At 56.3% G+C, this 57,671-nt stretch carries 52 protein-coding genes, 1 other RNA gene and 1 other annotated feature (2 of these 54 cut by a window edge); of the genes, 10 read left to right on the forward strand and 43 right to left on the reverse strand.

Annotated elements, in window-relative coordinates:
• From tmk to FD37_RS06720, 14 genes are all read right to left on the reverse strand, one after another.
• Nucleotides 1–37, reverse strand: partial view of a dTMP kinase gene (tmk, locus tag FD37_RS06660; protein ID WP_056964318.1) — the 5' portion only. The gene continues 617 nt to the left of window position 1, outside the view; only the first 37 of its 654 coding nucleotides appear in the window; it begins with the start codon at nucleotides 35–37; its stop codon lies off the left edge, out of view.
• Between the two features lie 824 nt (nucleotides 38–861).
• Complete coding sequence (locus FD37_RS06665) at nucleotides 862–1,719, reverse strand: hypothetical protein (protein WP_056964319.1); 858 nt, start codon at nucleotides 1,717–1,719, stop codon at nucleotides 862–864.
• The gene (locus tag FD37_RS06670) at nucleotides 1,712–3,763 is read right to left on the reverse strand and encodes a cellulose biosynthesis cyclic di-GMP-binding regulatory protein BcsB (protein WP_371862601.1); all 2,052 of its coding nucleotides are present in this window, start codon (nucleotides 3,761–3,763) and stop codon (nucleotides 1,712–1,714) included. The genes FD37_RS06665 and FD37_RS06670 overlap by 8 nt, the downstream gene beginning before the upstream one ends.
• Before the next feature lie 13 nt (nucleotides 3,764–3,776).
• On the reverse strand, nucleotides 3,777–5,030 hold the full coding sequence (locus FD37_RS06675; protein ID WP_056964321.1) for a glycosyltransferase family 2 protein: 1,254 nt from the start codon (nucleotides 5,028–5,030) through the stop codon (nucleotides 3,777–3,779).
• 4 nt (nucleotides 5,031–5,034) lie between these two features.
• Nucleotides 5,035–6,633: a hypothetical protein gene (locus tag FD37_RS06680; protein WP_056964323.1), complete on the reverse strand. Its 1,599-nt coding sequence runs from the start codon at nucleotides 6,631–6,633 to the stop codon at nucleotides 5,035–5,037.
• The gene (wsfD, locus tag FD37_RS06685; RefSeq protein WP_056964325.1) at nucleotides 6,630–8,126 is read right to left on the reverse strand and encodes a glycan biosynthesis hexose transferase WsfD; all 1,497 of its coding nucleotides are present in this window, start codon (nucleotides 8,124–8,126) and stop codon (nucleotides 6,630–6,632) included. Before wsfD ends, FD37_RS06680 begins: the two co-directional genes overlap by 4 nt.
• Nucleotides 8,127–8,147: 21 nt before the next feature.
• Nucleotides 8,148–9,281, reverse strand: a complete 1,134-nt coding sequence (locus tag FD37_RS06690) for a glycosyl hydrolase family 8 (RefSeq protein WP_225436346.1) — start codon at nucleotides 9,279–9,281, stop codon at nucleotides 8,148–8,150.
• A gap of 638 nt (nucleotides 9,282–9,919) precedes the next feature.
• Nucleotides 9,920–10,171: a YaaL family protein gene (locus FD37_RS06695; protein ID WP_045807022.1), complete on the reverse strand. Its 252-nt coding sequence runs from the start codon at nucleotides 10,169–10,171 to the stop codon at nucleotides 9,920–9,922.
• A 13-nt stretch (nucleotides 10,172–10,184) separates the two neighbouring features.
• A complete protein-coding gene (recR, locus tag FD37_RS06700) occupies nucleotides 10,185–10,784 on the reverse strand; it encodes a recombination mediator RecR (RefSeq protein ID WP_045807021.1) in 600 nt (199 codons plus the stop codon).
• A 27-nt stretch (nucleotides 10,785–10,811) separates the two neighbouring features.
• Nucleotides 10,812–11,132: a YbaB/EbfC family nucleoid-associated protein gene (locus FD37_RS06705; protein WP_186811306.1), complete on the reverse strand. Its 321-nt coding sequence runs from the start codon at nucleotides 11,130–11,132 to the stop codon at nucleotides 10,812–10,814.
• 17 nt (nucleotides 11,133–11,149) lie between these two features.
• Nucleotides 11,150–12,964: a DNA polymerase III subunit gamma/tau gene (gene dnaX / locus FD37_RS06710; RefSeq protein ID WP_056964329.1), complete on the reverse strand. Its 1,815-nt coding sequence runs from the start codon at nucleotides 12,962–12,964 to the stop codon at nucleotides 11,150–11,152.
• 679 nt (nucleotides 12,965–13,643) lie between these two features.
• Nucleotides 13,644–13,730: signal recognition particle sRNA small type (gene ffs / locus FD37_RS12605), an RNA gene on the reverse strand.
• A 22-nt stretch (nucleotides 13,731–13,752) separates the two neighbouring features.
• Nucleotides 13,753–14,295 (reverse strand): tRNA adenosine(34) deaminase TadA, encoded by a 543-nt coding sequence (gene tadA, locus FD37_RS06715; protein WP_371862593.1) that lies wholly within the window; start codon nucleotides 14,293–14,295, stop codon nucleotides 13,753–13,755.
• 25 nt (nucleotides 14,296–14,320) lie between these two features.
• Entirely contained in the window at nucleotides 14,321–14,929 is a 609-nt protein-coding gene (locus tag FD37_RS06720; RefSeq protein WP_056964333.1) for a class I SAM-dependent methyltransferase, read from the reverse strand.
• A gap of 200 nt (nucleotides 14,930–15,129) precedes the next feature.
• On the opposite strand from FD37_RS06720, the gene FD37_RS06725 reads away from it, so the two are divergent.
• The 3 genes from FD37_RS06725 to nrdF all read left to right on the forward strand — a co-directional run bounded on the left by FD37_RS06725 (nucleotide 15,130) and on the right by nrdF (nucleotide 19,026).
• A complete protein-coding gene (locus tag FD37_RS06725; protein ID WP_045807015.1) occupies nucleotides 15,130–15,357 on the forward strand; it encodes a redoxin NrdH in 228 nt (75 codons plus the stop codon).
• 180 nt (nucleotides 15,358–15,537) lie between these two features.
• Nucleotides 15,538–17,703, forward strand: a complete 2,166-nt coding sequence (gene nrdE / locus FD37_RS06730; protein ID WP_045807014.1) for a class 1b ribonucleoside-diphosphate reductase subunit alpha — start codon at nucleotides 15,538–15,540, stop codon at nucleotides 17,701–17,703.
• A 321-nt stretch (nucleotides 17,704–18,024) separates the two neighbouring features.
• Nucleotides 18,025–19,026 carry a class 1b ribonucleoside-diphosphate reductase subunit beta gene (nrdF, locus tag FD37_RS06735; RefSeq protein ID WP_045807120.1) on the forward strand — a complete coding sequence of 334 codons (1,002 nt, stop codon included), beginning with the start codon at nucleotides 18,025–18,027 and terminating at the stop codon, nucleotides 19,024–19,026.
• Nucleotides 19,027–19,127: 101 nt separating this feature from the next.
• Here nrdF and FD37_RS06740 read toward each other — a convergent pair whose 3' ends face one another.
• Nucleotides 19,128–19,982, reverse strand: coding sequence for a methylenetetrahydrofolate reductase (locus tag FD37_RS06740; protein ID WP_056964335.1), 855 nt, complete (start codon nucleotides 19,980–19,982; stop codon nucleotides 19,128–19,130).
• A gap of 189 nt (nucleotides 19,983–20,171) precedes the next feature.
• Between FD37_RS06740 and FD37_RS06745 the strand changes: the two genes are divergently transcribed.
• On the forward strand, nucleotides 20,172–20,750 hold the full coding sequence (locus FD37_RS06745; RefSeq protein WP_056964339.1) for an LOG family protein: 579 nt from the start codon (nucleotides 20,172–20,174) through the stop codon (nucleotides 20,748–20,750).
• A 452-nt stretch (nucleotides 20,751–21,202) separates the two neighbouring features.
• Here FD37_RS06745 and mprF read toward each other — a convergent pair whose 3' ends face one another.
• From mprF to FD37_RS06835, 18 genes are all read right to left on the reverse strand, one after another.
• Entirely contained in the window at nucleotides 21,203–23,818 is a 2,616-nt protein-coding gene (gene mprF / locus FD37_RS06750; protein ID WP_056964341.1) for a bifunctional lysylphosphatidylglycerol flippase/synthetase MprF, read from the reverse strand.
• Between the two features lie 486 nt (nucleotides 23,819–24,304).
• A complete protein-coding gene (gene rplL, locus FD37_RS06760; RefSeq protein ID WP_024747613.1) occupies nucleotides 24,305–24,670 on the reverse strand; it encodes a 50S ribosomal protein L7/L12 in 366 nt (121 codons plus the stop codon).
• Nucleotides 24,671–24,728: 58 nt separating this feature from the next.
• Nucleotides 24,729–25,235 (reverse strand): 50S ribosomal protein L10, encoded by a 507-nt coding sequence (gene rplJ, locus FD37_RS06765; RefSeq protein ID WP_045807010.1) that lies wholly within the window; start codon nucleotides 25,233–25,235, stop codon nucleotides 24,729–24,731.
• 24 nt (nucleotides 25,236–25,259) lie between these two features.
• Nucleotides 25,260–25,387, reverse strand: a sequence feature (ribosomal protein L10 leader region).
• Between the two features lie 89 nt (nucleotides 25,388–25,476).
• The gene (gene rplA, locus FD37_RS06770) at nucleotides 25,477–26,175 is read right to left on the reverse strand and encodes a 50S ribosomal protein L1 (protein ID WP_045807009.1); all 699 of its coding nucleotides are present in this window, start codon (nucleotides 26,173–26,175) and stop codon (nucleotides 25,477–25,479) included.
• 98 nt (nucleotides 26,176–26,273) lie between these two features.
• A complete protein-coding gene (gene rplK / locus FD37_RS06775; RefSeq protein ID WP_011667358.1) occupies nucleotides 26,274–26,699 on the reverse strand; it encodes a 50S ribosomal protein L11 in 426 nt (141 codons plus the stop codon).
• A gap of 185 nt (nucleotides 26,700–26,884) precedes the next feature.
• Nucleotides 26,885–27,436, reverse strand: a complete 552-nt coding sequence (gene nusG / locus FD37_RS06780; RefSeq protein ID WP_045807008.1) for a transcription termination/antitermination protein NusG — start codon at nucleotides 27,434–27,436, stop codon at nucleotides 26,885–26,887.
• 118 nt (nucleotides 27,437–27,554) lie between these two features.
• Complete coding sequence (gene secE, locus FD37_RS06785) at nucleotides 27,555–27,731, reverse strand: preprotein translocase subunit SecE (protein ID WP_045807007.1); 177 nt, start codon at nucleotides 27,729–27,731, stop codon at nucleotides 27,555–27,557.
• A 42-nt stretch (nucleotides 27,732–27,773) separates the two neighbouring features.
• Nucleotides 27,774–27,923, reverse strand: coding sequence for a 50S ribosomal protein L33 (gene rpmG / locus FD37_RS12610; RefSeq protein ID WP_082078020.1), 150 nt, complete (start codon nucleotides 27,921–27,923; stop codon nucleotides 27,774–27,776).
• A 72-nt stretch (nucleotides 27,924–27,995) separates the two neighbouring features.
• On the reverse strand, nucleotides 27,996–28,559 hold the full coding sequence (locus FD37_RS06790; RefSeq protein ID WP_045807006.1) for a sigma-70 family RNA polymerase sigma factor: 564 nt from the start codon (nucleotides 28,557–28,559) through the stop codon (nucleotides 27,996–27,998).
• 71 nt (nucleotides 28,560–28,630) lie between these two features.
• Nucleotides 28,631–29,191 (reverse strand): NYN domain-containing protein, encoded by a 561-nt coding sequence (locus FD37_RS06795; protein WP_045807005.1) that lies wholly within the window; start codon nucleotides 29,189–29,191, stop codon nucleotides 28,631–28,633.
• A 24-nt stretch (nucleotides 29,192–29,215) separates the two neighbouring features.
• On the reverse strand, nucleotides 29,216–29,968 hold the full coding sequence (gene rlmB / locus FD37_RS06800) for a 23S rRNA (guanosine(2251)-2'-O)-methyltransferase RlmB (protein ID WP_045807004.1): 753 nt from the start codon (nucleotides 29,966–29,968) through the stop codon (nucleotides 29,216–29,218).
• Nucleotides 29,968–30,372: a Mini-ribonuclease 3 gene (locus tag FD37_RS06805; protein WP_045807003.1), complete on the reverse strand. Its 405-nt coding sequence runs from the start codon at nucleotides 30,370–30,372 to the stop codon at nucleotides 29,968–29,970. The genes rlmB and FD37_RS06805 overlap by 1 nt, the downstream gene beginning before the upstream one ends.
• Nucleotides 30,372–31,784: a cysteine--tRNA ligase gene (cysS, locus tag FD37_RS06810; RefSeq protein ID WP_045807002.1), complete on the reverse strand. Its 1,413-nt coding sequence runs from the start codon at nucleotides 31,782–31,784 to the stop codon at nucleotides 30,372–30,374. Before cysS ends, FD37_RS06805 begins: the two co-directional genes overlap by 1 nt.
• 140 nt (nucleotides 31,785–31,924) lie before the next feature.
• On the reverse strand, nucleotides 31,925–32,284 hold the full coding sequence (locus FD37_RS06815; RefSeq protein WP_045807001.1) for a hypothetical protein: 360 nt from the start codon (nucleotides 32,282–32,284) through the stop codon (nucleotides 31,925–31,927).
• A gap of 250 nt (nucleotides 32,285–32,534) precedes the next feature.
• Nucleotides 32,535–34,028, reverse strand: a complete 1,494-nt coding sequence (gltX, locus tag FD37_RS06820) for a glutamate--tRNA ligase (protein ID WP_045807000.1) — start codon at nucleotides 34,026–34,028, stop codon at nucleotides 32,535–32,537.
• A 175-nt stretch (nucleotides 34,029–34,203) separates the two neighbouring features.
• A complete protein-coding gene (locus FD37_RS06825; protein WP_045806999.1) occupies nucleotides 34,204–35,373 on the reverse strand; it encodes a PIN/TRAM domain-containing protein in 1,170 nt (389 codons plus the stop codon).
• 82 nt (nucleotides 35,374–35,455) lie between these two features.
• Complete coding sequence (gene radA / locus FD37_RS06830) at nucleotides 35,456–36,829, reverse strand: DNA repair protein RadA (RefSeq protein WP_147007751.1); 1,374 nt, start codon at nucleotides 36,827–36,829, stop codon at nucleotides 35,456–35,458.
• Nucleotides 36,830–36,989: 160 nt separating this feature from the next.
• Nucleotides 36,990–37,532 carry a dCTP deaminase/dUTPase family protein gene (locus FD37_RS06835; protein ID WP_056964389.1) on the reverse strand — a complete coding sequence of 181 codons (543 nt, stop codon included), beginning with the start codon at nucleotides 37,530–37,532 and terminating at the stop codon, nucleotides 36,990–36,992.
• Between the two features lie 180 nt (nucleotides 37,533–37,712).
• Between FD37_RS06835 and FD37_RS06840 the strand changes: the two genes are divergently transcribed.
• The 3 genes from FD37_RS06840 to FD37_RS12615 all read left to right on the forward strand — a co-directional run bounded on the left by FD37_RS06840 (nucleotide 37,713) and on the right by FD37_RS12615 (nucleotide 41,468).
• Nucleotides 37,713–38,024: a hypothetical protein gene (locus FD37_RS06840; protein ID WP_056964345.1), complete on the forward strand. Its 312-nt coding sequence runs from the start codon at nucleotides 37,713–37,715 to the stop codon at nucleotides 38,022–38,024.
• A gap of 35 nt (nucleotides 38,025–38,059) precedes the next feature.
• The gene (gene rpiA, locus FD37_RS06845) at nucleotides 38,060–38,746 is read left to right on the forward strand and encodes a ribose-5-phosphate isomerase RpiA (RefSeq protein ID WP_045806996.1); all 687 of its coding nucleotides are present in this window, start codon (nucleotides 38,060–38,062) and stop codon (nucleotides 38,744–38,746) included.
• 580 nt (nucleotides 38,747–39,326) lie between these two features.
• On the forward strand, nucleotides 39,327–41,468 hold the full coding sequence (locus FD37_RS12615) for a MucBP domain-containing protein (RefSeq protein ID WP_082605143.1): 2,142 nt from the start codon (nucleotides 39,327–39,329) through the stop codon (nucleotides 41,466–41,468).
• 642 nt (nucleotides 41,469–42,110) lie between these two features.
• Here the strand turns inward: FD37_RS12615 and FD37_RS06850 are convergent.
• The 3 genes from FD37_RS06850 to FD37_RS13160 all read right to left on the reverse strand — a co-directional run bounded on the left by FD37_RS06850 (nucleotide 42,111) and on the right by FD37_RS13160 (nucleotide 45,548).
• Nucleotides 42,111–42,563 carry a hypothetical protein gene (locus tag FD37_RS06850; protein WP_056964347.1) on the reverse strand — a complete coding sequence of 151 codons (453 nt, stop codon included), beginning with the start codon at nucleotides 42,561–42,563 and terminating at the stop codon, nucleotides 42,111–42,113.
• 124 nt (nucleotides 42,564–42,687) lie between these two features.
• The gene (locus FD37_RS06855; RefSeq protein WP_056964349.1) at nucleotides 42,688–43,611 is read right to left on the reverse strand and encodes a hypothetical protein; all 924 of its coding nucleotides are present in this window, start codon (nucleotides 43,609–43,611) and stop codon (nucleotides 42,688–42,690) included.
• Between the two features lie 161 nt (nucleotides 43,612–43,772).
• Nucleotides 43,773–45,548: a DUF5776 domain-containing protein gene (locus tag FD37_RS13160; RefSeq protein WP_056964351.1), complete on the reverse strand. Its 1,776-nt coding sequence runs from the start codon at nucleotides 45,546–45,548 to the stop codon at nucleotides 43,773–43,775.
• Nucleotides 45,549–45,942: 394 nt separating this feature from the next.
• Here FD37_RS13160 and FD37_RS06865 point away from each other — a divergent pair, with 394 nt between their 5' ends.
• The gene (locus FD37_RS06865) at nucleotides 45,943–47,277 is read left to right on the forward strand and encodes a C1 family peptidase (RefSeq protein ID WP_056964353.1); all 1,335 of its coding nucleotides are present in this window, start codon (nucleotides 45,943–45,945) and stop codon (nucleotides 47,275–47,277) included.
• Between the two features lie 100 nt (nucleotides 47,278–47,377).
• Here FD37_RS06865 and FD37_RS06870 read toward each other — a convergent pair whose 3' ends face one another.
• The 7 genes from FD37_RS06870 to FD37_RS06900 all read right to left on the reverse strand — a co-directional run bounded on the left by FD37_RS06870 (nucleotide 47,378) and on the right by FD37_RS06900 (nucleotide 55,201).
• Nucleotides 47,378–48,607, reverse strand: coding sequence for a serine hydrolase domain-containing protein (locus FD37_RS06870; RefSeq protein ID WP_056964391.1), 1,230 nt, complete (start codon nucleotides 48,605–48,607; stop codon nucleotides 47,378–47,380).
• 117 nt (nucleotides 48,608–48,724) lie between these two features.
• A complete protein-coding gene (locus FD37_RS06875) occupies nucleotides 48,725–49,396 on the reverse strand; it encodes a 2,3-bisphosphoglycerate-dependent phosphoglycerate mutase (protein WP_056964393.1) in 672 nt (223 codons plus the stop codon).
• 60 nt (nucleotides 49,397–49,456) lie between these two features.
• The gene (locus tag FD37_RS06880; protein WP_056964355.1) at nucleotides 49,457–49,693 is read right to left on the reverse strand and encodes a hypothetical protein; all 237 of its coding nucleotides are present in this window, start codon (nucleotides 49,691–49,693) and stop codon (nucleotides 49,457–49,459) included.
• A 371-nt stretch (nucleotides 49,694–50,064) separates the two neighbouring features.
• Nucleotides 50,065–51,846 (reverse strand): ABC transporter ATP-binding protein, encoded by a 1,782-nt coding sequence (locus FD37_RS06885; protein ID WP_056964356.1) that lies wholly within the window; start codon nucleotides 51,844–51,846, stop codon nucleotides 50,065–50,067.
• The gene (locus FD37_RS06890; RefSeq protein WP_056964358.1) at nucleotides 51,843–53,564 is read right to left on the reverse strand and encodes an ABC transporter ATP-binding protein; all 1,722 of its coding nucleotides are present in this window, start codon (nucleotides 53,562–53,564) and stop codon (nucleotides 51,843–51,845) included. The genes FD37_RS06885 and FD37_RS06890 overlap by 4 nt, the downstream gene beginning before the upstream one ends.
• Before the next feature lie 343 nt (nucleotides 53,565–53,907).
• Complete coding sequence (locus FD37_RS06895; protein ID WP_056964360.1) at nucleotides 53,908–54,195, reverse strand: hypothetical protein; 288 nt, start codon at nucleotides 54,193–54,195, stop codon at nucleotides 53,908–53,910.
• Between the two features lie 58 nt (nucleotides 54,196–54,253).
• Nucleotides 54,254–55,201, reverse strand: a complete 948-nt coding sequence (locus FD37_RS06900) for an AEC family transporter (RefSeq protein ID WP_056964362.1) — start codon at nucleotides 55,199–55,201, stop codon at nucleotides 54,254–54,256.
• A 366-nt stretch (nucleotides 55,202–55,567) separates the two neighbouring features.
• Here FD37_RS06900 and FD37_RS06905 point away from each other — a divergent pair, with 366 nt between their 5' ends.
• Both FD37_RS06905 and FD37_RS06910 read left to right on the forward strand, forming a co-directional pair.
• Nucleotides 55,568–56,659 carry an LCP family glycopolymer transferase gene (locus tag FD37_RS06905; protein WP_056964363.1) on the forward strand — a complete coding sequence of 364 codons (1,092 nt, stop codon included), beginning with the start codon at nucleotides 55,568–55,570 and terminating at the stop codon, nucleotides 56,657–56,659.
• 458 nt (nucleotides 56,660–57,117) lie between these two features.
• A protein-coding gene (locus FD37_RS06910) for an EAL domain-containing protein (protein ID WP_045806986.1) crosses the window boundary here: on the forward strand, nucleotides 57,118–57,671 show its 5' portion. Its footprint extends 103 nt past the window's final position; the window shows 554 of its 657 coding nt (coding positions 1–554); its start codon is at nucleotides 57,118–57,120; its stop codon lies beyond the right edge, outside the window.

The raw sequence follows: 57,671 nt of genomic DNA on the forward strand, positions 1-57,671 counted from the left end.
CATCCGGTCCTTCAAAACTGATAAACGTTCCTGTCAAAATTCTCGACCCCATTTTTCCCAATAATTTCTCGTGCGTTAGCTTCATATTATTGTCTTTGTCAATAGATACATTGTACTTTAATTCAGAATTGATGTCTATTTGCGAGCGCACCGAAAACGCCATCAAAAATGGGTTCAAGACCCCGTCTTCAACCCATTTTTCCCAAATTATTCATTTGCCTACGTTAGGCGGTTATTGTCGCTACACTCCGGCGAGCAAGATGGTCGCCAGTTACGGCCCGGGTCGCCTACCGGTCGGCCCCACCAGGGCTGGAACGTAGCCGGCACGACTTTAAGTTTTGGGAAAAACACCCAAATCTTAAAGCTCGACCTTTCTGTAAACCGGGAAAATCACCCGGTTAACAGAAACGAGGCTACTGAGCCCTGGTGGAACCTCCCTCACGGCGTCCCTCAACACCGTGCCAATTAAATGGAAACGTCACAGACCGGCAGTTGTCAATCTAGCCCGCCAAAGAAATCGGACGTACGACAATTGCGCTCAAGAAATCCAACAATTAGTGAATTTCGTGATGGGCGCAAAACCGGTCATCACGGAAGATGCCTGTTAGACCGTTGCCAGCAGGACATCATTTGGCAGCTGAGTCCCGTTGGATAACGGGCAACCCACTAAGTTAGCGCAACGGAGGCGACTTGATGGTCGTGGTGAAATTGATGTTACCGGGTGTTTTTTACCCGGTTACATCAAGGCCGAGCTCCGGAGACCTGCGTTTCTTTGCAGGGCTTCGAAGTCGTGCCCACCACGACCATCTTGCTCGCCGGAGTGCAGCGGCTGCCACACACCATTGTTAAAGCCTAATCTTCTTACACATCGTACTCGGTCTCCTTGATGCCGGCGTTCATCAGGTCGTACGGGGTCTTCATCTTGTCGGGGTCCCAGCTGGCGACCCCCACGACCAGCCGCACGTCCAGGTTGGCCAGGACATCGTTGCCCGCCAACGCCTTGGTGAAGTTGGTCTTGATCCGCCCCGCCGCGATCGACGCCCCGTCCGCGTCGGTGAACAGCAGGACCGACCAAGTCGGGTTGCTGCGGTCGATCAGGTACGTGATGTCGTTGGTCCGCATGGCCTGTTTAATGGTCTGCGAGACCAGCTTCAGTAGCTCCCGTAACTGGGAATCGCTGACCATGCTGCGCATTTCCTGAAAGTAGCGGATCCGCACGATCATGGTCGTCACCGGCAGGTCAAAGCGCCGGTTGGTTTCGGTAAAGACCGCCGTGTCTTCGATGTAGGAGACCATGGTCCGCAGGTTGGTGTCCTCATCGAAGGCCCCCCGTTCGACCAGGTCACTCTGCAGCCGGGCGTTTTGCGCCTGGAGCTTCCGCGTGTGGTCGGTCGCCCCGTAAAAGGACAGGGAAAGCAGCAGCGGAACGAACAGCCAGTAGGCCAGGACCCAGGGCACCACGGTCTGGTCGACCTGGGTCGCGTAGAGCACGATGACCACCTGGGCAAAGATGAAGGCCAGGTTGATCAGCAGGCCCGTGATGAGCCCCCAGAAGTAGGTAAAGAGGATCAGGCAGACCGTGATGCCGAGAAACAGCGTGTTGATCAACAGGTAGTCCGTGCGGGTGGCGGCCATGCCAAAGGCCAGCGCGCTCACCCAAAACAGAAAGAAGATCAGGTAAAGGTCCGTTAACCAACTTTCCCGCGTGCTTTTACGCATGCCGTCCACCTCGCTTTCGTCGCCGTAACCGGCCGTGCTTCCCCAACAGGAGCAGCAGGGCCAGTAAAACTAACAGAATGATGCCCAGCGCCACGCCCAGGTACACCAACAACTGCGAGTTGCGGCTCAGGGTCTGCTTGACGTTGACCTGGGTATCGATCAACTTGTTCTTCTTGAACCGGTACCCGAAGTGGTTGTTGTCCGGGTCGACCACGATGGCATCCCCACTGTACTGGGCAATGTTGCGCTGGTAGTTGACCTGCGTCGAGGCCAGGTAGGTCGCCTGACTGTCGGCCCCCGTGACCACCAACAACCCCTTCTTCTGGTTGTACGGCGAGCGCAGGAGCTGCGCAGTCCCAATCTGCTGGCCATAGGTCTGTTCGATGCTGAGTTTTTCGTTCGACAGGAACCCGGTCAGCCCCCGGTTGTACTGGAAGTACAGGCGCGAATTCAGGTGGCGGACCAACGCATTTTGCTTGGCCGAGCCGAACGCGATCACGTTGGCGTGCTTCAACACGTCGGCACTCGGCGTGTGGTCATAGACCCGGATGCGTCCCCGATTGCTCTGCGCGTAATTGCCGATCAGGTTAAACAGGTTGGTCAGCGTGGCGTAGTCGGTACCCGTCATCTGCTTGGGCCGGACCACCACCAGGTTATCGTAGGTCGAGTTCTTGAGGAACAGGTTCGGGTAGTTGCTAAACAGCAGGTCGTTGCCCGGAGCCGACTGGATGGCGGTCTGCGAGCTCGGCTCGATGCTGGCCCACGGCGTCTGGATGTTGGTGCTGTTGGCCGGTTGCCGGATCGGCAAATCGAGGGCCACCCGCACGGTAAAACTGTGGCCCAACGCCATCCCCTTCGGCAGGGTGACGGTCAGCGTGTCGTTGTCCGCGCGTTTGGCCGTCAAGTGCTGGCTGCCGATCGCCGTATCGTTGACGTAGACCGTGGCCAGGGCACTGTCGAAGTCCAGGTTCTTCGAATACCGCAGGTGCAGGGTGATCTGCGAGCCGTCCGCGTTGTTGCGGTCGACCGGCAGACTGACGAAGTAACTACGCTCCTGGTGCCCGGCCCCCGTCAGTTTATCGGCGGTGGTGGTCAGCTGATAGTGGCCCTGATAGTGCAGGTCCGACGTGAACGTCCGCGTCTGCACCGACACGTTCTCCACGGCGTGGCTGCTCTCCTGCATCAGTTCCTGGTTGGCCACGAAGCGCGCGGTCTTCTGCAGCAGCTGGTCCGTCAAGGCCGTCACCACCAGGGTGTAGGTTCCCTTGGTCTTGAAGAAGCGAATCTGCCCCTGCTGGCGCAGGTCCTGGCGGTCAAACCGCCGTTGCAACGCCCGGTCGAGGTGGTCGTAACGCGCCACGATGACCTGGTAGCCGGCCTTCTTCGCGGTCGAATCGGCCATGTCGCTCACCGGGATCTGCTGGTTCTCGGTGGTGATGACCCGCGACTCCCCGGTCAAAACGATCATACTGGCGGTCAGCTCCGCGTTACTAGCCTGGTTCGGTACCCGGATACTCGACTGCTGGTTGGCAATCGTGTCCGGCCCGGAGAAGTGGTCGTAGAAGGACTTGATGGCGTTGGTCGGCGGCATCAGACGGTACTGGAAGTTCACGCTGGAGTGGTTGTCGACCGTCAGCCAGTTCGCTGGCGTCTGGGTCACCCGGTAGTCACGCTTACCGGCGGCGTTGAGGATCTGACCGCTGATCTTCAGGACGTTTTGGCCCTGCAGCAGGCGCAACGGCAGCGTCACGGTCTTGGTCTGCAGCCCCGTGCGCTTACTCGGCCGGAACGAGTAAAACTTGACGTTGTTCAGCGAGACCGTGATGTCCGAGAGTTGGCGGCTACTCAGCTGCGAGATCTGAAAGTTCAGGTTCAGCGTCGCCTTCTTGACCTGCCAATAGTCCATCTTGATGAAGTAGGTGCTCATCTCGACGGACTGGCCGGACAGACTGGTCGTGTTGTTTTGAAACGGCTGCGTGTAGGTCTTGAGCACCGCGGCGTGTCCACTGGTGCCGCCCAGCCAAAAGACCAGCGCCACCAGGATTGCCACGAGGCCCCTACTGATACCGCTTCGTTTTATACCATTTGGCTTGTTGATGAAAGACTTGTTCACGAATATACCCCACCATTCCGTAAGCGGCTACCGCGAGCCACATTTGACTATAAACCACGTACATAAAGATAATGATCAGCAGATTGTTCAGTGTCATCTCCCCCTTCTCCGTGGTGATCGTCACGAAGGTGCTGATGACGAACAGGAGAATCGCGAAGACCCACAACGAGTTGTTGAACCCCTGCAGGCTCGAGTGGGCGATGTCCGCCACCGAGAGCACGAAGACGCTGTCCGACAGGATCAACGAGGTCATCAGCAGGAAGTAGACCGCCATGAAGTACAGCAGGTCGAAGCGAATCGGCCGCCCGCTTTTGGTGAAGACCAGCCGCAGGTTTTTCAAGATGACGTAGATGTTGCCCTTGACCCACCGGGTGCGCTGATGGAACCAGACGTCCAAGGTCTGCGGCTCCTGCTCCCAGGTGACCGCCTTGGGCTGAAAGTTGATCCGGTAGCCCATCCGGTAGATCCGGAAGCTGATCTCGGTGTCCTCGGCCAACGCCTTGGTGTCCCAGCCCCCGATCCGCTCCAGCAGGTTTCGACGAATCACGTAATTGGTCCCCGGAATCGTGCAGAGCTTAAACAACCGCAACCTCCCGGCCTGGGCCATCCATTGAAAGGACAGCGTCTCCACGTTGATGAAGCGCGTCAGCAGCGAGGCGTTCTTGTTCCGCGTCCGGAACTTGCCGATGACGGCCCCGTACTGGTCCCCCTGCAGCAGCTCGGAGACCAGGATCCGCAACGCCGGGCGTTCCGGCGTGTTATCCGCGTCGTAGACCGAGATGATGCTGCCCTTGGCCGTCTTCAGCCCGATGTTTAAGGCGTTGGACTTGCCCTTGCCCCCGTTGGTCTTGTCCGTGTTGATCACGGTCAGGTTGCGTTCGGGGTAGGTCTCCTGGATGTGGGCCAGGAGCTGAGCCGAGTTATCGCTGGAGTTGTCGTTGATCACGATGATCTCGTAACGGTCGTGGGGGTAATCGAAGTTGAGCAGGGACAGGACCGTCCGCACGATCACGATGCCCTCGTTATGGGCCGGGACCATCACGCTGACGAACGGCGCTTGGTCCGGTAAGGTGGGCGCCGGGGTCCGCACGTCCTTTAAGTACTGGGTGTACCCCGCCACGGTCAAAACCAGGTTGACGGCGAGGATGCCCCAAATCACGATGATGGAAATAAATACAAAATAATCGAGGACGCTCACGCCATTACCTCCTTTTAGAATTTTGGAAAAACATCCGGCGATAGATTCGCCGGCCCAGGATGATGAAGATCACCAGGATCACCAACACGATGGTGAAGAAGATCCACAAGATCCAACCCTGAACCCGAAAGTAGCCTTTGAGGGCCACGTGGTTCTTGCGCCGCGGGTTAAAGCGCGGCAACGCCACGGTCGAATTGCCCACGTCGATCTCCCGGCCATTCAAGAAGTAACTGCCGTGGTCGTAGCGGAAGGTCGCCGAGGCGCTGGTCAGGCGACTGGTCAGCTGTTGACTGGGGTCGTACCAGCGCGTGGTCAGGCCCGTGACCTGCTTGAACGTGGCGGTCAGTCCCTTGGCCGAATCCGGCATGGGCACCGTCAGGGCGGTGGGCACCGCCCAGCTCAGGTCGCCCGGCGCGTGGTGCCCGTTTTCGACCGTCTGCAACGACCGTAACGGCAATCCGTACCAGGTCTGCGTAAACGTGGTGCCCAGGTTGTCCTGCTTGGCAAAGGTGGTCGTGGCCGGGTTCGGCAGCAACAGCACGTTGGTTGCGCGCTGCAACCCGTGGCGCCGAAAGGCCCGGTCCTGATTCCAGTAGGCCGGCGCGCTGATGCCGACCGGGAGGACCTGACGCTGCCCCAACTGGTTGAGTTGCCCGACCATCAGCTGCTCCAGGAGTTGGCCGCTCTGCCGGTTGGTCGCCCCGACCACGGGGGCCTGCAGGAAGATCACGCCGTTTTCCGTTTCCAGCTCGCTTAGGGTCTGCGCGAAGCGTTTAAACGCCCGGAAAGTGGTGTTGTCCGCCACGGACGTGGTGCTGACGGCAAAGGGAATCCCCGCTTGATAGAGCCGCTGGCCCAGTCGCCGCAGCCGCGCCAGGTTGGTGTAGGGCGTCACCCCGGTGATCGTCAGCAACGGGCAGTTCGTCCGGGACTGGCCGAACAGGGCCGCCAGCGTACGGCTGGCCACGGTCAGGCTGAACCCGTCCGCCGTGAGATAGGGCAGATAGGCGCTCTTGCCGTGGACCACCCCGTACGCGTGCGGCGCCAGCCCGGCCCCCTGCGTCCGCAAGGTGCCGAAGGTCTGGGTGTGCCGACTCAGCCCGTTCAACAGGGTCAGATCCGTGCTAAAGGGCAACAGTTGCCAATTACCCCCGTCGTGGAGGACAAACTGCTGGTGGTAGACCCGCTGGCGGGTAGCCCCCAGTCGGTGGGCCTCCTGCGCGCTGAGCCCCGAGCCGATGTGCAGCTGCCGGCCCGTGAAGCGGTTCCGGTCGCGCACGAACGCGGTGTTGTGGAGCCGCCCCTGCTCCCAGTTGTTCAGCGTCACGACGCCTTGATAGCGCCGCGTGGTCAGCTGACCGGCCTGGTAGTCGCTCAGGCGTTCCGTTTGGGTCTTGACGTTCAGGCTGGCCAGCAGGCGTTGCACCGCGGCCAGCTTCTTTTGCCCACTCACCGTGGGGTTGATGGCGTCGTACACGATCAAAACGCGCCGGTCAGCCGTGGTCGTCGCGGCCACGGCCGACGTGGATTGGCTGGCAAGACCCCCGCCGACCACCAGCAACAACAGCAGTCCCCAGAGGGTGATGCGTCGTTTACGTCTCATGCGTCCGCCTCCTGTTCCGCCGTGGGGGTGTGCCACAGGCGATGATTCAGGATATCCGCCACAAAGGTCAGGAGGATCAGGTCCAGGCTGACCGGCACCATGAAGAGGTGCTTGGCCAGGTCGGCGTCCCCGTCCCCGATGATCGAGATGATCGGCACGAAGATGAAGATGGTCAGAAGGCCGACCACCAGGAAGAACCGCAGCACACCCATGGGCTGCCGGGCCTTCCAATCGTTGTACGCCCCCACCCCGAAGACGATGACTAGGGCCACCGCGAGCAGGAGGTCAAAGGCGAACTTCTGGGGGAAGAACGCCCCCGCCACGGCGCTAAAGCCCGTGAAGTAGGTCACCTGTTCGCCCGCCTGGTGCCCGGTGCCGGCCTGGTAGTCCCCGACCGCCTTCACCTGGGTGATCATCATGTCCCCGGCCGCGACGTCGAGCAGCGTCCGGAACTGCTTGGGATGGTTCAGGTAGTAGCGCACGATCCAGCCGAAGCCCGTTTTTTGGTTCAGGTGCCGGTGCACGTAGTCCGAGCTGGGACTGATGGCCGCAAAATTCTTGGGATAATAGTCCTGCGCACTCATCAGGGCGAATTGTTCGCTGACCCCCTGCTTCTTCAATTTGCGGCTGGGGTCCCCCGTGTGCAGCAGGACCCCGTGGGTCACCGCCTGGTACTGATTGATGTCGTTGAATTGCTTGGTGATCAGGGTGTAGGTCAGGACCCCCGTGACCAGGATGCCGGCCATCCCCGCCACCACCAGCAGGGCCTGGTACCGGTGCCGGCAGACCATGAAGAGCCCCAGACTGGCGACCACGTAGCTGAGGGCCAGCGGTGCATTTTGCTGCTTGTTGGCGATCAAAAACATGACGCTCACGAAGTACAACAGGGTCATCCAGCGGGGGTGAAAGTCGGGCCGCCGCCCCAGCAGGATGATGGCCGCAAAGGCGTACAGCGCCAGGACCAGCATCCCCGGTTCGGCGAAAAACGAGTTGAAGTACAGGGTAAACGAGGAGTCCGCGAAGATAAAGACCACCAGCAGCGCCAGAAAATAACTCCGCAGCCGCCGGAAGGGGTGGGTCAGTGCGCTGGTCAACAGGTAGATGGCCCCCAGGTACGGCAGGTAGTAGACCAGCCCCATGAAGCGCAGGTCAAAGACGGTCCGGCTGTAAAACAGCTTGTTCAGCCCAACCGCTAAGCGCACGAACAGTGGTTGCGACGAAAACACCGCCGCGTGGGTCTCGTTAAAGTAGCGCATGATGCCCAGCTGCGGGTTGATGTAGCCCAACATGTGGTAGCCCTTCAGCTTATACAGGCCGTTCACGAAGATGGCCCGGTAGAAGTCCCCGTTGTCCGCCAACCCGTGGAAGGGCGGCACAAAAATCAGCCAGCCGGCAATGCCCGCGGCTAACACGGTGGCCAGGGCCGCCGGTGAGACGTGGCGGGTAAACCACCGCCAAGCGGCGACGATACCGCTTTTTAAGATGTGTCCCATGGTGCCCCTTCCTTTCATTGCTTAATAGCCGGCCGCGTTCAGCGCCGTCAGGTTAGTGTACGAGTAGCTTTGCCGGGTCTTGGCATCCCCTAAGCCCCCCTTGAGTGGCGAGGCCTGGGTCACCTGGTCTTGCCAGACCCAGGCCATGGCCCGGTGGTAGTTGGCCCGGTCGCCGATCGTCGCGAAGATCATCGCCGCCAACGCGTAGTTGGCCGCCGATTGGCCCAGGTCGCTCGCACTGCCCGCGGTCGTGTAGCCGTTGTAGAGCTGATGGTGCCGGACCTGTTGGCGCAGCCAGCCCTTGCTGGCGGCCCGCAGTTGCCCGATCTCGGCCAGGTGCAACAGCGTCTCCAACGCCTCGGACGTGTTCAGGTTCTTGGTCGCGTAGGCCAGGGTCTGCCAGTTGAAGCTCGCCGCGTACAGCGGGAAGACGTCGCCCAGGTAGCCCCCGTTGACCACCTTGAGCTGTTCACGGTAGGCGGCCCGGCCCGCCTTGGTCCCCCGCTCGTAAAAGCGCAGGGTCTTAAAATCCAGGTAGGCCAGGCTACTGGTCTTGGCCGCGGTCTTCGTGGCCGGGTCGTAGTAATCGTAGACGCGCCCCTTCTTCAGGACGCCTTCCTTGAGGGCCGCAAAATGGTCCGCGGCCGTTTGGCGGTAACGGTGGGTCCCGCTCAGCGCATCGTACACGTTCAACGCACGGATGATTCGCAGGTCGTCCAACGTGGCGTTCACGGCGAAGCGCTTCTTGCTCCGCGGGTCATAGCGGTAGCTGAACTGCCCGTGGTCGCCGAAGGTCGTCACGGTGGCTTGATAGAAGGTCCGAAAGGCCTTGAACCGCCGTTGCTGGGCCAGGTACAGCAGCCACATCCCCGCGGATTCGCTCAGCAGTTCGTGGCCGGTCGCCGTGCCGGTCTTGCGGGTCGCGGTGTCCAGATAGTTGGTGTAGATCCCCTGCTGCGAGGACAGCTTAGACTGGACGAACGTGGCCACCTGGCGTTGCCGTTGCTGGTCGCGAGCCGTGTGGTTGGTCGTGGTCGTCACGAAACTTTTAGGAGACTGGGTCGGGGGCGTCATGGTCGCTGATTTGGCCTGACACCCCGCTAATCCTAGTAACAGCAGGCCGCCTAGCAGCCACCCTAATCGTCGTTTTCTCACGTCGTTCCACCGGCTTTCCGCAAAAATTCTCTCTATGGCCATATTAGCATGCCTAATTAGAAAGTTAAACTAACAATGTTAACGGTTAAATTGTTATCAAACAGACACGTCGTGCTCATTCATTTTAATCGGCAGGAGCTCGCTCAGCTGGGCCGTGACGACCGTGAGCGTGATTGGTGCCTATTAACCGGTGGGCGTCACCAGCGCGCCACGCCGGCGAGCAAGCCGGTCGAGGTGGACACGATTCCGAAGCCCCGAAAATCACGGGTCTCCGGAACTCGGCCTTGATGTAAGCTGGCCAAAACCGCCAGATAACATCAATTTCACCACGACCAGCAAGTCGCCTCTGTTGCGCTCACCTAGTGCGGTCACCCTGACGGAACGGTCCTGCTTGGCCACGGACACAACGGAGAAATATCAGCCAACAGAGTGACTCGCCAATACCACCATGTTCCGCCGACCTAGCACGCTGCCTATCAATACCGTGATTTTCCCAATCATCCGGCGAACCGCCTGGAGACCTCCTTGAACCCAAAAATAGCCGGTCAAGTTCCCCCATAACCGGGGGCAACTCAATCGACTACTTTTATGTTCTTTCATTTTATCTGGGTACGTATCGCCCGTTCGGTCACCCGGGGTCAGTCCTGATAAACCGTGGGTGCGATGTGCTTGCTGCGAACCTGTCGGCGCCGGGCCTCCCGGTACAAGAAGAGGTAGGTCTGCCGGGCCAACGCCGTGTTGGCCGTCATCTCGTTATCCGCGTCGGCAATGGCCTCCTCGGTCTGCTTGGCGTGGTCCCAACGAGCCTTCGCCCCATCGATCGTGGCGAGCAGCTGGTCATCGTAAAGACTCTTTAAATCGCGAATGTGGCGTTTCTTGCGTCCAAACATGGGCATGACCTCCTTACATTTCGGTACGGCCCTCAACGGCCTTGAACAACGTCATCTCGTCGGCGTACTCGATGTCGCTCCCCACGGATAATCCGTGGGCCAACCGCGTTACCTTGATGCCGGCCGGTTTGATCAACCGGGACAGGTACATCGCTGTGGCTTCCCCTTCCGGCGTCGCGTTCGTGGCGATGATGACTTCCTTGATGGCGGGATTCTTCTGCAGGCGACTGATCAAGCTCGAGATGTTCAAGTCCTCGGGCCCCTTCCCCTCGATGGGCGACATGACCCCGTGCAGGACGTGGTACAGGCCATGGTATTCCTTCATGCGTTCCATGACCATGATGTCCTTGGCCTGTTCCACCACCAACACGTGGGATTGATCACGGGTCTTATCCGCACAGATGCTGCACGGGTCACTCTCCGTGATGTTGCCGCAGATCGAACAGAAGTGCAGGTCCCGTTTGGCCGAGATCAGGGCCTTCGAGAAGGCCGTCACGTCGTCTTGCGCCATATCAATGGTAAAAAACGCGAGCCGGGTCGCCGACTTCTGGCCAATGCCGGGGAGCTTCATGTAACTGTCAATCAACTGGGCAATTGGTTCTGGATACTGCATGGTGTCATCCTTTCTGGTGAATCAGGCCTACATGCCGGGGATGTTCATGCCCTGGGTGTACTTGCCTAACGTGCTCTTGGTCTGTTCGTCAACGGCCGTCAACGCTTGGTTGACCGCAGCTAAGACCAGGTCGGCCAACATGTCTGGGTCGTCGGGGTCGATGGCTTCTGGCTTGATGCTCAGGTCGGTCATCTTCCGGTCACCGGTAAAGGTCGCGGTCACCAGGTCATCTGGTGAGGTCCCGGTAAAGGTCTGGCTGTTGAGGGCCGCTTGGTCGGCCTCCATCTTTTTTTGCATTTGACGCATCTGCTTCATCATGTTGCCCATATTTCCCATTCCACGCATTATTAATCATCCTTTCAAAGTTAGTCGGTTTTGACATCCACGATGTCTTTGCCGAAGAGTTCTTCCGCTTTGGTCACGACGGGGTTCGCCCCCGCCGCCGTTCCGTCGTCCGGCGCATCCGCGTCGCTCGGCAGGCTGGGGTCCGGCGCTCCCTGGCTAGCGGGCGCGCTCGCCCCTGCAGCCGCCTGGTGGTGCTGAATATCGGCCTTATGCGCCCGCAGGTAGTTCTGCCGAATCGTCGGCCACTGATCCTTGGGCACGAAGACGACCGGCAAGGCGGTCCCAATCATCCGGTCCAACCCGTTCTCCAGCGCGTCGGTCAGTTCCTGATCGGTCGTGGCCCGCTGGTACAGAAACGAGTAGTCGAAGGCCACGATGACCCCCGAATCGGCCGCGGCCACGGGTTGGGAGACCTTCATCACGGCCCGTTGCGTCACCGTCAGGCTGTTCAGCAGGTCCGGCCAGACCTCCTGCAGCTGATTGAGCTTCTCGCGGGTCGCCGATCCTAAGACCGGGTTGATCTTCGCCAGGTTGACCTCCTTGGCCGGCTGGTTGGCACTCACCCGCGGCTTGGCCTTGACCGCCGGTGCCGCCTTGACGCCCCCGCTTTGTTCCAAGCGTTCCAGGGTCGTCTTGAGTTGGTCGACCTCGTGCTGCAGGGCCGCGACCTTGCTGGCCTCGGCCGGCGCGGCAGCCGCAGCAGCCGGCGCGACTGTGGCCGCTGGCGTTGGTGTCACCGCCCCGCCGGCGTGGCCGATCTCGGCCAATTTGATGGTCAGGATCTCCAGGTACACGTCGGGGTGGGTCGTGAAGCGCATCTGCTGCTGGATGGCATTCAGCTCGTTGATCATGGCGTACATGGTCTCGGCCGGCGTTTGCTTGGCGAGGGCTTGGAAGGCCTCACTCACGCTGCCCATCTCGGCGTCTTCCACCAACTGGGGCGCTTGCTGGTACAGCAGCAGGTCCCGGGCGTACCCGATCAGGTCTTCGGTGAAGCGCTCGGCATCCTTGCCGGCCTCCAGGACCGACTGTAGGGTCGCTAGTCCGGCCTTGGTCTCGCCCGCCAGGACCTCCTGGACGTACTTGGCCAACAACTCGTGGGTGACACTCCCGGTGACCAGCAGCGCGTTGTCCAGGGTAATCTCGTTATCCCCGAACGACAGGGCCTGGTCCAGGATACTCAGCGCATCCCGCATGCCCCCTTCGGCCGCCTTGGCGATCACCTTGATGGCCTGGTCGTCGTAGGTCACGTTCTTTTGCTTTAAAATGTAGACCATCCGCGCGTAGCTATCGCTGGCGGCGATTCGTTTAAAATCGAACCGTTGCACCCGGGAAATAATCGTCGCCGGAATCTTGTGCGGCTCGGTCGTCGCCAGGATGAAGATCACGTTGGCCGGGGGCTCTTCTAGCGTCTTCAGCAGGGCGTTGAACGCCCCGGTCGACAGCATGTGGACTTCATCGATGATGTAGACCTTGTAGTCGGCCACCGTGGGCGCGTACTTGACCTTATCCCGGATGTCGCGGATCTCCTCGACCCCGTTGTTGGACGCCGCATCGATTTCGATGACGTCGTTTAAGGTGCCGTCCGTGATGGCCTTGCAGGTCTCGCATTCGTTGCAGGGCTCGCCGTCCGTTTGATGATGACAGTTAATGGCCTTAGCAAAGATCTTAGCCGCCGACGTCTTCCCGGTTCCCCGGGGACCCGCAAACAGGTACGCGTGACTGATTTGATTGGTCGTAATCGCGTTCTTGAGCGTTCGCGTAATGATCTCTTGTCCGATCATATCGTCGAAGCGCTGCGGGCGCCAGACCCGATAAAGTGCTTGATAAGCCATCTCATCTGTTCCTTTCTACTACTTTAAATTCTTAAATTCGCTGTTCATTATTATAGCCTTTTTGTCGGGGGTCTGTCACCTTTTGCCCCGGTGGTTTTAGGCAAAATTAAGTCCCTTAACCAAGGGGCCGCACTGCCAACGCGCTCGCGCCTGACAAATGTGCCGCATCAAGCCGCCTCGATATCCGTGATAACACTCGCCCCACGCCGGCGAGCAAGATGGTCGCGGTGGTAAGTCGCCTACCGGTCGGCCAGAATTGGGCTGGAACGTAGCCGGCACGACTTCGAGCCTTAGGAAAACCACCTAAGTCTTGAAGCTCGGCCTTTCTGTAGCCCGGGAGAATCACCCGGACAACAGAAACGAGGCTACTGAGCCCAATTCTGACCTCCCTCCCGGCTAACGGTGACGTATCCAGGCCACAACATCTAAGCGTTGGAATACCTATTGAGTTCCTCTGATTAGTTATTAACACTGACTTGGAATGTCAAAACTATCCCATCATCCTAAAACAACTATCAAAGTCATTTGGCAGATGTTTCATCCTCGCAAACGGCCCAGCTGAGCAGAGGCAATTGGCAGCCTTCGCTCATTTCAACCCGCCGGATGCACATCGCTGACAACTCAATCAACCACCATACGAAAAAACTCCCGGTCAATGACCAGGAGTGCTAAAAATCTCATAAACTTGAAGCACAAAGCGAATCAAACTTAGTGCTGCTTCCTTCCGGACCTGACACAATTCGTAAGCCCGCCCTTGCTTCAAGGCCTTAACGGCAAATACTAGTGTATCATGATTTTTCAGGACTGTCTAGCGACTTCTCAGCCGCCGCCTTTTTCGCCGCCTGACGCGCCTTCTTGGCCGCCTTCTGACGTTGCCGGGCCGCCTTGAAGAAGCCGACCATCCGCTCACCGGATTCCTTGGCCAGCAATCCCTCGTAGACCGTCACCCGGTGATTCAGCCGGTCGTCGGTCAGCGTCTGGTACAGGCTGTCGACCGCGCCCGCCTTGGGATCCCGGGCCCCGTAATAGACCGTGGGGATCCGCGAATTAATAATCGCGCCGCTACACATTAGGCACGGCTCAATCGTCACGTAGAGCTGACAATCCTCGAGCCGCCAACTATTTAACGTCGCACAGGCCTCCTCGATGGCGCGGATCTCGGCGTGCAGCGTCGCGTCGTTGGCGTGCTCCCGCAGGTTGTGGCCCCGGCCAATGATCTGGTCGTGGTGGACGATCACCGCACCAATCGGGACCTCGCCGATGATGCCGGCTTGGTCGGCCTCAAACAGCGCCTCCTGCATATAATGTTGTTCTTTACTTGAATAGGTCATCTGCCGCATGCAGCCACCTCATTTCTTAAGCGCCCTGAACACTTTCCAGGATGTAGTATCCCTTATCTTTCTTAATGATCTGACAGTTGCCAAACGTCTCCGTCATGTGCTTCTTCGCCGACGGGGCCCCCTGCTTCTTCTGCAGGACCACCGTGAGCGTTCCCCCCGGCAACAGGTGCTGCGCCGCGTCCGTCAGCATGCTGGTCACGACGTCCTTCCCGGCCCGCACCGGCGGATTGGTCAGGATGGCCGCGTAGCGTTGGTCACCCAACGCTGCGTAGCGGTCGGATTCCACGATGGTCACGTTGGTGATCTGGTTTGCCGTGGCATTTTGCCGAGCCAAGGACAGGGCCAACTCGTTCACGTCCGCCATGGTCACCTGGCGGTCCGGCCAGCGCTTAGCCAGCGCTAACCCAATCGGGCCGTAGCCGCAGCCCAGGTCCAGCAGGTCGCCCGCGGGCACCTTGTCCGCCTCGAAGGCGTCGAGAAGAACCCGGGAACCGTAGTCCACGCGATTTTTCGAAAAAACGCCGTTATCGGTGGTAAACAACAGTTCGTTGCCTAAGAGGGTGAAGGGCCAGTGTTGTTCTTCGTGTACAACGTCTGGATTTTGTGTATAATAGTGATTAGTCATTTTCGAGACCACCTTTTAGGTTTATTCTACCGTAGAAATCTGGCTCGTGCCAAATAAAATAATAAATTCGTCGGGAGCACCATATTTAGTGGTTATTGTATAACTCAACCACCAAATATGGTGCTTTTTTCAATTGCGTTTTTCTCAATCTGGTGTACACTAAACACATTGAGAACGAAAGATAAGAGGATGTGGCAACAATGAAAGTAACGGTTTATTCTAAGAACAATTGTATGCAGTGCAAGATGACGAAGCGTTTCTTAAGCGAACACAACGTGGACTTTGAAGAACGCAATATTAACCAGAATCCCGAATATGTCACCTACTTAAAAGAACAGGGGTTTCAATCATTACCAGTCGTGGAAGCGGCTGGTCATAAGGCCTTTTTTGGGTTTCGGCCAGACCAATTGCAGCAAATCGCGGGTTAACTGAAAGCTAACAAACCCGTCTTGGCGACGCCGTGTTTGTTCACGGTGGCGTCTTTTTTATTGGATTGCTTCTCCCACCCCCTCGTCCATTCAGGGCTTTATTGATGGGGGAACCGCACTACCCGTCCCCGCTTGCCAGTGGGAGCGACCGAATCTAATCAGAAAGAAGAGAGTACGCGCATGAGCCTAAAAGACCTCAAAAACGTCACGTATTATGATTTGAACAACGAAATCAACATCCCCGTCGATGGTCAGATTCCGTTGAACAAGGACCAGGAAGCCCTCCAAGCCTTCCTGAAGGAAAACGTGCAACCCAACACCAAACAATTTGGATCACTGCGGGAACGGTTCGACTTCCTGATCAAGGACAACTACGTCGAAGCCGCCGTGGTCAACCAGTACCCGTTCAGCTTCATCGAAGACCTGTACACCTACCTGAAGGACCAACACTTCCACTTTAAGTCCTTCATGGCCGCCTACAAGTTCTACGCCCAGTATGCCTTGAAGACCGACGACAACGCCTACTACCTCGAAAACTTCATCGACCGGGTCGCCATGAACGCCCTGGACTTCGGGGGCGGTGACCAGCAGTTGGCCCACGACCTCGCCGATGAGATCATCCACCAACGCTACCAACCCGCGACGCCGAGCTTCCTAAACGCTGGGCGCGCACGCCGGGGTGAACTGGTCTCGTGTTTTCTGATCCAGTCGACCGACGACATGAACACCATCGGCCGGACCATCAACTCCGCGCTACAACTGTCCCGAATCGGGGGCGGGGTCGGCATCAGCCTCTCGAACCTGCGGGGGGCCGGTGACCCGATCAAGCACATCGACGGCGCCGCTTCCGGGGTCGTGCCGGTCATGAAGCTGCTCGAAGACAGCTTCTCTTATTCCAACCAGCTGGGCCAGCGGCAAGGGGCCGGCGTGGTCTACCTGAGCGTCTTCCATCCCGACATCATCGCCTTTTTAGGGGCCAAGAAGGAAAACGCCGACGAAAAGATCCGGCTGAAGACCCTCTCGCTCGGGGTCACGGTGCCCGACAAGTTCTACCAGCTGTGTGAACAGGACGCCGACATGTACCTCTTTAGCCCGTACGACGTCGAACGCATCTACGGCAAGCCCTTCTCCTACGTGGACATCACGGCCGAGTACGACAAGATGGTCGCCAACCCAGACATTCGCAAGAAGAAGCTCAAGGCGCGGGAACTGGAGACCGAAATCGGCAAGCTGCAACAGGAATCCGGGTACCCCTACATCGTCAACATCGACACGGCTAACCGCGAGAACCCCATCAAGGGCCGCATCGTGATGAGTAACCTGTGTTCCGAGATCATGCAGGTCCAGACCCCCACGACCTACAACAACAAGCAAGAATACGAAAAGTTGGGGACCGACATCTCCTGCAACCTGGGATCAACTAACATCGTGAACCTGATGACGTCTCCGGACTTCGGGCATTCCGTGGAAACCATGGTCCGGGCCCTGACCTACGTCACCGACCACTCGGACATCGACGTGGTGCCGTCCATCCAACACGGCAACCACTTGGCCCACACGATTGGCTTAGGCGCCATGGGACTCCACAGTTACTTCGCCAAGAACCACATGATGTACGGGTCCCACGACAGTATCGCCTTCACCAGCGTCTACTTCATGCTGCTGAACTACTGGACGCTCAAGGCGTCGAACCAGATCGCCAAGGAACGGCACGAGACCTTCCACAACTTTGCGGAAAGCAAGTACGCCGATGGCTCCTACTTCGACCGGTACACCCAGACCGACTGGCGGCCAACCTCTGCCAAGGTTCAGGGCCTCTTCAGCAACGTTTGGCTCCCATCACCCGAGGACTGGGCCCAGCTCAAGGCTGACGTGATGCGTGACGGGCTCTACCACCAGAACCGGATGGCCGTAGCGCCGAACGGTTCGATCTCCTACATCAACGACACCACGGCGAGCCTCCACCCGATCATCAACCGGATCGAGGAACGGCAGGAAAAGAAGATTGGGAAGATCTACTACCCGGCACCGTACCTGAGCAACGACACCATGCCGTACTACAAGTCGGCGTACGACACCGACATGCGCCGGGTCATCGACGTTTACGCCGCGGCCCAGAAGCACGTGGACCAAGGGATGAGCCTGACGCTGTTCATGCGGTCGACGATTCCGGCCGGTCTGTACGAATGGAAGAACGGCCGGACCGACAAGATGACCACCCGGGATCTGAGCATCCTGCGGAACTACGCGTACCGCAAGGGCATCAAGTCGATCTACTACGTCCGGACCTTCACCGACGACAACAACGAAGTCGGTGCCAACCAATGTGAAAGTTGTGTCATCTAGGCTTGACCCGAACTAATGGCATCATATGGTGGTAACTGCCGAATGTTCCATCGCTAGCATAAGATGTTGGCATGATTCGTTCGGAGGGGTCCCCCACTATCACGTTTGGAGGGTTCCCCAAAATTGGCTCAGGAGTGAAATTTGTCTAAGTCGGCGTTTTGCGGCTTAGACAAAGACCGGTATTTAAGACCTGGTTTGCGGGCTTCCAGCCATATTTTTGTCGCCCCGGAAGATGCCAGCCTCATCAAGTACAGATAACGTAATTTTAAACAGTCCCACAAGCAATTGGCTTCTCAACAAAGGAGTGTAAATATGGCAGCAATGAACGCTGATGGCAACTATCAAGCCATTAACTGGAATGAAGTTTCCGATGAAATCGATAAGGCAACCTGGGAAAAGCTGACCGAGCAATTCTGGTTGGACACCCGGATCCCCGTCTCCAACGACCTGGACGACTGGCGGACGCTCGACGACGACCATAAATGGGTCGTGGGCCACGTCTTCGGGGGCCTGACCTTGTTGGACACCCTGCAGTCCCAAGACGGGATGGCGGCCCTGCGTCGCGACGTCAAGACCCAACACGAGACCGCGGTCCTGAACAACATCCAATTCATGGAATCCGTCCACGCCAAGAGTTACTCCACGATTTTCTCGACGCTCAACACGCCCGACGAAATCGAGGAAATCTTCAAGTGGAGCGACTCCGAGGAGTTCCTGCAAAACAAGACCAAGCGCATCTACACGTTGTACCACGACGACGAGCACCCGTTGAAGAAAAAGATCTCCAGCGTTTTCCTGGAAACCTTCCTGTTCTACTCCGGCTTCTTCACCCCGCTCTACTACCTGGGGCACAACAAGCTGGCCAACGTGGCCGAAATCATCAAGTTGATTCTGCGGGACGAATCCGTCCACGGCACCTACATCGGCTACAAGTTCCAGCTGGGCATGAAGGAACTGACCGACAACGAACAGCAGGCCATGAAGGACTGGATGTACGACTTCTTGTACAACCTGTACGATAACGAAGAGAAGTACACCCACCTGATGTACGACCAAGTCGGCTGGACCGACGAAGTCCTGACCTTCATCCGCTACAACGCCAACAAGGCCCTGATGAACCTGGGCCAGGATCCGCTCTTCCCCGACACCGCCGAGGACGTGAACCCGATCGTCATGAACGGGATCTCGACCTCCACGGCCAACCACGACTTCTTCTCGCAGGTCGGGAACGGCTACCTGTTAGGAAACGTCGAGGCCATGAACGACAGCGACTACCAGATCGGCGAACCGGCCGACCCGGAAGATCCACATCACGATAAATAACCACGTGCCCCCGGGCGGGTTGTCCGCCGAGGCGTCCGTGACACCATTCAAAAAGTCTGGCAACTTCCAACGAGGTTGTCAGACTTTTTTTGGTCACTTGATTATTTCTCAAATAGTGCCGCCGTGCGCGCGTAAATGGCGGCCACCGTGCTGGCTTGGTTCAGGGTGAACAGGTGGATCCCCGCCACCCCGTGAGCCACCAGGTCGTTGATCTGCTCCACCGCGTAGTCGAGGCCCACCGCCCGGAAGGCCACCGGGTCATCCCATACCCGATCCAAGCGCGTCCGCAACGGCTGCGGCAGCCGCGCCCCGAAGTCCGTTTCCACCCGCAACGCCTGTTGGCGACTCAAAATCGGCAGGATGCCGGCAAGAATCGGCACCGTGATGTCCCGCGCCGCACAATCCGCTCGGAAGCGGTCAAACTGCTGATTATCGTAGAAAACCTGCGTCATCACCCGGTCACAGCCCGCGGCGACCTTCTCTTGCAGGTGGGCCAGGTCGGCCTCGCGCGTGGGCGACTCCGGGTGACCGGCGGGATACCCCGCCCCCGCCAGCCGGAACTGGGGGTTGCGGGCTTTAATGAAGCGAATCAGGTCGCTGGCATGGGGAAAATCGGCCCCCGGCGTCTGGCCCGGATCCAAGTCGCCCCGCAGACCCAGAATCTGGGTTACCCCCAGGCTCTCAAGGTCGGCTAAGATTCGGCTGACCTGGGTCTTGGAGGTGTAGGCCGCCAACAGGTGCACCATCACGGGACACCCCACCCGCGCTTGAACCGTCTGGGCCAGCCCCAGGGTCGCCTGTTCGTAGTCCAACTGGTGATTGGTGTAGGTCACACTGACAAACGCCGGGTGACAGCCCCGCAGCTGGTCCAGCGTCGTCAGCAGCGCGGCCCGGTCCGCGGGGGATTGCGGCGGAAAAACTTCGAACGATAAAGTTGGTGGCTGAATGGATGACATTGGCGAACCCCTCCTACGGGTGAATTTTGGCTTCGGTGGTTCTAATAACCTATCTTAAAGCTACCACTAACCATCCCCCTCCCGCAAGACGCCAGATTTTCCCAATCGCGCTGGGGGCTTTGCGGTATAATGGAACCATCTTGCGCGCCGCGGCTAAACCGGCGGCGCCACATTTCTGGGGGTTCTCACATGCCAACGATTAAGAATGTCTGTGTCTTTTGCGGGTCGAATCACGGATTGGACCCGGCCTTTAAACGCGAAACCGAAGCGCTGGGACGCTACCTCGCCAGCCACCACCATCCCGTGGTCTACGGGGGCGGCAAGGAAGGCTTGATGGGGACCATCGCAACGGCCACCATGGACGCCGGGGGCGAGGTCATCGGCATCATCCCGACCTTTTTAGCCGAGATGAACCTGGCCAAGACCGACGTGACCCAGCTGATTCAGACGGCGACCATGGACGAACGCAAGGACGAGATGATGCGCCAGTCCGATGCCTTCATTGTCCTGCCCGGCGGCTTCGGGACCTTCGAGGAGTTCACGACCATGTTATCGTGGAGCCAGCTGAACGTGCACCAGAAGCCGATTGCCCTGTTCAACATCGACCACTACTTCGACGACCTGGTGGCGATGATGCAAAAATGTTGCGACGCGGGCTTCGCGCCCCAGGAAAACATGGACCTGTTCATCGACGCCGCCACCATCGACCAGATGTTTACCGGCTTCCAGAACTTCCAGCACCAGCTTCCTTACAAATACACCAACTAAACTGTGCCTTTCAAGAAAGTGGCAGGACACCATTCGCTCCACGCCGGCGAGCAAGATGCCCGTAGTGGGCACGACTCCGAAGCCCTGCAAAGTTCGCAGGTCTCCGGAGATCGGCCTTGATGTAATCTGGCACAAAACGCCAGATTACATCAATTTCACAACGGCCATCAAGTCGCCTCTGTTCCGCTGACATCGTCGAATATCAGCAACACACTTCTAGTACAATGGCAATTTGTATCAGTTTCAGTTACTAGCTCTTCTGATGACTACGAAGACCACCAAAAAGTTGACTTAAGATAGTCCTCACAACTATCTAGTGGAAGCAATCGACAGCTGCCACTGATTTCAACGCGTACGATGCATCCCATCATTAAATTCATCAACCCAAAACGGCTTCCCCGGGACCCAGTCCTGGAGAAGCCGTTTATTATTTTTCAGATGGGTCTCCCCCACTAATCGCGATTCTGCCAGTTGACCTCGTCGACCAGCAGGTGGCTGAGCCACTTGGGTTCCAGCTTGCCCTTGACCGCGGCGCCCGGCCGGTTGATCACCTGCATCAACTGCAACATGGTGAAGATCAGCGACTCACGCCGCCGGTAGGCCAGGTACTTCGGTTGCCAGTCGGAGACGTACTTTTCCTTGTAGGCCCGCAACCCTTGGAAACTGTAGAAGTTCGAGCCGTACTCGTAGATCAGGTGGGCGACCCGTTCCTCGATGAAGCTAAATTCGGAGACCCCCACGTTGGCCAACGGCGCCATCCCCAGGTTGAACCAGGTGTAGCCTTGTTCCTGACAGGTCAAGAACAGGTACACGAACAACCCGTCCATGATACCGGAGGGTGCGTCCTGGCTACTGCGCATCAGGTCGATTGAGGTCATCTTGTGGTCACCGGTCGGCATCATGTTGGCGAAGGCCACCATTTTACCGTCCTTGTCGGTCATCACCGCAATCGGGGCCTCGTTCAGGTAGTCCCGGTCAAAGAAGCCCATCGAGAAGCTCTTCTCAGTCTCGTCGCCCAGCCAGGAGGTCGAAATAGCCCGTAACTCGGCGTACTGGGCATCGCTCAGCGGCGGCTGAAGGATCTCAAAGTGGTAATCCTCCCGCTTGAACTTGTTGACCAGGGCTCGTTCCCCCCGCCGCGGTTTGCCGGCCAGCGTGAAGTCGGTCAAATCGACGTGACCTTCTTCGCCGACCTTGATGAAGTCAAACCCCATCTCGTGCAGCCGCAACGTCAGCTCCTCGCTGATCTCGTAAAAGACCGGTCGCAGGCCAGCCGTGTCGGCCGCGCGCATGAAGTCCTGCAGGGCCGGCAAAAGGTAGTCCTGATTACCAATGGGTTCCCCCATGACCAGCAACTTATCCGCCTTTTGTCGGAACAAGAACAACAGTTGGTCCTGGCCGTCCGCCTGGTAGAAGTAGGTCTGCTTATCACGCAAGAACGCCAGGTGACTGACCTCGTTACCGCCAAAGTTTTGAATGACCCGCCGGACCCGCTCCGCGTCGAACGGCGCCGTCAGCCAATCACTGTGCGTCACCGATAGGAACCGGTTGATGGTCAGGAGAACCACCAACGCGATCAGCAGGCCTCCCAGGCCGTTGAGCCACACCTGGGTCGAGGCCGGTAACCAGGCCTGCAGGAGCGTTGCAAAGTGCCGGTGGTGGCCCTGAATGGCGTAGAGGCCCAACACCGTGTACAGGACGAAGGTCCCCACGTAGATGCTGCCGTCAATCAGCAGCCCGCCCCAGGAGTAGTGGAAACTCTGGCGCGTCAGCTCGGGCTTGGCCAGGAGCAGGCAGGCCAGGACGAGACCTAGTAAGATGGCCAGGCCCACCGGAAAGTTCTCCCGCCACAGCGTGTAGCCAATCGCGAGGACCAGCACCACCAGGGTCGGCCAGAAGGCACGGCTGACCCGTGAGCCGATGCCCCGAGCCAGCCCAATCAGCAGGAAGGCCATCACCAGGTTGGTCACCTGACTTAAGAAATAGAACATGTAGGGTACCAGTTGCATGTAGAGTTTATTCGCCAAAACCACGTCCGGAATCGTGGCGTAGAGCAGCATCATGACCCCGGAGAAGTACATGAAGGTCGTCACGAACCACAGCGCGCTGCGGCGAAAAATCGCCACCGGCAGGCCCGCCAGAAACTGGTTCAGCCGATGACCGGCGTCGTGCACGAAGAGGCCGACCCCGACCCCAAACGGCAGAATGTAGTAGAACAGTCGATACAGTAACAGCCAACCGGCCGCATCGGACCGGCTGACCCCTAAGAGGCCCAGGCCAAAGATCATGAAGACGTCGAAGGACCCAAGACCCCCGGGAATCATCGAGATGACCCCGGCGACCGACGCCACCACGAACATGGGAAAGACCGCCGCGAGGTCCAGTTGCAGCTGGAGCGCCCACCCGATCAGCAGGAAGAAGAGCGCACAGCTCCCCCATTCCAGGCTGGACCCCAGGATCAACCGAAGTTCCCGGGACCAGGTCAGGTCCGCGAAGAACTCGCTATCGTTGACCCGCGTGAAGATAAAGAGCCCCGGGAAGTACAGGCCCCCGCCCAAAAGCCAGAACCAGTACCCTTGGTAGACGGTCCCCACGTTAAAGCCAAACATCATGATCAGCCCGACCCAGCAGGCCAGAGACAATCCGGCGAGCAGGAACAACGCAATCTTGGAGATGGCGTAGACCACCTGCTTCTTGGTGGCCGATTCCGCGTAGAAGTTCGCCCGCAGGCTGGCTCCCAGGAGTCCCCCCATCCCGGCGAGGTTGGTAAAGGTGTTCGTGACCCACCCGCTTCGCAAGATGTAACCGGTCGAAAAGTGTCCCGGCAAAAATTCAACAATCGTAAAATCGTACACCATCATGGGCAAGACGGCGATAAAGCCGACCACGGCCAATAGGACGATGGTGGTCGGACTCAAGGCCCCCAGTGCTGACCGGACTTGTTCCCCGCTAATCTCGTGGCCGATCCGGCCAAGCTCCCGAATCACCAGTAAGAGCACCGACAGGAAGAAGACGCCCTTGATCAACGTCAGGCGCTTTTGAATCCACGTTTGTAGTCGTTGCCACATGCTTGCCACCCCCACAGCAATTTCCCCCTTTACGATGACGCCGATTCACCAGCAACGGCCGGTGACCCCATCAACGCCATCAATCTCATCAATATTGGTCTTAGTATACCAAAAAAGGCGGCCCTCCCGGGGAAGAACCGTCTTTCTTAAGCCTTATTTAGGGGGCCAACTTATTTTTTGATGGCTGGACAACGGAAAGTTGCCTTGGAAAATCAGGCGGAGCCGGGTGACCCCACACGCTGTCACGTTTACTTGGAATCGTCGCTCGCCACCGCCGCACGCCGGCGAGCAAGCTGGCCGCAGTGGGCACGATCCTGAAGCTTCGCAAGAAACGCGAATCCCCAGAACTCGGCCTGGAGGTCCCCCGTTGGTAAAACCGATACCCTCCCGAACAGCTGGCCCCTCATCAGCCATGGGCAGTTGACGGCATCAAAAAACGGACCATCCACGAGGGATGATCCGCCTTTATTAACGAGTTGGTTGTAACTACTTAAGAGTTACGACACCACCAACGGCTTCAAGCTTTTCCTTGATGTCGTTAGCTTCGTCTTCGGAAACGCCTTCCTTGATGACGGATGGTACGTTGTCAACAAGACCCTTAGCGTCCTTCAAACCAAGGCCAGTGATTTCACGAACAGCCTTGATAGCCTTAACCTTAGCGTCACCGGATTCAGTCAATTCAACATCGAATGAGTCCTTGGCAGCAGCGTCGCCACCAGCGGCACCGGCTGCAGCAACTGGGGCAGCAGCAGAAACGCCGAATTCGTCTTCGATAGCCTTAACAAGGTCGTTAAGGTCAGTAATGGATGCTTCTTTAAGAGAAGCAATGATAGCATCTTTATCAAAAGCCATGTTATTTTCCTCCAAAATTGGGTTTATATTTTATGATACCAGAGATAACGGTTGTCGCTTATGCGGCTTCACCGTCATCGCCCTTTTCAGCAACGGCCTTAATTGCGTAAGCCACGTTACGGATAGGAGCTTGAAGTTCGCTAGCCAGCATGGAGAGCAGGTCTTCACGACTAGGCAAGGTAGCGTAAACGTTGATTTCATCAACAGACATGATCTTGTCTTCGATGTAACCACCCTTGATTTCCAAGGCATCAACGCTATCGGAGAACTTCTTCAAAATCTTAGCTGGGGCGATTGGATCCTCGTTAGAGAAAGCAACGGCCGTAGGTCCAGCGAAGACATCGTTTAAGTCGGCGTAACCAGCCTTTTCAGCGGCACGAGTCAAGACCTTGTTCTTGATGACGTTCATCTGAACGCCAGCATCCCGTAATTGCTTACGTAAGTCGGTCACTTGGGCCACCGTCAAACCACGGTAGTCGACAACAATTGCGCTGGTGGCGTTGTTGAACTTTTCAACGACGTCATCAACCTTCTTTGCTTTAACAGCAATAGCTTGTTCACTCAAATTGTTCACCTCCCAGAGTAGATTGGTGGGATAAAAAAATCCCTATGCCACCAAGACATAGAGAGTCAAAAGTTTAAGTTCAACTTCTTCCTCGGCAGGCAGCTTTAAGACCAATGGGTCACCTGAGTCTTAGGTAGATCACTAATATAACTTTATTAGGATACCGTACCCACTAACAAAAGTCAATGGGTGGTTAGGGATTTTTTTATCGACAACTGTTGCAGCCGTCTCGACTAAGAAATTAGTCTAAGAAAGTTGCCAAGTCAACGTCGACACTTGGGCCGAACGTTGAAGCGATGGAAACGTGTTGGACGTAAGTCCCACGTACAGACGCTGGACGTGCACGAACAACCGTTTCAGCGATTGCCTTCAGGTTACCAACTAACTTGTCAGCATCGAAGGAAACCTTGCCGACAGGAACTGCCACGTTACCGTCCCGGTCAGTCCGGTAAGTAACTTGACCATTCTTAGCGTCGGAAACGGCCTTGGTAACGTTCATCGTTACCGTACCCGTCTTAGGGTTAGGCATTAAGCCCTTAGGACCTAAGACCCGACCTAAACGTCCAACTTGGGCCATCATGTCTGGCGTTGCAATGGCAACGTCAAAGTCCATCCAGCCGTCTTGGATCCGTTCAACTAAGTCTTGTTCACCGACAACATCAGCACCGGCAGCTTCCGCAGCCTTCGCTTGGTCACCCTTGGCGAACACGATCACAGTGGTTTCCTTACCAGTCCCATTAGGGAGCACTAAGGCGCCACGTAATTGTTGATCGGCTTGCTTCGTGTCAACGTTAAGCTTGAACGCAACTTCAACCGTTGCATCGAACTTAGCGAAATCAATCTTCTTTACTAAATCAACGGCGTCGTTAAGTGCGTAAACCTTACCGGCTTCGACCTGCTTAACAGCGTCTTGATACTTTTTACCTCGTTTGTGAGCCATGTTTGTGTATTCCTCCTTGCAAATGTGGTTGTAACGGATAAACCTCCCACTTGACACATTTCATTTTCGTGAAGTGTCCGACTATCCGAAAACTGAGCTTAACCTTCGACCGTGAAGCCCATGCTCCGGGCAGTACCTTCAATCATGCGCATAGCTGCTTCAACGTCAGCTGCGTTTAGATCTTGCATTTTAGTTTCAGCGATTTGCTTAACTTGATCCTTGGTTACAGTTGCAACCTTGTTCGTGTTAGGTTCGCCGGAACCATGTTCAACACCGGCAGCCTTCTTCAACAGCGTTGCTGCTGGAGGGGTCTTGGTGATGAAATCAAAGGAACGATCTTCATAGACGCTGATCACAACAGGAATGATCATACCAGCTTGGTCAGCGGTACGCGCGTTGAATTCCTTCGTGAAGCCCATGATGTTGATCCCTGCTTGACCCAGTGCTGGTCCAACTGGGGGAGCTGGGGTTGCTTTGCCTGCAGGAATCTGCAATTTAACTACGTTAGCTACTTTTTTAGCCACGAGACAATACCTCCTTAAGTCCGTGTGTGGTAAGTGAAGCGATCAATTTGCTTCTCCCACGTTTAACAGAATGCGTGTCGTTTGTGATACGCATACTTGAAGAGTTTACCACATTTAATATCGGGTAACAAGGTTAAATTCATTGGCTGACCGTTAAATCCGGCCCAACGATGCTTTAACCGGTCTTACTTGACGACGGGGTCGACCTGGTCGAAGTTCAATTCGGTACTGGTCTCCCGGCCGAACATGTCGATGTTGACCTTGAGCTTCATCTTTTCGTTGTCGACCTCGGTGATCTTGCCGACCAAGCCACTGAAGGCCCCGTCCACGATGGTCACGGAGTCGCCCACTTCGACGTCTAATTCGGCGTGACGGGCAGACATCCCGATCGTCCGCAGGATCTGTTCAACTTCTTCCGGCAACAGTGGCGTTGGCTTACTTCCTTGCCCGTGAGACCCCAAGAATCCGGTCACCCCCGGTGTGTTCCGCACGATAAACCAGGCCTGGTCACTCATGACCATCTCGACTAGGACGTAGCCGGGGAAGGTCTTTTCCATCGTGACCTTGTCCTTACCGTTCTTGACTTCGTGTTCCTCTTCTTCCGGAACGACGACCCGGAAAATGTTGTCCTGCATCCCCATGGATTCGGACCGGGATTCCAAGTTTGCCTTCACTTTGTTTTCGTACCCTGCATAGGTATGCAGAACGTACCATTGCTTTTCAGCTGACTCAACCATCGATTGGCACTCCTTTGTGTTTGTCTTTACGTGCAAAATAAAAAAACTTCGTCATAAACGAAGTTCCCGTTAGCTACAATATAGCATATTTAATCGGTTTTGACCACCGACAGATTCCTTAGGCAATAAACTTTAAGCCAAATTGAACGATCCAGTCGACGACGGCGAAGAAAATGGCGAAGAGCACTGAAATGCCCACAACCGTTCCCGTGTCGTGCCGGGTCTGCTTAACGCCGGGCCAGGAAACTTGTTTCATTTCTTGACCGACCGATTTGAAGAATCGGAATAACCGCATGGTGTTGCCTCCCTCAAAGTGTGTGTTGATCGTTAGCTGCTACTACCGGGTCTCCCGGTGCAGCGTGTACTTACCGCAATACTTACAAAACTTCTTAACTTCCAGTCGTTTCGTGCGAGTCGCACTTGCTGCGATGGTGTAATTCCGGGACCCGCAAACTGAGCAGGCCAGAGCGATTTTCCGTTGAGCCATCCTGCCACCACCTTCATTTTATCCAGTTAACTCATACTGCAATAGCTTACCATCGTTTGCCCGGGGCGTCAATCATTGGGCCAACGTCCGCCGCAGCTTTTGTCGTCCCCGGTGCAGGGCCGCCGTGACCCGGGTCGGCGAAAGCGCACACCGCTCGCTGATGGTCGTCGGGCTCCACCCCCGTAACAGGCCGCGCAGCACCACCGTTTCGGTTCGTGACAACTCGGGCAGGACCCGCTGTAAGGCCTCCTGGACCTCCAGTTGGTCGCGCACCTGGACCCGGGGATCGACCAGGGTATCCGCAAAGAAGGTCCGGTGTTCCTCCAGCGACACGGTGGTGGCGTGGCGCTTCTTCGCCTGTGAATAGCGGATCAGGTCGTAGACCCGGTGCGTCAGATTTAACCGGTAAAAGGCCCCAAAGTTGCGCGAACGGTCTAGGCGATAACTGCGCGCCGCCGCGTGCAGGACCAATAACCCCTCCTGCTGCCAATCGTCGGCATCATGACCCGGAATGTAGTAGCGTCGTTGCAGGCGGCGCAACACGGGGGAATAGCGCACGAACAGCTGGTGCAGTGCCGGCGAATCCGGCGTCGTCTGAATCTCACGAATTAACTGGTTATCACTGATCTGAGTCATCAAAAAGACCTCCCTTAACTGATAACTCTCAGTGTAAAGGGAGGTCCGGGTACGCCCTAGCGAACGCACGTTTATCGGTGACGCTTTTTGGGGTGCGGGGAACGATCCGGTTGATCCATCAACTGATCCCGCAATTTTTCTAACTTATACATCTGTTGGTCGTTCCAGGGGGACTTGCGTACCAAGCCCTTATCGGCGAACTCACGGGCCGTCTGGTTGACCTCGTTCTTGGCCCGGTCGATGTCGCGCAACAGTTCGCCCGCCGGAATCCGCAGGGCCCCTTCGGAGAAGATGGTCCACTGTTCCGCCTGGTCACTGGTGGCGACCGTCACCTGGGTGAAGCGGGTCTGGAGCTGCTTGGCAAGTTTTTCGATGTAGCTGTCCGCCGTCTCGTCCCGGTTGGTCCAGGTCACGTTCAGGTCATACTGCTTATAGCTCTTCGAGATGCCTGGGACGTACATGGCGTCGAAGACCACGTAGATCTCCGCGTCCCGCAGCTTGCGGTAATTCGCCAGCATGTTCAGCAGCTCATCCCGTGCCTCGGGTAACCGGTCCGTCAATTTCAAATGGTTCAGGTCGGGCCAGTTACCGATCATGTTATAGGCATCCACGATTAAAATGTCTTTTTTCATGCGTCCGCGCCCTCCCTACATCACTTAATGTTGAACCGGATGACGGGAATTAAAGCCCTGATACATCAACAGGCCCGCGGCGACACTGGCGTTGAGGCTCTGGACCGTGCCGACCATCGGAATGGTCAACGTCTGGTCGACGGTGTCCTTCAGCAAACGCGAGATGCCCTTGCCCTCGTTACCGATGATCAGGCCCACGGCGCCCTTGGCGTTCCAGTCCCGGTAGTCGGTCCCGGCCATGTCGGTCCCGAAGATCCACATGCCGCGCTTCTTCAGATCATTGACCGTGTTGACCAGGTTGGTGACCCGGGCGACGGGGACCGTCTCGATGGCGCCGGTCGAGGTCTTGGCCACCGTCGACGTCAAGCCCACGGCCCGGCGCTTCGGGATGATCACCCCGTGCACGCCGCTGGCATCGGCCGTCCGTAAGATGGAGCCCAAGTTATGAGGATCCTCCACGTTATCCAGGATCAAGAAGAACGGTTCTTCGCCCTTCTTTTCGGCGTTGGCGTAGAGGTCGTCAATGCTGGCGTAGGCAAACGCCGCCACCCCCAGGGCCACACCTTGGTGGTTCTGGTGGTCAGTCAGTTGGTCCAGCTTCTGCTTAGGCACCTCGGAGATGACCAAGTGCCGCCGTTGCGCCAATTGTCGAATCTCGTCAATCGCCTCGGACTTCAAACCGCTCTGCAGGAACACCTTGTTGATTTCCTGTTGACTCCGTAACGCCGCGACAGCCGGGTGCCGGCCAATCACAAAATCCGTTTTTTCTTCTGCCATTATTCCGTCCGCCCCGCTTCCACTTGTTGAATGCACCAATTGCCTAATTCCGTGACCCGGTCCTGCTGGTCACTCAGGGCGAGATAGCCCATCATGGCCTCGAACCCGGTCGAGATTCGGTAGGTCACCACGTCGGTGTTCTTGGCGTGGGTGTAGCTCTTGGCGTTGCGCCCGCGCTTGAAGATGGTCCACTCGTCGTCGGTCAGGATGTCGTCCTGCTCCATCAGCGCGATCAAGGCCGCTTGGGCCTTGGCCGACACGTAATGGGTCGCCGTCCGTTGCAAATGGTTGGGCTTGGCCAGCCCTTCTTCGATTAGGTGCCGCCGAATGATGACTTCGTAAGCGGCGTCGCCCATGTAGGCCAGGGCGACCCCGTTTAACTGCTGATAATTTGTGTTTGTCATTAATTTTCCTTTCGCCAACGCGTCCCTTGGGGCGTGTCTTCCAAAATGATGCCTTGGTTCTTTAATTGTTCCCGAATCTCGTCGCTGCGCTGGAAGTTCCGGTCCTGACGGGCTTGGATTCGCTCGTCGATCAGGGACTGAATGTGGTCGTCGTCCAGGCTATCCGCCTCGGTCAAGACGACCCCGAAGACGCCCAGCAAGTCGGCCAGCGTCTGGCGCATGAATTCCAACGTGCCCTTCAAAACGAAGGACCGTTCGGCGTAAACGTTCCCCAACCGGGCTAGGTCATAGACCTTCGAGACCCCGTTCTGTACGTTAAAGTCGTCGTCCATCGCGTCGATGTAGTCGGCCACGAGCTGGCGGGTCTCCTGTTCGGTCTTGGGGTCGTTGCCGGCCTCCGCGTCCTTCAGCCGGTACCCCATGTTATCGTAGGCCGTCTGAAGCCGTTGGAGGTTCCGGGCCGCCGTGTCGATGTTCTGCTGGGTGTACTGAATCGGGCGTCGGTACTGGGTCGTCGCCATGAAGAAGCGCAGGGTCTGCGGGTCCACCGTCTTGATCAGGTCGTGGACCGTCACGAAGTTGCCCAGGGACTTGCTCATCTTCTGGTTCTCATCGCCGACCGTGACGAAGCCGTTGTGCATCCAGTAATGGACGAAGGGCTTGCCGGTCTCGGCTTCGCTCTGCGCGATTTCATTTTCGTGGTGCGGGAAGGTCAGATCCTCGCCCCCACCGTGAATGTCGAAGGTGTCGCCCAAGAAGTGGGTCGACATCACGGAGCACTCGATGTGCCAGCCGGGACGGCCCGCCCCCCACGGCGATGGCCAGGAGATTTCTCCCGGCTTGGCACCCTTCCACAACGCAAAGTCGATGGGATCTTCCTTGCGGGCGGTCTCCTCGTCGTTGGTGTGCTGGGACGCCCCCTCTTCGAGTTCGTCGATGTTCTGATGGGAGAGCTTCCCGTAGTCGGCAAACTTGTGGGCCCGGTAGTACACGTCGCCGTCGACCGGGTACGCGTAGCCCTTGGTGATCAATTTTTCAATAAACGACACAATCTCTTGAATGAAGTCCGTCGCCCGGGGATTCGCGGTCGCGGGCTCGATGTTCAGCGCCGCCGTGTCTTCCTTGAAGGCCTGGATAAACTTATCACCCAGTTCGGGCACGGTAATGCCTTCCTTGTGGGCTTCGCGAATCATCTTATCATCAACGTCGGTAAAGTTCGAGACGTACTTGACTTGGTATCCCCGGTATTCGAAGTACCGGCGAATGGTATCAAAGGCAATCACGCTCCGCGCGTTCCCAATATGAATGTAGTTATACACGGTCGGGCCACACACGTACATGTTGACCACGCCAGGCGTCATCGGTTCAAAAGTTTCCTTTTGACGGGTCATGGTATTAAAAACTTTGAGCATCCCGAAGCTCCTTTCACGTTACTAATCGTTAGTTAGCTCCATTGTAGCATACCCGACCCCAAACCAAGAAACCGAAGTCGTGCCTTTGCGGCCCCTCCTTCGGTTTCTTTATCAAATCAGTAAGATCTGCGCCACCAGCGTCACGATTCAACCGGCAAGTGGCGCACGTCCCAGATGACGTTCAGGCTGACCAACCCTAACGCCAGGTACGACCACAGCGTCAGGTCCAGGGAAAAGCCGACCTCGGAGATGCCCATGAGCCAAACAATCAGGACCAACACCAACACGGTGACGTCGCTATTGAGCGCCACCCCCGGTTGGGTCGTTAGGTCGATCATGCCGGCGACCAGGTACAGGCCGGCAATCACCAGCCCCCAGGAGCCATTCAACGCCGGTCCCCCCTCTCCGGCCGGATTAACGTTTAAATTGAGTGCCTGGGCCAGGGTGAAGACCGCCCACGCAATCAGGGCGAGTCCCGTAATCAATTTAGTGATTCGCATCAGTGTGCCCCCATTCGTTAACGGTTTCGTTGCTTGACTCCTACCATACTATGGGCGCCCCACCGGGACAATTCATCGTACTCGACCTGTTAAGGCACTCCACGATTCGGTTGGTACGATGGTTTGACCACTGATTTGGCCATGCTTTTGACCTATTTCTCGATTTATTAGAAGCCCTATACGCACTGGTCCTTAATCGGCGTCAAAAAAATCGGCGTCTGCCGTTAGGCAAACACCGATTTCAAAGACACTATTTAGCACCCAGTTGGTCCAACGTTTGTTGGATGTGGGCTAAGGCCGTTTCACGACCCACCAATTCGATGGATTCAGGTAATTCTGGCCCGTGCATCTCGTGGGTAACGGCAATCCGGATTGGCATCCAGAGTTGCCGGCCCTTGATGCCGGTTTGGGCTTGAACCCGCTTGATGACGTGGAAAATCTCCACGGAGTCAAACAAGTCCAGCTTCTTGATTTCAGCAGCGAAGGCCTTTAAGACCACCGGTGCCGTCTCGTTGTTGATTTCGTCCCAGGCATCGCCCTCAACCTTTTCGGGTTCCTGGAAGAAGACCGACGCCATGTCGTTGATCTGCGCCATGTAACTCATTTGACGCTTGTACAGGTTGATCAACTGACGCGACCATTCAATCGTGGCCGTATCCGGGTTGGCCGGGATGTTACCGGCCTTGATCAATTGCTTCATGGCCAAGTCAGCGATGGTACTCTCATCCGCGTCCTTGACGTACCGGTTGTTCAACCATTCCAACTTGTCCATGTCGAACGTTGCTGGCGACTTGCTCAACCGCGTCTCGTCGTACATCTTGATGAATTGCTTGCGGGTGAAGATTTCGTCTTCCCCAACTGGTGACCAGCCCAACAACAGGATGAAGTTGAACATGGCTTCTGGCAAGTAACCCAAGTCCCGGTACTGTTCGATGAATTGCAAGACGGATTCGTCCCGCTTGGACAGCTTCTTCCCGGTGTCCTTGCTGATAATCAGGCTCATGTGGCCGAACTTAGGGGCTTCCCAGCCAAAGGCTTCGTAGATCATCAGTTGTTTTGGCGTGTTGGCCACGTGGTCGTCGCCCCGGAAGACGTGACTGATGGCCATCTTGTGGTCGTCCACGACCACGGCGAAGTTGTAGGTCGGCATGCCGTCCCGCTTGGCGATGACGAAGTCCCCACCAATCGTGTCGGAGTTGAAGGAAACGTTGCCCTTCACCATGTCGTCCCACGCGTAGACCTTGTCCTTAGGCACGCGGAACCGGATGACCGGCTTCAAGCCCTTGGCCTTGGCAGCGTCGATGGCCGCCTGCTTTTCTTCGTCGGACATGCCCGCGTATTCGTATTCGTAGTGTGGCATTTCGTTGCGGGCCTTTTGAGCTTCGCGGTCCGCTTGCAGTTCCTCTTCGGTCCGGTAAGACTCGTAAGCCTTGCCTTCGTCCATCAATTGTTGGATGAGGGGTGCGTAGATGTCACGACGTTCTGATTGCCGGTACGGACCGTAGTCCCCACCAACATCGGGACCTTCGTCCCAGTCCAAACCGAGCCACTTCAAGTTTTCCAGCTGGCTCCGTTCACCGTCCGCAATGTTGCGCTTAGTATCCGTGTCTTCGATCCGAATAATAAACTTGCCCTTGTTGTGCCGTGCGAACAGGTAATTAAAAATCGCTGTCCGCGCGTTCCCGATGTGCAGATGTCCAGTGGGGCTCGGAGCATAACGAACCCGAATTGCGTTTTTAGCCAAAATGGTTGCGCCTCTTTCTCGTTTTTTGGTTAGCGAGCGGTCCTAACCGTCGCCATACATAGTGCTTTAAGTGTACAATGCCTCTCCCTAAAAATAAAGGGGTTGGCCCGCTTTGTTCACAATTAAGGGGCAAAAAAGCCGGTCCACACCGTTCTGGCGCGTCCCGGTTTCTTGCTTACCGTTGTTTCTTACGTTTCTCGGCCGTCGACTTCTGCGCCGACTGATGATCTTCGATGCCCCGGTCAGAATGCACCGGCTTGGCAAAGATCATGCGTCCCGCATCCGTCTGGATGGCACTGGTGACCACGACGTCAAGCTGTTTATTGATAAAGTACTTGCCGTCTTCCACCACGACCATGGTGCCGTCGTCGAGGTAGGCCACCCCCTGCTGCCGTTCGGTCCCGTTCTTCACGACCATCACGTGCAGGTTTTCTCCCGGAATGACCCGGGGTTTCAGGGCGTTGGCCAACGAGTTGATGTTCAAGACCTGAACGTTTTGGAACTGGATCACCTTGTTCAGGTTGTAGTCGTTGGTCACGATGACCCCGCCGTTTTGCTTGGCCAAGGCGATCAGCTTGCTGTCGACCTCGGGGATGTCCTCAAAGTCGCCCTCGTACATCTCGATGGGCATGACGTGTTCATTCTGCAGTTTATTCAGAATGTCCAGACCCCGCCGGCCCCGGACCCGCTTGACCGAATCGCTGGAGTCCGCAATGTACTGTAATTCATAGAGCACAAAATTGGGGACCAACAGCGTTCCTTCGAGGAACCCGGTCTTCGCCAGGTCGTAGATCCGACCATCAATCAAGATGTTGGTGTCCAGAATCTTGTAGTGATGGAAGTTTGGTTCGACCTGTTTGTCGATGACCTTCTCACTGGCCTCTTCGCTGGCCTTCTTGCTCCGCGACTGGAAAAGCCGCCGCCATTCCTCGCCCCGAATCTTACTAAGCCGCGTTCCCAACCGAAAACCGAAGTACCCCAACAGGATCATCAGGATCCACGGGATAATCGTACTGATCAGGAAGGACGGTACCCGGAACAGGAACTGGGAGATCAACAGGGCCAGGGCCAACCCGACGATGGTCAGGAGGCTCCCGAAGATAATCGTCATCGGGTCCTGCTTGTTCAGGTAACTCTCCACCCGACTGATCAGTCGGAGGAAACTCTTCGCAAAGATGGCCCCGAGAATGAGAAAAATAATAGCACCAAGCAAAATATTAACAATAACATTATCAACGAGAAGACTCTTCACCCCAAAGAGGAGCCAAGTCCGTGGCAGGTAAGCTGCGCCCAGCACACCACCAATGATTGCAAAGATCACTAAGACAACTGTTCGTTTACGCATACGTTCACCTCCCTTCATGGCTGGATTCTTTCATCACGCCTTGATTATGACGTCCTGCGTTGCCCGCTAAAACCCGTGGCGGTTACACGCCCAGCGCGAGCTTCAGTGCTTGCCGCAAGGTGGAGACCCCGACCACGTCGATGCCGGTCGGCGGGTTCCACCCCTGCAGGTTGTTCTTTGGGACAAAGATCCGCTGGAAACCCAGCTTCTTGGCCTCGGCGACCCGTTGTTCGATCCGGCTGACCCGCCGAATCTCACCGGTCAAGCCGACTTCGCCGACGAAACAGTCCGTGGGGGCCGTCGCGGTGTCCCGGTAACTGGAAGCGATGCTTAACGCTATCGCCAGGTCGATCGCCGGTTCATCCAACTTCACCCCACCAGCCGCCTTTAAAAAGGCGTCCTGGTTCTGCAACATCAGGTTGGCCCGCTTCTCCAGGACCGCCATCAACAGGGAGACCCGGTTGCGGTCCAACCCACTGGCCGTCCGCTGCGCGTTGCCAAAGACCGACGGCGTTATCAGCGCCTGGACCTCGACCAGAATGGGCCGCGTCCCTTCCATCGAAACCACGATGGCCGACCCGGTCGCGTCCTTCAATCGTTCCTCCAGGAAGATCTCCGACGGGTTGGCCACCTCATAGAGGCCGCCCTCCTTCATCTCGAAGATGCCCAGTTCGTTGGTCGACCCGAACCGGTTCTTGACCGCCCGCAGGATCCGGTAAGTGTGGTGCATGTCCCCTTCAAAGTACAGGACGGTGTCCACCATGTGTTCCAGAATCTTCGGCCCGGCAATCGCGCCGCCCTTGGTCACGTGGCCCACCACGAAGATGGTGATGCCGTTGGTCTTGGCAATCTGCATCAGTTCACCGGTGACCGCCCGGATCTGGGAGACCGACCCAATGGCCGACTCGATACCGGGAGCCTGCATGGTCTGCACGGAGTCGATGACCACGTAGTCCGGCTGCATCTCCTCGATGTTCGCCCGGATGCTGGCCATGTCCGTCTCCGGGTACAGGTAGAGGTGGTCGCTGTTGACCACCAAGCGGTCCGCCCGCATCTTGATCTGACTGGCACTTTCTTCCCCCGACACGTACAGGACCTTACCGCCAGTCGCGCTCAACTGACCCGACACCTGCAGCAAGAGGGTCGACTTCCCGATACCGGGATCCCCCCCGATCAGGATCAAGGAGCCCGGCACGATGCCGCCACCCAGGACCCGGTTCAGTTCCTCCATCTGGGTCTTGACCCGGGTCTCGGTGGTGTGCTTGATCTCGTTCATCAGCTGGGGCCGCGTGTGCTCCCCGCTGGCCGTGACCCGCGTCGATTGCGGCTTAGCGACCGGCGTGCTGACTTCCTCAACCATGGTGTTCCATTCGCCACAGTTGGGGCAGCGCCCCAGGTACCGTGGGGAACTGTAATCACAATTTTGACAAACGTAATTCGTTTTTGCCTTAGCCACGTGCATCCCCCTCATCTGATTTTTAGCTCTTAGCGGGCCACCCGCGCCGCACCCGACGCTCAGGGGTGGTCCCCGCATTCAACGAACTTTCTTCTACTTTATATTCTAGCATATTCCCCGGGGAATCCCCCAGTAGTCCATCATAAGCCTTTGTAAAGATTTAATGTTGGTCGGACGACCCAAAACCGCCCCGTCGTTCCTGTTGGGGCGCCTGTTCCCCATCGGCCAGGCGGAACGGTAAGAAGATCCCCTGGGCGATGCGTTGGCCTTTCTTGATGACCACGTCGTGCAAGCCCACGTTGACCAATTGGACGAAGATCTCGCCCTCGTTCTTTTCATTATTGTAATAGTCCGCGTCGATGATGCCGACCCCGTTAGGCAGAATCAGGTTGTGCTTCAGCGGGTTGCTCGACCGGTTGGCCAGCATCAGTACCTCGTCCGGTTGCATGTACGCCTTGATTCCCGTGGGAACCAGGTACGGCTTTAGGTCGTGCTGGCCCGCTTCCAATTCCGCCGTGGTCATCGGTTCGCGGTGCCGTAACCGTTTAAACGCATGCAGCACGTCGTGACGCCAGATCGACGGCAAGGTGAAGTCCTCGGCGCACTCGAAGTCGTAGCCGGCCGCCTGTTGGGTCGTGCGGTATGGCAGGTGCACCCCCTGGTCCGCGTACTTGCTGACGATTTCAAAGCCTCGTTGTTTCATCATTAGCCACTCCCTCATTGATTATTTCAGTCGGTGTTGCGTGAAAGCTCTCTTCCTAGAATAAGCATCCTCCGGTCAGATTACCAGCAAAAACCCCGTTTGGCGAAAAGGAGTTGACAAGATTGCCCTGATAGACCAGAATCAAGGGGAAGTCATTGGGCACGAAAGGAGTCTTGCGGCATGTCGCTGACCGAAGCACCCGGTCGCTTGACGATCGTCGAGAACGACCAACTATTGGCGAGTCTGCACTACCTGACGTTGGCCGACGATACCTGGGTCCTGGAACAGATCTTTGTCCGGCCCAGTCAGTCAACCGACCTAGCTGTGCAGCTGCTTAAACGTTTTACTAGTCTCGCCAATGCGGCCGCCGTACCGGTCAAGTTACTGGATCCGTACGCGAAGACCTACTTCGCGACGTACCCGGTTCTCGACCACCTGGCCGATCATCAGCTACCCGTTCGCGGGCCTGGTGCCGTGCGCCCCGTTGACTGACACGACCCTATCACAGAAAGAGGAGACAATCACCCATGGATCAAAATGCATTAAAGGCCCTCGTTGGGCAAGAAGCCGTCAAGTACGTTGAAGACGGGATGATTTTAGGAATCGGAACCGGCTCGACCGTTCGTTACATGATCGACGCCTTAGGTGAACGCGTCGCAAAGGAAGGCCTGCACATCATCGGGGTCGCCACTTCCGACCGTTCCGCCAAGCAAGCCGAATCACTGGGCATCACCATCAAGCAATTGGACGAAGTCGACCACCTCGACCTGACCATCGACGGTGCCGACGAAATCGACGACAACTTCCAAGGCATTAAGGGTGGCGGGGCCGCCCACCTCTGGGAAAAGATCGTGGCCATCAACTCCACCAAGAACATGTGGATCGTGGACGAAAGCAAGCTGGTCCACCACTTGGGCAAGTTCCCCCTGCCACTGGAAGTCATTCCGTTCGGTTCCACGCACGTCCTGGAAAAGCTCGACAAGATGGGTCTGCACCCAACCTTCCGGATGACGGAAGACGGGCAACACGTCCTGACCGACTCCAAGAACTACATCATCGACCTGCACCTGGGCCGCATCGACCACCCGCACGAACTGGCGAACACCTTAAACGGCATCGTCGGGGTCGTGGAACACGGCTTATTCTTAGACGTGGTCAACACGGTCATCGTGGGTCGCCAAGACGGTCCCGAGGTCTTGAACGCTCGCGATTAAGCCTTTTTAAATTAAAAGATGGCTCTTTATCAACCAGTGTTGATGAGAACTGATGTGAGAACTCAATTCGTTTACGAATTGAGTTCTTTTTTCGACTTTGATTTTAAATTCAATCTGGATTCGGAAAATTAAATGTTCCCAATTTTTGTAACTGTATACGGTTCGTTTGATTTGACGGTTGAAATCTTCCAGTGAGTCATTAAATGCTGGCCGGAAATCATGTCCCAACAGCTCTAACCATCGACTGATGGCCTTTTAAGATGCTGTGTTGAACGACAATACTGCTTATTATTTAATCCTCTGTTAACATCAGATCAATTGCGTGAAATTTTTATAGAACACGGATTATGCCCTAGTCTCATTTTAGGCTGTCTAAATTAATTACCCGTCAATTGATTTTTAACATCAATACGATTATTTCTTATACGATAGGACACTGGGACAGTAAGGTAACTATCACTTTTTATAACTCATCTTATACTAATATAAGTTAAATGTGTAGAACCTACTTGTTAACCATGCTAAGCTGTGGTCAATTAAGCCTGAACATCAACTAAGCTATTCCAAGGAAGGCGACCACATGTCAACTTATCATTATCCACAGTTATACTCAAACCACACCAGTTGGTGGTTCACCAGCACCGCCATCACAACCTTAATAACCCTTGGTCTCACCAGTCAGCTTGCCCATGCTGATTCACCAATCACAACACCCAATGAGTCAACCACTCAGACAACACAAATAGTTACTATACCAGATTCAACGGCAATCCACGCGCAGGTTGCATTAACGAATCCCACCACATCGCTGAACGACAATAAGCAGAATAACACTGAACCAGCATCGACCACCACTCCGACACAGTCATCAACAAAATCAACAGTCGATATGCCTACTGCACCACAACCGCATAAAAAAGCCACTACATCAACCCCCGCTGCATCTATGGCACCTAGCACCACATCAATTTCTGAATCTAAACCAACTTCAGTTACCACGTCGACCGATTACTCCTTGATAACTAAGCCAAACGTACCAGCAACGCCAACAGCAGCCACACAAAAAGGCCCAATTAATATTTGGATGCCAAATCCTAATTTACGTAAAGCCGTACTTAAAGCACTAAGGGGAATCGATTTCACGACGACTAAAAAAGTTTGGAATTCAGAAGACGATATCACACAAGATGATTTACACTTTTTAACGGATCTTAAACTTCTTGATACTTATCACTCTGGTGATTCAACCACAACAGACTTCTCATTGAAAGGCCTCCAACACGCTAAAAACCTTACCAAATTAACTTTATCCAGTGGTCTTAATGCCACTCCTGTTCACTATCACGGTAATATCTCAAGTATTGACCCACTTGCCCAACTTACCAAATTGACGTATCTCGATTTATCAATGAATAAAATCAAAGATATCAGCAAGCTTAGTGGTCTAACCCACCTCAAAACATTGTATTTAGACTATAACTACATTTCAAATTTTTCCAGTTTATCTGGTATCTACCAGCAATTAACAGATTTCAAATACGGTTCACAGTTAATTACGCTACCACTCCTGTATGTTGATAATCAAACTCATACCGCTACCCTTAAAACACCAATTGTCTTACCAGATGGCAAACGCGGTGACCTAAGCATAACTCCAGGCAAAACTATTATAGATACAGCCAACTATGATAATCCACAAGACACGTCTGAAGACATCGTTCATGCTTATTATGTCGCTGGTTCACCCTCCCCCAATACTACTGGTGGTATTGATTTTGTCGGCTTAACGAATCCAATAAAAACCACTGCCCCAATACAAGATCACACTATCATTACCTATCCGGGTTATGACCAATATTTATTGGGCGAAATTCCAACGAGTAATTCTCAAGCTCCATTATTTTACGTTATTCAACCCTACCAATTAGCCAATGAAGCCGGTAGCGTGACGACGAGTTATCAAGACGATCATGGTAGCCCACTAACTGACTCAAACGTCGACACATCGGGAATCGTTGGTAATCCATATGTAACACATGAGCTGTCTTTTCCCAATTATCACTTACATTACATTCTTGGTAATCCGATTGGCACTTATACAAACACGCCTATCACAGTTACTTATATTTACACTAAGAACGTTACGACACCCGTTATCGCACCACCAGTCGTCACTCCGACCCTCACAGGCACAGTCACCATTCACTACATCTCAGATCAGGGAACAACACTACAACCTAGTCAAACATTAACTGGAGAGACTGGGACTAGTTACACAACGAACGCGCCAAATATTGCCGGCTACGTCTTGAGCCAGCAGTCTGCCAATACCACCGGAATCTTTACTGCGACAGACCAAATCGTCACCTACATCTATGCACTAGCACCAACTTCAAGTGGCAATAGCGACAACGGAAACGACTTGACACCATCCCCAGCCGTTCTGACACCAACCCTCACCATCACCACCCCAGCTACAGGAGAAGCCGGCGCAAATAAACATCCCGGTCATGGTCAGTCTCAGCCCGTCACATCAATAGTAATAACCCATAACGCCAGTCACGTTATATCCGAAAACCCAGCCATCAAATTTCCCGCAATGTCGGTGATTCAACCAACGACTCTTCCTCAAACGGGTGAAACATCCCCATCAATCTGGGTCGCAACCCTCGGCTTGATTCTCAGTGGTCTGAGCTGGTTCACCCTCCGTCAGCATCATTAATTCCAATGTTCTACCAATAGCATCATCGCAACCAAAGGGCGCTCGCACTCATTTTTCCAATAGTGCGTGACGCCCTTTGGTTTAGCGTAATAAATCATTTAGACTCCAGGTGATCCGCGCATTGTCCTGAGCGACTGCTGCTTCAGTATAGCCAGACTGAATTAACCGCAATAGTACTTGATTGTAATGCAAAATTTCGGTAGCCCCCTGCCCCTCACTATTCCAGCGAACCAATGTCTGATAGGTTGGTCGAAAACTATTAAATAATAAAGGATAAGCCTGATTATGGGCTGCCAAGTATAGATAATAAAAGAATGCCACCGTATTACTCAGCGTATGTTATTGCATTCTCAATATTACGCCCCCGCCCCGTTCCAGCACATGTACATGACAGTTATAAAGTTTAGGGAAATGGCCCGTTTAACCTAATCAACAAAAAGCTCCGTTGAGGTCAATGTGTTGATGGAGTTGAACTTCATAAAATGTTTCCTCCTTTCGAAGCTAATTTATTAGGGCCATCAACAGGACAAGGTTTCTACTACTTTTCTAAAATAGAATTTATAATCTCGTGTTTTCTTAAATAGTATCTTGCAAAAAGAACGGCTATCCCGAAAGATTTCGGGGTAACCGTTCCTTTTTTCCTTAACGACTCAACAGATTCACCGTGGCCCCCGTCTTCGTGACGTAGGTCATGGCCGTGAGTTGGTCCTGGTTCCAGGTCGCACCCAGGGTGAAGACGGCCTGGCTGACGGCTTGCTTGCCCTGGTAGGCGATGACCTGTACCGGAATCGTGGCCGCGCCGGGCGTCTGAGTGACCGTGTACGTCACGGTCAGTTGGTGCCGCTTCTGGTGCAGCTGGTACTGGTTGCTCTGATCCTTGGTCTGGACGCTGTCGAGATGGATTCCCTGCTTGCTCAGCGTCTTATCGAGCCGTAAAACGGTCGCCAGGTCCATGCCGGACCGCTGGGCGACCCGCCGCCGTAACGCCGTCTGCTGGTTCAAGACGTGCGCGTGGGCGGTCGTGGAAGGCCAACTGCCGAGGCCGACCATGGCCAGGACGGTCGCGCCCCAGATGGCCCAATGTTGTTTGTGCATATGTATTGCCACTCCATTCTGATTTTCAGTGAATGTTCCCATCATATCAGAGTTTCGCGGCTGGTAGAAGTCCTTCCTGCCCGTCAAATGCGTGGAAGCGTGGAATGGGCCAGCGTGATTACCCTTAAGAATCGGATTCTTCCAGTGGCTGCCGGGCCGTCCACCAGGCCCGGAGCCGATGGTCAAGCAACGAGCTGCCCAGGAAAAAGGTCGCGGCCAATCCCGCGGATAGTGGCAGCAGGTGGAACATCCCCGTGGGCAGGACCAGCGCCAGCAACGGAAAGGCGTACGCCGCGGGGAGTTTCAACCGCAATCCTGCCAACAACAGGAAGACCAGGGGCAGGGCAATCAGGGTCGCCACCCACCAAGTCGGCACGGCCACGTGCACCAGGACGCCCAGCGTCGCCGACCCCGTCAGGGCCACCCACTGCTTCACCGCCATCTGCCGCGAATAGTGCGGCTTTTGCAGCACCTCAAAGAAGACCACCAGGACCGGCGGGATGCCCGCCATCTGGGGAACTCCGGCGACCCAGACCAGGCCGACCCAGACGGTGACCACCCCGGCGAACAGGCCCAGGTGGCCCACCCGGAGCGGCGCACCGGCCCGGGTCGTGCGGTAGCGGCCCTGCGCGTAGACCCCGACCATCAGGATGGCCGTGAAGAGCAGGATGGCTACCATGAAGGACCAGTGCGTGGCGTTAATGATGATGGGCAGCAGCCCGGTCGCAAAGGCCGGCGCCAGGCTCGACCGTAATTGCCACAGGAGTCCCAGCATCAGCAACAGCCCCAGCCAGACCTTCACCGGATAGGCCAGGGGCAACTGGTTGATCAGAAAGCCGATCAGCGCGGTCCCCGAGGGCGCCAGGAAAATCTTGGTCGGTTGGTGAATCCACCCGTCCATCTGGTAGATCCAGGTCCCCGCGGTCAGCGCCCCAATCTCGGGAAGGATCAGCTCCTGGTCCTGCAGGACGGTGGCACTCACCACCATCAGAAGAACCAGGGCAGCCCCCATTCCGTAGTGCCGCTTTTCTAATCGACTCAGTTGCATGTGTCCGTTCGTCTCCTCTTTTTGAAAATATCGTCCGCGTTTTCAAGAAATAGAGATTCATTGTAACACACTCATTGGAAGGTGCAAGGTCGGCGCCACCATTAAAAAAAGGAGCCCAGGACGTGGTCCCAGACTCCGCATACCCGATTCTAACGGTCAGCTTATTTCAAAATCTTTACTTGTGCCTGACTCGCGGTGATGTAGCCGCCCGCCACGCGGTACCGTAAACTGTCGGCACGACTAAAGTCGTTGCCATAAGCGTAGTCCCAGCCCAGGACCGTCAGCTTCTGACCCTTTTGGTAGTGGTGATTAGCCCGTTTCAGCGTCACGGTCGTGTACCGGTTGAGGGCCCGCTTGGTCTGCACCCGCTTCACCACCGTCTGCTTGCCACTCGTAATCAGCTTCTTGTTGGCCGTGATGTACCGACCGTTCGTCAGCTGCATCCGCGTGGTCAGGTTGTGCCGGACGATCTTCTTGACCTTCAGCACCTGCCCCTGCCGGTAATGGGCCGTCTTCTTGGTCAGGTTCTTTTGCCGGTACGCGTTCACCCCGTCCGGATTGATGACCGTCACCGTCTGGTGCTTCTTCGCGTAGTAGACCGAGGACGTGTAGGCCGCGTTGGCCGTGATGTAGCCGGTCTTCCCCGCGGTCTTGCTGTGGTGGTTCACGTCCTTCACTTGGTAGCGTAAGGCCCCGTTCTTGGCCTTGGCGTAATTCGTCACCACAAACATCGGCCGGTTCGCCCGGGATTTCTTCTGATACCACTGCTTCCGGTTCTTAGCGGAGAAGTTCTTACTACTGTAGAGTCCGACCTTCTTCGTGGCGAAAACGACGCTCCCCTTAGGAGCCACCGTCGCGCCGGCGCCGCCCGTGACCAAGTTCGCCGTCTCATCGGAAGTCCCTGGTGCCGTTGGGACCGTTGGCGTCGTTGGGGTGACGGGTAACGTTGGAACCGTTGGCGTCGTCGGGGTTTCTGGCTCCGTTGGTGTTTCCGGTTCCGTTGGCTTCCCTGGTTCCGCCGGCGTCAACGGGTTCGTCGGCGTCCCACCGCCCTTACTATCCAGGACGAAGACCGTTGGCATGACGGCCATCAGGTTAAGGGACGTCAGCCCCGTGGCCGCATCCTGGGCGACTAACCACGTGGCAGGCGATTCCAGGACCTGACGGGTCATTTCCTGCGTCTTGGCAATGTCGATCTTGTTCAGGTCGTATTTGTCGCCATCGATTCCGGAGCGAATGGCCGCTTGGTTAATGCCCGGTCCACCACCGTTGTAGGTGATTGCGGTCATCAGGTCTTGGAACGCGGCATCGTCCGTCAGCGCCAGTTCGTAACCCCGGGGATCCATTTCGATCTCCGTGCCCGCGGTGGCGTCGATCAGGGCCTTCATGTACGGGTAATCCTCCGCGTAATCCGCTCGCGTATAGGTGCCCCCGTTCAGGTACCCGTTGGCCGCCTTGGCCATCCAAGCCGTGGCTCCAGCCTGAATGACCATTCGGTCGATGACTTCCTGGTTTTTCAGGCCGCCATAGCCATCGTTCAATTCTACGGAGTAGTCGGCCACGGTCTGGTCCGCCGGGAAGGTCGTTTCCTTCATCATGTCACCGAAGGCCGTCCGGAGAATCTCCTTCGTGACGCCTTTCGGGTACTCTAACCCGTCCATGTAGGTGTCGCTGGCGAGATTATCCTGCGTCAGCGTGTTTGGTAACGGCTGATAGGCCGGATTCAGGTCGGCCGACCACTGGGTTCCGTTCCACACGTAGGTCTGTGGTAAGATCACCTCACGAATGTCGTAGGTTGTGGGGGTCTGGTCCGCCGTTTTGACCGCCGTCGTCGTCTCGGCCGCCTGAGCCACGATGGGGGTCAGCGGTGCTGAGCCCGCGACCAGTGCGAGAAGCGCCGTTGTTAGCATGATTTTTTTGATGTACGTCGTTGTCATTTTGTTGGTCACCACCAGGTTTAATATAATCGTTCACTCAATTAATAAGTTAAGTATATCATGAACCTTATTCATTTCATAGTGACATTTTAAGGCTATTTAAATAAAACAGTGCTATGTATTTTTCTGAGTCCCTAAACGCCCTCTATGACGGGCTTTTTACGCGATTAACTGGTAGAGAAATTAACCGTTAAAACCATCGAACCAGCCCCCTCCCGAACGAGCCGTTTTCTACCAGCACACGTCATCTGTCACCCTCACCTGCGGGCCCACCGGCGACCGTGCGGGGGAGCCGCCTCCCCGTTTCTGGGCCGTTTCCACGGAAACGGGGGAAACCATTCAAAAAATGAGAAAATTGGAGTACAATGATAAAATAGTGAGGAGAGTGAAGATAGTGAGTAAAGAAATCACCGCAGCCCAAACCGCTGCCTATCAACAAGCACTAACGTCCGATCCCAGTGCCCAGGTATTGGAACGCGCCGTTAGCCATCAAGGGATTTTAGCCACCGCTGCCGACTACGCATCCGATGCCGACATGACGCCAGTCTTCTCCATTGACTTGGACACTGGTAAGGTCGCTAACCAAAAGCAAAGTGGTCGTTGCTGGATGTTCGCCGCGTTAAACACCATGCGGCACCATTTAGCCGACCTGTTCAACCTGAGTAACTTCGAACTTTCTCAAAACTACACCAACTTCTGGGACAAGTTCGAAAAAGCCAACTACTTCTACGAAAACGTCTTGGCCACGGCCGACCAACCAACGTCGAGTCGGAAGGTCGCTTTCTTAATGGCGACCCCCCAACAAGACGGTGGCCAATGGGACATGCTGTGTGCCATCATCGAAAAGTACGGGATCGTGCCGAAGTCGGTCATGCCCGAAACCTACAACAGTTCCAAGTCCAGCGAATTAAACAAGACGCTGAACCTGAAGCTGCGCAAGGACGCCGTGGTCTTACGGAAGCTGGTTGCCGACAAGGCCAGTGACGACGATATCGCCGCTGCCAAGGACAAGATGCTGAAGGAAGACTACCAGATCTTGAGCTTTGCTCTGGGCGAACCCGTCTCCGAATTCGACTTCGAATACCGCGACGACGACAAGAACTACCACATCGACAAGGGCTTAACGCCGAAGAGCTTCTTCGACAAGTACGTTGGTTGGGACTTATCCGACTACGTTTCCATCATCAACGCCCCGACTGCTGACAAGCCTTACAACCACACCTACACGGTGGAAATGTTGGGCAACGTCGTGGGTGGCCGGTCCGTCAAGCACTTGAACGTGTCCATGGCGGACTTCAAGCAATTGGCCATCAAGCAACTGCAGGCGGGTCAATCCGTCTGGTTCGGTTGTGACGTGGGTCAAGAATCCGAACGTCAAAAAGGAATCATGGACCCGAACTACTACCACACCGACGACCTGTTCAACGTGGACTTCAACATGTCCAAGGCGGACAAGCTGGACTACGGCGAAAGCATGATGACGCACGCCATGGTGCTGACCGGCGTCGACCTGGTCGATGGTCAACCAACCAAGTGGAAGGTTGAAAACTCCTGGGGTGAAAAGGTCGGAACCAAGGGTTACTTCGTGATGAGTGACGCGTGGATGGACAAGTACTGCTACCAAGTCGTGGTCAACAAGCAATTCCTGCCAGACGACTTACGGAAAGTCCAAGAGACCGAAGAACCAACGGTCTTGGCCCCATGGGATCCAATGGGTGCCTTAGCCTAAGTTAAATCAAGCAACTGCAAAACGCGTGGCCGCCAGGGTCACGCGTTTTTTGCATACAAAAACGTCCGCTACGCGTTGGCAGCGGACGTTGACTCATTCATTAGTGTAAGGTCTTTTCCGTATTGATCTGGTTAAACAGCGTCATGGCATCTTGCTCCGTTGACCACTTGGGGTACATCGTGGCCTTCTTGAAGTTGTTCGACAAGAAGACGACGCCAGTCCGGCCGTCCTTGCTGATGACGAAGGTGCTTTCGTAAAAGTCGCCCATCCCGTGACCGTAGTACCCGGTCTGGCCCAGATGATACAGGCCCCCGGTGTAGTGCAGGTTCGTGGTCGCCTGATGCAGGACCTGCGCCCCGGTCGGCGTGCTCAGCAGGGTCCCTTGAATGATGGCCCGTTCGGCCCGGAAGAGGTCGCCGGCACTCATCACCGCGTTCCCCGTCGCAATCTGGGCCGCCATGTCGGCTGCCGCCGGAATGTGGGGCTGGTCGTACAGCTTCGGTTCCTGGCCGCCATACCCAATCGTCATGGTCTTGCTCGACTTCCGCAGCTGGGCAAAACTCGTGTGGTTCAGGTCGAGGGGCGTCACGATCTGCCGGTAAAACAGCTGGTAGTACGACTGGTGCGTCACCTGGTGGAGAATCCCGGCCAGCAGCACGAAGCTGATGGGCTGGTAGTCGAACTTGCCGATCTTCTGCCGATCGACCCGCACCGTTTGTTCGGCGTATTGGTAGGCCTGATTTTCGGTCAACGTGTTGGTCGGCGCCATGTTCCCGACCAAGCCCCCGGTCATGTCGAGCATTTGCCGCACCGTGACCCGGTCGCCGCCCTTGATGTGCGGGTAGTACTGGCTGAGCTTATCGGTGAGCTGGAGCTGGCCCGACTGCACGGCCCGCATCACGAGCTGCCCGGTCAGTGACTTTTGCACGGAATTGATCAGGTACTCCGAGCGCACCGTATTCTTCTTGCCCCGGGCGCGGTTTGCGTACCCGAAGGCCTTCTGGTAAACGACGTGATCGTTCTTGACGACCAGCGCCGTCCCCACGAACTTCTTGGCCTTGAGCGTCTTATTGATCTGCGCCGTCAGTACCGGCGTCTTAGTCCCCTTGTGGCGTTTATCGAACGTGGTCTTCTTCTTGGCACGTTCCGCCTTGCTCTGCGCGGCGTCCTTGGCCAACGCCTTGCGCGTCGTCGTGACGTGCTGTTGGTTGGTCGCCGCCACTTCCTTCTGGTCGTTGGCGTCGATGCGGTGCATCCCGTAGACCACGCCGCCAATCCCCAAGATAACCAGCAATAGCACCATCCAGTGCTTGAGATTTCGTGTATTCAATTCACTTTCCCCCATCTGAAACAACCTACTCTTACTTCCAGATTATACAAAAAAGTCGGGTAAAAACAATCATTTCCCCCGATTGTTTGTCCCAACTTAAGGTTATTATAAAAACTGTTATAAAACGGTCTTTCGCAGCACGGTCAAGCGGTCATCGAAGTCGTAGCGAATGGGCTCGCCGTTGGCCACCTCGACCTGGCTGATGTCGGCGTCTGGCACCCGGTCCAGGTACTTGATCAGCGCCCGCAACGTGCTCCCGTGGGCGACAATCAGCTGGTTCTGTCCCGCCAACAACCGCGGCGCCACCTGGTCTTCCCAGTAGGGCATCAACCGGTGGTAGGCCATCTCGAGGCTCTCCCCCCGTGGCTCTAAATGCCGGCTGAAGCGGTCGTAACGCCGGTCCTGGTCTACGTGGTCCAGTAGCGGGGGCACCACGGCAAAGCTCCGCCGCCAGGTCTTGACCTGTTCCGCGCCAAACTCTTGCCGGACCTGGTCCTTGTTATGACCCCGCAACGCACCGTAATGCCGTTCATTCAAACGCCAGGACTTGTACTCGGGAATGTAGAGCTGGTCGATCCCCTCCAGAACCAGGTTGGCCGTGACGATGGCCCGCTGCAGCATCGACGTGTGCAACGCGCCGAACTGCAGGCCGGTCTGGGCGATCAGCTGACTGGCCGCCCGGGCCTGTTCGCGGCCCTTCGGCGTCAGCGGCACGTCGCTCCATCCCGTAAAAATGTTGTCCCGATTGGCGACACTCTCACCGTGTCGTAGAATCACCAGCGTTGCCATCAACATCCTCCCTTTCTCTTATGCATCCACTGCCCATGATACCATAGCTGGCGCGGGAAGCTAAGCCATCATGTTCGTTTTTTCACGACAAATTAACTGGCCGGTGTTGACCGTAATGGCCGCTCCACAGGCCTGAACCTTGCGGCGCTGGTCATGACTGCCCGCTTCGCGCCGGCGAGCAAGCTGGTCGTGGTGGGCACGATTCTGAAGCTCCGCAAAGTACGCGGATCTCCAGAACTCGGCCTTGATGTAAGCTGGCCAAAACCAGCCAGCTAACATCAATTTCACGACGGTCATCAAGTCGCCTCTGCTGCGCTCACCTAGCTAATAACCACTACAACCGAAGCATCCTTTCAACCAATAAGCTCATCTTCACCAGCAATCAAAGAAAATGAAACAAAAAGTAGTTAGTAAGCGTGAACGAGGATTTGTCTGGCGGAACCCGCTACCTTTCAGCACTAAAGTCAGAGAACCCAAAAGGGTCTGGAATTCTCATCCAGGCCCTTCATTTCATGAGCGGTTGTTTTTCATTAAATCCGCGTTCTGCTAGCCTACCAGAAGACGGTGTTCGAGTAACGGACCCGGAAAAATACCGGCATCACGCTGCGGTGGTGGTTAAAGTAAACTGGCGGGACACCCCACCCGATTCAAGATTGCTTCCGCTCACGCTATTCAAAGACCATCTGGTTGCGGTACAGCTCGGCGTAGAAGCCGTTTTCGGCCAGTAACGCCTGGTGATTGCCCTGCTCGATGATCTGGCCGTCCTTGAGCACCACGATCTTGTCGGCGTTCAGGATGGTCTTCAACCGGTGCGCGATTACAAAGCTGGTCCGACCCTGGATGACGTTGTCCATCGCGGCCTGAATCCGGGCCTCGGTCACCGTATCCACGTTGGACGTGGCCTCGTCCAGGATCAACAGCCGCGGGTTCGTCAGAATCGTCCGGGCGATCGACATCAGTTGCTTTTGCCCGGCGGAGAAGACGCTCTGCTCATCGGATACCCGGGTGTCATACCCGTCCGGCAGGCCGACGATGAAGTCGTGAATGTTGGCCTGCTTGGCCGCAGCGATAACCCGGTCCATCCCCGCCTGCGGGTCGCCGTAACGAATGTTATCGGCGATGGTGCCGGTGAAGAGCTGCGGTTCCTGAAGGACGATGCCGACGTTTTCCCGGAGCGAATCCAGGTCAAACTTGCGGAGGTCCGTCCCATCAATGGTGATGGTCCCCTGATCCACGTCGTAGAAGCGGTTCATCAGGTTCATCACCGTGGTCTTCCCCGACCCGGTCGGCCCGACCAGCGCGACCATCTCGCCCCGGTGGACGTTAATGGTCACGCCGTGCAGGATCTCCTTCCCCGGCAGGTAACTGAAACGCACGTCGTCGATCTTGAGGCCGTCCTGAATAGCGGTCAGTTCCTGCCCGTTGACGGGTTTCACTTCCTCAGGCTGTTGCCGGACCTCGTCGACCCGCCGTGCCCCGGTGATGGCCAGCTGAATCATCCCGTACAGACTGGTCAGCGACATGATGGGCTGGTAGTACTGTTGCGCGTAGTTCACGAAGACCACGACCAGCGCCAGCGCGGCCCCGGTCGACAGGCTGCCGTTCAGGGCGTACCAGGACCCGAAGAAGATGACGATGGCGGTGTTCAGCAGCGACATCCCCTGCATCAACGGGTTCAAGATCCCCGACCAGATCTGCCCGGTCAGCGACGACTGGCGCACCTTAGCGTTGTAGCCGGCAAAGCCCTTGAGCGAATCCTGTTGGAGCCCGTTGGTGATCAGGACCTTTTGGCCGGTAATCTGTTCGTTGATGTACCCGTTCAGCCGACCGATGTCGTCCTGCTGTTGGTTCACGGCCCCGCTGGCCTTGTGCATCACGACCCCCGCGACAATCAGGGCGATTGGCGTCGAGGCCATGGTGATCCAGGCCATGGTGGGACTCTGGGGAAACATCACCAGCAGTAAGCCGACAAATTGGGCGACCGACAGCAAGATTTCCAGCAACGCCTGGTTCATGGCGTTGAAGATGTTATCCAGGTCGGACGTGAAGCGCGCCAGGATGTCGCCGTCCCGGTGGGTGTCAAAGTACTGGACCCGCATCCGTTGAAGCTTGCGGAACAGGCCGACCCGCATAGTCCCCGTCGAATAGGCGGTGACCCGGGCCAGAATCAGGCTGGCGATAAAGATGGAACTGGCATCCCCCAGGTACAGCAGGATGTAGGTGATCAGCGTGTGGTGAAAGCTCCCCAGGCTGGCCTGCCCCCGCGTGGCGGGACTGCCCCACTGTTGCAGGTAGGTGGTCAGTTGCTCGACGGCGCGCCCCAGATAGGTCGGGGCCACCACGATGCACCAGGTGGAAAAGGCGATTAACAGGATACTGACGATGAAGCCGCGCCAGTACCGTTTGAGATAGTGCCAGTAGTACTTGCCAACGTTGCCTAAATCGTTCATTCCGGCACCTCCTCACGCGCTTTTTGTGTGCGATAAATGGCTTGATAGATGGCGTTATGGGCGACCAACTCCGAGTGGGTCCCCACCCCCGCCACTTGGCCGTGGTCGAGGACCAGGATCTGGTCGGCGTTAATGATCGACGAGATCTTTTCGGCGATCACGACGGTGGTGGTCCCCTTCAGGTCCCGGTTCAGGGCCTCCTGAACCAGCTTTTCGGACCGGGCGTCGAGGGCCGAGGTCGCATCATCGAGGATCAGGATCTTCGGGTGGGCGATCACGCCCCGGGTGATGGCCAGCCGTTGTTGCTGGCCCCCGGAGAAGTTCTGCGAGCGCTCTTCGACCGGCGCATCATAGGTCTGCGGGAGCCGTTCGATGAACTCCGAGGCCTGCGCGATGTTCGCGGCCCACTGCATGTGCGACGGGCTGGCGTCCGGTTCGACCTGACGCAGGTTGCCGGAGATGGTCCCGGAGAACAGCGTCGAGCGTTGCAAAACGTACGCCACCGTGGCGCGCAACGCCTTTTCGGGCAGCTGCCGCACGTCAACGCCACCGACCGTGATCGTCCCGCTATCGGGATCGTAGAGGCGGGCAATCAGCTGGGCCAGCGTGGTCTTGCCGGAGCCGGTCGCCCCGACGATGCCCAGCATGTGCCCGGCCGACAGCGTGAAGCTGACGTCCTTAAGCGTCGGGTGGTCGTCACCCGGGTAGGTAAAGGTCACGTGATTGAACGTCACGTCGCCCGGAACCGGTGCCGCGTCCCCCGCGACGTAGGTCATGCTGGGACGCTTATCCAGTACTTCGCCGATTCGGCCTAGCGAAATGAAGGCCCGGGACGCGAAGGTCATCAAGAACCCGCCGTTGATCACGGCGAAGAGGATCTGCATCAGGTATGAGATAAAACTGGTGATGGCCGCTAAGTAGGCCGGGTGCGTCGTGATGTTTTGCCCCACGATGTAGACCGCCGTTCCCACGGCCAGGTTCGCCGTCAGAAAGAAGGCCGGCATCAGGATGGCGAACCAGTACCCAATCTTGGCCGTCACGGCCGTCAAGGCATCCGACGCCTGGGAGAACTTTCCGATTTCGTGGGTCTCCTGGACGAACGACTTGACGACCCGGATACCCATCAGGTTTTCCCGGGCGACCGTGTTGACGTTTTCGATGTCCTGTTGGGTCTGGGCGAAGTAGGTCGTCATCCGCCGGACCGCCAAGCCGCTGACGGCGAGGATAATCACCATCATCAGTAGGATGACCCACCACTGCTGCGGCATCGTAATCAGCGCCAGAATCAGCGCCCCGATGAACAGCAACGGAATCCGGGTGATCTGTTGGAATCCGGCCATGACGATCTGTTGGACTTGGTTAATATCGTTGGTCATCCGCACGACCAGGTTGGACGTCGAGAATTCCTCGACGTCGGCGTAGGCCAGTGACTGCACGTGCGCGTAAAGGTCGGCCCGTAAATCGGTCGCCACGCCCAACGCGACGCGCGCGGAATAGATGGTGTTGACGACCCCGCCAATAATGCCGAGGACCGCCAGTCCCAGCAGGTAGAGGCCCTGTTGGAACACGGTCTGTTGGTCATTTTTAATGATGGCTTCCATCACGACCTGCAGCAACCGCGGTTGCCAGAGGGTCGCGAAGACCAGCACGATGACCGATAGGAGCGCTAACCAGACATCTCGACGGTAGCGATGAAAATAAGGCATAAGTACCTTCATAAACTGATGTCCTTCCTTGAAACGTGATGGGCAAGTGGTGCGCCGCGTGAGATGGACGCGATTGCCTTCTGTCACAGATTATACACGTTTTCTCATCATTTTATCATCTTAATGTTTCAGGGTCCCCTTGATTTCAAAAACTAAGGTCACCCCTGAACCGTTCCCTACCGACTAGAAGCCGCGACTCACCGGCAAACCGGGCCGGCACGGGATTACCCAGAATGCTAAAAAGGCGTCAGAACCATTGTCGGTTCTGACACCCATTTTAGCGTGCTAGTTATTCAGAAAACGGTCGCGGCAGTGCCGGGTGTTTTCCGGCATGAACGCGGTGCGTCTTTCCTGGTTAATCTTGTGGAAAGCGGTCGTTGCGACCCATGGCCCGGCGCAGGCCCTCAATCAGCCAAAAGACCAGGACCAATAGGCCCCAACCGGCCAGCCCCGCTGCCAGGTAGACCCCCGTCAGCGTCAGCTTATCGGAACTCTGCCACCACAGCGCCAACAGCCCCTGATACGACCGGTGGCCGATCAGGTGTGCCAGCAGACTCAGCGGTAAAAAGGCCACATCCACGACCACCCCAATCAGCAGCCAGTCGGTGGCGTGATGCACCGCGCGTAATAACGTCGTTTTCACTCGTCAAACCTCCCCATTATCCTGGTTGAAGCACCGCTGGTTTCAGTCCCCCATCCGCTTAGGCCACGTGCTGGACGATGACCATTAGGATCGGGATGACCACCAGACTCAGCAAGGTGGTCTCGGTCACCATGATGGCCGCGTAGTCCGCGTCCGCTCCGTAGAGCTTCGAGACCACCGGTGCGTTGGTCATGACCGGCATCGCCGCTTGCAGGATGAAGACTTGCTTCATTAATAGCGGCATCCCCGTCGACAAGACCAGGCAGCCCATCAGGACCGGCGCGATGATGAACCGCCCCAGAAGAATTCCCAGACTGTCGCGGTCAAAGCGGATATTTTGCAGGCCCGCTCCGGCGATCGCCGTCCCGATAAAGATCATCGACAGCGGAATCGTCAGCCCGCCCACGTAGGAGAAGTCCTGCATGATCCAATTGGGTAATTGAATGTCCAGCAGGACCAGGACGACCCCGACCATGAAGCCTAGCAGCGGCGGCGAGAAGATCTTTTTTAACGTGGTTTTCAGGTCAAACTTCGAATCCCCCTGGCCGTCCCGCTGGATCAGGTATACCCCGAGCGTCCAGAAGAAGGTGGTGTTGGCCATGTAGTAGACCAAGACGAACGGGAGGCTCTTGGGCCCGAACAGCGCCTCGTTCACGGGCAGCCCCACGAACACGGTGTTGGAGTTCAGAAACATCGACTCGAACAGCCCCCGGTGCTTCGGGTTGATCCGAAACAGGTGGAAGGCCAGAATCGACAGCCCAAACATAATCAGCATCGACACCACGGGGAACCGCAGATCCGGCAACGTTTTCTTTAACGTCTCCGCCGAGAACTTCGCCGTGATGGTACTGATCATATAGGCCGGTAACGCAATCTGCGTGACCAGCCGCGCAATTAATTTGGGTGCCTGATCATCGAACCAGCCACGCCGGGAGAGCACGTAGCCCAACCCGATCATGACCAGAATAATCAAAACCCCCGAGACACTTCGAACAAATACGGCCATAGGCGGCCCTCCTCGTTAATCGTAAGAAAAAATTAGAGTTTCTTAATCACCACAAATTATTATAGCATGGCTTCCATTTTTAGCTAAAAAGCAAGCGGTTACAAACACCATTCTGTCGCCTTTCGCCCAACCTTGACAGCTGATAAACGCCCGTTCGACGGGCTTTATCCTTCCATTACCCTGTCAGTCATCTCACTGCTCAAAGCATTTACGAATGAGTAAATCTATGGTCTAATAAATGAATTGAGGCAACAGTTTGATTTCAGGGGTTTGTTTAAATTCCCGTTCCGGACCCGCGTGGCCTTTCATCCACTCCGGTTCCGTTTTATAATGGGAAAAGATTTTGACGAAGATGAGGAAAATAATATGCCAAACGATAATCGCAACACCCGGCAACGGTCACCGGAAGACTTCGAACAGGTCTATGACCGTCGTGCTGACCGCAACTCACACTTTAAACATCCGGAGGTCCACCCTCACCGCCCATTATTATGGGTCATTGTAGCGGTGCTCCTCGTCTTCTTGGGTGGGGGGCTCGCCTATGGCTATCACGCCTGGACGTCCGCTAAGAAGACCTTTGACCAGACCTACCAGGCGTCCAACGCCTCCAAGAGCCGGAACGTCTCGGCCGTCTTGAAGGCCAACAAACCGTTCTCCGTCCTGTTACTGGGGACCGACACCGGGGCGCTGGGCCGCTCCGACGTGGGCCGGACCGATACCATGATGGTCGCCACCATTAATCCGAAGACCGAAACGGCCTATCTGACCAGTATCCCGCGGGACACCCGGGTCACGGTCGGTTCCGGCGTGAACGCCTCCGTCCAGAAGATCAACGCCGCCTATACCATTGGCGGCCCCAGTGGCGCCGTCAAGACGGTCGAGAACCTCTTGGACGTGCCCATCGACTTCTACGCCATCGTCAACATGGGGGGCCTGGAAAAGATGGTCGACGCCGTGGGCGGGGTCGACGTGGTCCCACCACTGACGTTCAAGTACGCCCAAGCCGACGTCAAGAAGGGCGTCAAGATCCACCTGAACGGGAAGCAGGCGCTGTCCTACTCCCGGATGCGCTACGACGATCCACTGGGCGACTACGGACGGCAGAAGCGGCAACGGCAAGTGCTCCAGAAGCTGGTCGTTAAGGCCGCGGGCTTATCGTCGATCACCCGTTACCAACAGATCTTAACGTCCCTCAAGGGGAACCTGAAGACCGACCTGAGCTTTGATGACCTGATGCAGATTCGGGCCAAGTACGGGGACGCCTCCCACCACATCAAGTTCGAAACCCTGCAAGGTCAGGACGCCATGATCGATGGGATCTCCTACCAGATTGCCACGAACTCAGAACTCAAGAAGGTCTCGAACCACATTCGTAAGACCCTGGGCTTGGCGAACACCACCAAGTTCACCACGGATGCTTTGAATTCCAGTCAAGATACCACGAATACGGGCTACTAAGCCCCCATCAGCGTCACCGACCCCCGCGGCCGGTGGCGCTTTTTTGATACAAGAGTGGGACAAAAGGCGATTAGCTGACGGTGTTAAGCGGAACCAGCTGCCTTTTGGCGCACGTTTCAGCACCAGAAGTTTGAAGACTCAAAGTGCCTGAGAAGTTTGTCCCAAACGCTTCTTTGATTCACCCCCATTCTAGCGCGTCCACCGGTCAAGACAATCAGCCGTCCTTGTCAGCTGGTTTCTGGGCCGTTCACCGAAAAAACGGGCTGCCTCGAGCATTTTTCCTAACCCCAGCGGCAGAAAGCGGATACCGTTAATTAGCTCACCGTCAAATGGTCCGACTTCGTGCGGTTTATAACTTAAACCACACGCCACACTGAACGGTATATGGCGTTGTATAATTTTAGAATTGTGCTAAGGTAAGGGTGATAAGATTGCCAACTTAAAGGAAGTGAACCGCAATGCCTAAATACCGTTTCTTTGTCCAGCCCCAAATCGATCAGCACGATCATCAGGTGATTGGTTACGAGGCGCTCTTACGTCAACAACAGCGGGACCAGTCCTGGTCCCTCCCCCGTTCCTTCACCGCGATTTCGGTGGCCGACCAAATCAAACTCTTGGAAGAAACTGCGGCGACCCTCAATGTTGCGGCAACCCAGCAGACCCTGGCCTTCAACCTGAACAATCGCCAGCTTCGCGACCCCTTCACCCTGGGGGCCATCTTAGTCTTCAAGAAACAGCTGGCCCAGGTGGCCCTGTCCATCGAACTGACCGAGGCCCCGAGCCTGGAAGAGTTGATCCTCTTCAGCACGGTCCTGCACCAATACGACATCAAGGTGATCATCGATGACGTGGGGACCGGGTCGAACACCTACCCGAACATCCAGCACCTGTTGCCGTACGTGGACGCTATCAAGTTCGCCATGCAGAACCTGCGGGCCACGCACAACGCCGACCAGATTCCCCACGAGCTGGCCTTCTGGTCCAACATCGCCAAGACCTACCGGTTAGGGCT

Source organism: Levilactobacillus spicheri DSM 15429, assembly GCF_001435095.1.
Taxonomy (GTDB): domain Bacteria; phylum Bacillota; class Bacilli; order Lactobacillales; family Lactobacillaceae; genus Levilactobacillus; species Levilactobacillus spicheri.

Bases quoted from the DNA above. Each gene is read 5' to 3' on its own strand.
- rplA (WP_045807009.1), bottom strand. From the start codon at position 26,175: ATGGCTCACAAACGAGGTAAAAAGTATCAAGACGCTGTTAAGCAGGTC.
- rpmG (WP_082078020.1), bottom strand. From the start codon at position 27,923: ATGGCTCAACGGAAAATCGCTCTGGCCTGCTCAGTTTGCGGGTCCCGG.
- FD37_RS06835 (WP_056964389.1), bottom strand. From the start codon at position 37,532: ATGAAACAACGAGGCTTTGAAATCGTCAGCAAGTACGCGGACCAGGGG.
- FD37_RS06875 (WP_056964393.1), bottom strand. From the start codon at position 49,396: ATGGCAACGCTGGTGATTCTACGACACGGTGAGAGTGTCGCCAATCGG.
- FD37_RS06850 (WP_056964347.1), bottom strand. From the start codon at position 42,563: ATGCACAAACAACATTGGGCCATCTGGGGCGCGACCGTCCTGGCCATG.
- cysS (WP_045807002.1), bottom strand. From the start codon at position 31,784: ATGCTCAAAGTTTTTAATACCATGACCCGTCAAAAGGAAACTTTTGAA.
- FD37_RS06740 (WP_056964335.1), bottom strand. From the start codon at position 19,982: ATGTCATCCATTCAGCCACCAACTTTATCGTTCGAAGTTTTTCCGCCG.
- nusG (WP_045807008.1), bottom strand. From the start codon at position 27,436: ATGGTTGAGTCAGCTGAAAAGCAATGGTACGTTCTGCATACCTATGCA.
- FD37_RS06720 (WP_056964333.1), bottom strand. From the start codon at position 14,929: ATGACTAATCACTATTATACACAAAATCCAGACGTTGTACACGAAGAA.
- rpiA (WP_045806996.1), top strand. From the start codon at position 38,060: ATGGATCAAAATGCATTAAAGGCCCTCGTTGGGCAAGAAGCCGTCAAG.
- FD37_RS12615 (WP_082605143.1), top strand. From the start codon at position 39,327: ATGTCAACTTATCATTATCCACAGTTATACTCAAACCACACCAGTTGG.
- dnaX (WP_056964329.1), bottom strand. From the start codon at position 12,964: ATGGCTTATCAAGCACTTTATCGGGTCTGGCGCCCGCAGCGCTTCGAC.
- FD37_RS06880 (WP_056964355.1), bottom strand. From the start codon at position 49,693: ATGACCGTCGTGAAATTGATGTTAGCTGGCTGGTTTTGGCCAGCTTAC.
- nrdE (WP_045807014.1), top strand. From the start codon at position 15,538: ATGAGCCTAAAAGACCTCAAAAACGTCACGTATTATGATTTGAACAAC.
- FD37_RS06795 (WP_045807005.1), bottom strand. From the start codon at position 29,191: ATGAAAAAAGACATTTTAATCGTGGATGCCTATAACATGATCGGTAAC.
- FD37_RS06680 (WP_056964323.1), bottom strand. From the start codon at position 6,633: ATGAGACGTAAACGACGCATCACCCTCTGGGGACTGCTGTTGTTGCTG.
- FD37_RS06890 (WP_056964358.1), bottom strand. From the start codon at position 53,564: ATGAAGGTACTTATGCCTTATTTTCATCGCTACCGTCGAGATGTCTGG.
- recR (WP_045807021.1), bottom strand. From the start codon at position 10,784: ATGCAGTATCCAGAACCAATTGCCCAGTTGATTGACAGTTACATGAAG.
- nrdF (WP_045807120.1), top strand. From the start codon at position 18,025: ATGAACGCTGATGGCAACTATCAAGCCATTAACTGGAATGAAGTTTCC.
- FD37_RS06725 (WP_045807015.1), top strand. From the start codon at position 15,130: ATGAAAGTAACGGTTTATTCTAAGAACAATTGTATGCAGTGCAAGATG.
- FD37_RS06855 (WP_056964349.1), bottom strand. From the start codon at position 43,611: ATGCAACTGAGTCGATTAGAAAAGCGGCACTACGGAATGGGGGCTGCC.
- rplL (WP_024747613.1), bottom strand. From the start codon at position 24,670: ATGGCTTTTGATAAAGATGCTATCATTGCTTCTCTTAAAGAAGCATCC.
- tadA (WP_371862593.1), bottom strand. From the start codon at position 14,295: ATGACCTATTCAAGTAAAGAACAACATTATATGCAGGAGGCGCTGTTT.
- FD37_RS06815 (WP_045807001.1), bottom strand. From the start codon at position 32,284: ATGCGAATCACTAAATTGATTACGGGACTCGCCCTGATTGCGTGGGCG.
- FD37_RS06885 (WP_056964356.1), bottom strand. From the start codon at position 51,846: ATGAACGATTTAGGCAACGTTGGCAAGTACTACTGGCACTATCTCAAA.
- mprF (WP_056964341.1), bottom strand. From the start codon at position 23,818: ATGTGGCAACGACTACAAACGTGGATTCAAAAGCGCCTGACGTTGATC.
- FD37_RS13160 (WP_056964351.1), bottom strand. From the start codon at position 45,548: ATGACAACGACGTACATCAAAAAAATCATGCTAACAACGGCGCTTCTC.
- FD37_RS06840 (WP_056964345.1), top strand. From the start codon at position 37,713: ATGTCGCTGACCGAAGCACCCGGTCGCTTGACGATCGTCGAGAACGAC.
- rlmB (WP_045807004.1), bottom strand. From the start codon at position 29,968: ATGGCAGAAGAAAAAACGGATTTTGTGATTGGCCGGCACCCGGCTGTC.
- secE (WP_045807007.1), bottom strand. From the start codon at position 27,731: ATGCGGTTATTCCGATTCTTCAAATCGGTCGGTCAAGAAATGAAACAA.
- FD37_RS06805 (WP_045807003.1), bottom strand. From the start codon at position 30,372: ATGACAAACACAAATTATCAGCAGTTAAACGGGGTCGCCCTGGCCTAC.
- FD37_RS06665 (WP_056964319.1), bottom strand. From the start codon at position 1,719: ATGCGTAAAAGCACGCGGGAAAGTTGGTTAACGGACCTTTACCTGATC.
- FD37_RS06790 (WP_045807006.1), bottom strand. From the start codon at position 28,559: ATGACTCAGATCAGTGATAACCAGTTAATTCGTGAGATTCAGACGACG.
- FD37_RS06825 (WP_045806999.1), bottom strand. From the start codon at position 35,373: ATGCGTAAACGAACAGTTGTCTTAGTGATCTTTGCAATCATTGGTGGT.
- wsfD (WP_056964325.1), bottom strand. From the start codon at position 8,126: ATGGGACACATCTTAAAAAGCGGTATCGTCGCCGCTTGGCGGTGGTTT.
- FD37_RS06900 (WP_056964362.1), bottom strand. From the start codon at position 55,201: ATGGCCGTATTTGTTCGAAGTGTCTCGGGGGTTTTGATTATTCTGGTC.
- FD37_RS06905 (WP_056964363.1), top strand. From the start codon at position 55,568: ATGCCAAACGATAATCGCAACACCCGGCAACGGTCACCGGAAGACTTC.
- FD37_RS06745 (WP_056964339.1), top strand. From the start codon at position 20,172: ATGCCAACGATTAAGAATGTCTGTGTCTTTTGCGGGTCGAATCACGGA.
- FD37_RS06695 (WP_045807022.1), bottom strand. From the start codon at position 10,171: ATGTTTGGACGCAAGAAACGCCACATTCGCGATTTAAAGAGTCTTTAC.